This window comes from Lentzea sp. NPDC006480, from assembly GCF_040611995.1.
In the GTDB taxonomy this organism is placed as follows: Bacteria; Actinomycetota; Actinomycetes; order Mycobacteriales; family Pseudonocardiaceae; genus Lentzea.
The window spans coordinates 1-57,074 of sequence record NZ_JBEXPJ010000027.1 but is presented as its reverse complement, the minus strand read 5'-3'; the positions used below and the strand labels follow the sequence as shown (position 1 = coordinate 57,074).

54 protein-coding genes, 3 tRNA genes and 1 pseudogene (1 of these 58 running past the window's edge) are annotated in these 57,074 nt (G+C 68.2%); 33 read left to right on the top strand and 25 right to left on the bottom strand.

Translation table 11 applies throughout. The features are described from left to right. From ABZX92_RS13975 to ABZX92_RS13925, 11 genes and pseudogenes are all read right to left on the bottom strand, one after another. A protein-coding gene (locus tag ABZX92_RS13975; RefSeq protein ID WP_355558061.1) for an ImmA/IrrE family metallo-endopeptidase crosses the window boundary here: on the bottom strand, window positions 1–182 show its 5' end (the start). It extends 379 nt beyond the left edge of the window; only the first 182 of its 561 coding nucleotides appear in the window; its start codon is at window positions 180–182; its stop codon lies beyond the left edge, outside the window. Then, window positions 179–598, bottom strand: coding sequence for a helix-turn-helix domain-containing protein (locus tag ABZX92_RS13970; RefSeq protein ID WP_355558058.1), 420 nt, complete (start codon window positions 596–598; stop codon window positions 179–181). The genes ABZX92_RS13975 and ABZX92_RS13970 overlap by 4 nt, the downstream gene beginning before the upstream one ends. Window positions 599–783: 185 nt before the next feature. Further along, window positions 784–1,596 carry a carbohydrate ABC transporter permease gene (locus ABZX92_RS13965; protein ID WP_355558055.1) on the bottom strand — a complete coding sequence of 271 codons (813 nt, stop codon included), beginning with the start codon at window positions 1,594–1,596 and terminating at the stop codon, window positions 784–786. Then, entirely contained in the window at window positions 1,593–2,471 is an 879-nt protein-coding gene (locus tag ABZX92_RS13960) for a sugar ABC transporter permease (RefSeq protein ID WP_355558052.1), read from the bottom strand. The genes ABZX92_RS13965 and ABZX92_RS13960 overlap by 4 nt, the downstream gene beginning before the upstream one ends. Beyond that, window positions 2,468–3,670, bottom strand: a complete 1,203-nt coding sequence (locus tag ABZX92_RS13955; protein WP_355558049.1) for a sugar ABC transporter substrate-binding protein — start codon at window positions 3,668–3,670, stop codon at window positions 2,468–2,470. The genes ABZX92_RS13960 and ABZX92_RS13955 overlap by 4 nt, the downstream gene beginning before the upstream one ends. A 67-nt stretch (window positions 3,671–3,737) precedes the next feature. Then, window positions 3,738–3,932, bottom strand: coding sequence for a hypothetical protein (locus ABZX92_RS13950; protein ID WP_355558047.1), 195 nt, complete (start codon window positions 3,930–3,932; stop codon window positions 3,738–3,740). Between the two features lie 71 nt (window positions 3,933–4,003). Continuing rightward, window positions 4,004–4,906, bottom strand: coding sequence for a glycosyltransferase family 2 protein (locus ABZX92_RS13945; RefSeq protein WP_355558045.1), 903 nt, complete (start codon window positions 4,904–4,906; stop codon window positions 4,004–4,006). 3 nt (window positions 4,907–4,909) lie between these two features. Beyond that, window positions 4,910–5,710 carry an ABC transporter ATP-binding protein gene (locus ABZX92_RS13940; protein WP_355558042.1) on the bottom strand — a complete coding sequence of 267 codons (801 nt, stop codon included), beginning with the start codon at window positions 5,708–5,710 and terminating at the stop codon, window positions 4,910–4,912. A 19-nt stretch (window positions 5,711–5,729) separates the two neighbouring features. Continuing rightward, window positions 5,730–6,641, bottom strand: a complete 912-nt coding sequence (locus tag ABZX92_RS13935) for an ABC transporter permease (RefSeq protein WP_355558040.1) — start codon at window positions 6,639–6,641, stop codon at window positions 5,730–5,732. Between the two features lie 68 nt (window positions 6,642–6,709). Beyond that, window positions 6,710–7,540 carry a class I SAM-dependent methyltransferase gene (locus ABZX92_RS13930; RefSeq protein WP_355558037.1) on the bottom strand — a complete coding sequence of 277 codons (831 nt, stop codon included), beginning with the start codon at window positions 7,538–7,540 and terminating at the stop codon, window positions 6,710–6,712. A 71-nt stretch (window positions 7,541–7,611) separates the two neighbouring features. Next, window positions 7,612–8,040: pseudogene (locus ABZX92_RS13925) on the bottom strand (bacterial proteasome activator family protein); the annotation flags it as partial. 218 nt (window positions 8,041–8,258) lie between these two features. Here ABZX92_RS13925 and ABZX92_RS13920 point away from each other — a divergent pair. Together ABZX92_RS13920 and ABZX92_RS13915 are read left to right on the top strand one after the other, a co-directional pair. After that, window positions 8,259–9,458, top strand: coding sequence for a cysteine desulfurase-like protein (locus tag ABZX92_RS13920; protein WP_355558034.1), 1,200 nt, complete (start codon window positions 8,259–8,261; stop codon window positions 9,456–9,458). Between the two features lie 19 nt (window positions 9,459–9,477). Further along, entirely contained in the window at window positions 9,478–10,122 is a 645-nt protein-coding gene (locus ABZX92_RS13915) for a class I SAM-dependent methyltransferase (protein ID WP_355558031.1), read from the top strand. Here ABZX92_RS13915 and ABZX92_RS13910 read toward each other — a convergent pair. Next, complete coding sequence (locus ABZX92_RS13910; protein WP_355558029.1) at window positions 10,106–11,071, bottom strand: NAD(P)H-quinone oxidoreductase; 966 nt, start codon at window positions 11,069–11,071, stop codon at window positions 10,106–10,108. The two genes, ABZX92_RS13915 and ABZX92_RS13910, sit on opposite strands and share 17 nt — an antisense overlap. 45 nt (window positions 11,072–11,116) lie before the next feature. Here ABZX92_RS13910 and ABZX92_RS13905 point away from each other — a divergent pair, with 45 nt between their 5' ends. After that, window positions 11,117–11,749 carry a GNAT family protein gene (locus ABZX92_RS13905; protein ID WP_355558026.1) on the top strand — a complete coding sequence of 211 codons (633 nt, stop codon included), beginning with the start codon at window positions 11,117–11,119 and terminating at the stop codon, window positions 11,747–11,749. Window positions 11,750–11,828: 79 nt separating this feature from the next. Further along, window positions 11,829–13,340, top strand: a complete 1,512-nt coding sequence (locus ABZX92_RS13900) for a M28 family metallopeptidase (protein ID WP_355558023.1) — start codon at window positions 11,829–11,831, stop codon at window positions 13,338–13,340. 64 nt (window positions 13,341–13,404) lie between these two features. Here ABZX92_RS13900 and ABZX92_RS13895 read toward each other — a convergent pair whose 3' ends face one another. The 3 genes from ABZX92_RS13895 to ABZX92_RS13885 all read right to left on the bottom strand — a co-directional run bounded on the left by ABZX92_RS13895 (window position 13,405) and on the right by ABZX92_RS13885 (window position 16,105). Further along, complete coding sequence (locus ABZX92_RS13895) at window positions 13,405–15,372, bottom strand: DUF6541 family protein (protein WP_355558020.1); 1,968 nt, start codon at window positions 15,370–15,372, stop codon at window positions 13,405–13,407. Between the two features lie 188 nt (window positions 15,373–15,560). Next, window positions 15,561–15,645 (bottom strand) — tRNA-Ser (locus tag ABZX92_RS13890). A gap of 28 nt (window positions 15,646–15,673) precedes the next feature. Beyond that, the gene (locus ABZX92_RS13885) at window positions 15,674–16,105 is read right to left on the bottom strand and encodes a MarR family transcriptional regulator (protein WP_045310758.1); all 432 of its coding nucleotides are present in this window, start codon (window positions 16,103–16,105) and stop codon (window positions 15,674–15,676) included. Window positions 16,106–16,273: 168 nt separating this feature from the next. Between ABZX92_RS13885 and ABZX92_RS13880 the strand changes: the two genes are divergently transcribed. From ABZX92_RS13880 to ABZX92_RS13865, 4 genes are all read left to right on the top strand, one after another. Beyond that, complete coding sequence (locus tag ABZX92_RS13880; RefSeq protein WP_355558017.1) at window positions 16,274–17,989, top strand: bifunctional metallophosphatase/5'-nucleotidase; 1,716 nt, start codon at window positions 16,274–16,276, stop codon at window positions 17,987–17,989. Between the two features lie 97 nt (window positions 17,990–18,086). Continuing rightward, the gene (locus ABZX92_RS13875) at window positions 18,087–18,656 is read left to right on the top strand and encodes a hypothetical protein (protein ID WP_355558014.1); all 570 of its coding nucleotides are present in this window, start codon (window positions 18,087–18,089) and stop codon (window positions 18,654–18,656) included. A 58-nt stretch (window positions 18,657–18,714) separates the two neighbouring features. Further along, entirely contained in the window at window positions 18,715–19,509 is a 795-nt protein-coding gene (locus ABZX92_RS13870; protein ID WP_355558012.1) for a hypothetical protein, read from the top strand. A gap of 592 nt (window positions 19,510–20,101) precedes the next feature. Continuing rightward, complete coding sequence (locus tag ABZX92_RS13865) at window positions 20,102–21,004, top strand: neutral zinc metallopeptidase (RefSeq protein WP_355558009.1); 903 nt, start codon at window positions 20,102–20,104, stop codon at window positions 21,002–21,004. A gap of 44 nt (window positions 21,005–21,048) precedes the next feature. Here ABZX92_RS13865 and ABZX92_RS13860 read toward each other — a convergent pair whose 3' ends face one another. The 3 genes from ABZX92_RS13860 to ABZX92_RS13850 all read right to left on the bottom strand — a co-directional run bounded on the left by ABZX92_RS13860 (window position 21,049) and on the right by ABZX92_RS13850 (window position 22,761). Further along, window positions 21,049–21,756, bottom strand: coding sequence for a methyltransferase domain-containing protein (locus tag ABZX92_RS13860; protein WP_355558006.1), 708 nt, complete (start codon window positions 21,754–21,756; stop codon window positions 21,049–21,051). A 160-nt stretch (window positions 21,757–21,916) separates the two neighbouring features. Beyond that, entirely contained in the window at window positions 21,917–22,330 is a 414-nt protein-coding gene (locus ABZX92_RS13855; RefSeq protein ID WP_355558004.1) for a VOC family protein, read from the bottom strand. A gap of 11 nt (window positions 22,331–22,341) precedes the next feature. Further along, window positions 22,342–22,761, bottom strand: coding sequence for a helix-turn-helix transcriptional regulator (locus ABZX92_RS13850; protein ID WP_355558001.1), 420 nt, complete (start codon window positions 22,759–22,761; stop codon window positions 22,342–22,344). Window positions 22,762–22,980: 219 nt separating this feature from the next. Between ABZX92_RS13850 and ABZX92_RS13845 the strand changes: the two genes are divergently transcribed. From ABZX92_RS13845 to ABZX92_RS13835, 3 genes are all read left to right on the top strand, one after another. Next, the gene (locus ABZX92_RS13845) at window positions 22,981–25,686 is read left to right on the top strand and encodes an SdrD B-like domain-containing protein (RefSeq protein ID WP_355557998.1); all 2,706 of its coding nucleotides are present in this window, start codon (window positions 22,981–22,983) and stop codon (window positions 25,684–25,686) included. A gap of 34 nt (window positions 25,687–25,720) precedes the next feature. Then, the gene (locus tag ABZX92_RS13840; protein ID WP_355557995.1) at window positions 25,721–28,906 is read left to right on the top strand and encodes a hypothetical protein; all 3,186 of its coding nucleotides are present in this window, start codon (window positions 25,721–25,723) and stop codon (window positions 28,904–28,906) included. Between the two features lie 134 nt (window positions 28,907–29,040). Further along, entirely contained in the window at window positions 29,041–29,790 is a 750-nt protein-coding gene (locus tag ABZX92_RS13835) for a sulfite exporter TauE/SafE family protein (RefSeq protein WP_355558103.1), read from the top strand. 3 nt (window positions 29,791–29,793) lie between these two features. Here the strand turns inward: ABZX92_RS13835 and hisC are convergent, their stop codons facing one another. Then, window positions 29,794–30,861, bottom strand: coding sequence for a histidinol-phosphate transaminase (hisC, locus tag ABZX92_RS13830; RefSeq protein ID WP_355557992.1), 1,068 nt, complete (start codon window positions 30,859–30,861; stop codon window positions 29,794–29,796). A gap of 76 nt (window positions 30,862–30,937) precedes the next feature. Between hisC and ABZX92_RS13825 the strand changes: the two genes are divergently transcribed. The 12 genes from ABZX92_RS13825 (at window position 30,938) to ABZX92_RS13770 (ending at window position 40,528) form a co-directional block, all read left to right on the top strand. Continuing rightward, on the top strand, window positions 30,938–31,579 hold the full coding sequence (locus ABZX92_RS13825) for a dienelactone hydrolase family protein (protein WP_355557989.1): 642 nt from the start codon (window positions 30,938–30,940) through the stop codon (window positions 31,577–31,579). Between the two features lie 134 nt (window positions 31,580–31,713). Then, window positions 31,714–32,220 carry a hypothetical protein gene (locus tag ABZX92_RS13820; protein WP_355557986.1) on the top strand — a complete coding sequence of 169 codons (507 nt, stop codon included), beginning with the start codon at window positions 31,714–31,716 and terminating at the stop codon, window positions 32,218–32,220. Further along, window positions 32,217–33,527 carry a PPE domain-containing protein gene (locus ABZX92_RS13815; protein WP_355557984.1) on the top strand — a complete coding sequence of 437 codons (1,311 nt, stop codon included), beginning with the start codon at window positions 32,217–32,219 and terminating at the stop codon, window positions 33,525–33,527. The genes ABZX92_RS13820 and ABZX92_RS13815 overlap by 4 nt, the downstream gene beginning before the upstream one ends. Then, window positions 33,524–34,276 (top strand): ESX secretion-associated protein EspG, encoded by a 753-nt coding sequence (locus ABZX92_RS13810; RefSeq protein ID WP_355557981.1) that lies wholly within the window; start codon window positions 33,524–33,526, stop codon window positions 34,274–34,276. Before ABZX92_RS13815 ends, ABZX92_RS13810 begins: the two co-directional genes overlap by 4 nt. Before the next feature lie 75 nt (window positions 34,277–34,351). Next, window positions 34,352–36,295, top strand: coding sequence for an acetoacetate--CoA ligase (locus ABZX92_RS13805; RefSeq protein WP_355557979.1), 1,944 nt, complete (start codon window positions 34,352–34,354; stop codon window positions 36,293–36,295). A gap of 155 nt (window positions 36,296–36,450) precedes the next feature. After that, window positions 36,451–36,540 (top strand) — tRNA-Ser (locus tag ABZX92_RS13800). Between the two features lie 42 nt (window positions 36,541–36,582). After that, window positions 36,583–36,658, top strand: a tRNA-Arg gene (locus ABZX92_RS13795). Between the two features lie 72 nt (window positions 36,659–36,730). Beyond that, a complete protein-coding gene (locus ABZX92_RS13790) occupies window positions 36,731–38,005 on the top strand; it encodes a cytochrome P450 (RefSeq protein WP_355557977.1) in 1,275 nt (424 codons plus the stop codon). Continuing rightward, complete coding sequence (locus ABZX92_RS13785) at window positions 38,002–38,418, top strand: hypothetical protein (RefSeq protein ID WP_355557975.1); 417 nt, start codon at window positions 38,002–38,004, stop codon at window positions 38,416–38,418. The genes ABZX92_RS13790 and ABZX92_RS13785 overlap by 4 nt, the downstream gene beginning before the upstream one ends. Before the next feature lie 489 nt (window positions 38,419–38,907). After that, window positions 38,908–39,735 (top strand): SDR family oxidoreductase, encoded by an 828-nt coding sequence (locus ABZX92_RS13780; RefSeq protein ID WP_355557973.1) that lies wholly within the window; start codon window positions 38,908–38,910, stop codon window positions 39,733–39,735. 32 nt (window positions 39,736–39,767) lie between these two features. Next, window positions 39,768–40,100 carry a hypothetical protein gene (locus tag ABZX92_RS13775; protein ID WP_355557970.1) on the top strand — a complete coding sequence of 111 codons (333 nt, stop codon included), beginning with the start codon at window positions 39,768–39,770 and terminating at the stop codon, window positions 40,098–40,100. Between the two features lie 131 nt (window positions 40,101–40,231). After that, window positions 40,232–40,528, top strand: a complete 297-nt coding sequence (locus tag ABZX92_RS13770; protein ID WP_355557968.1) for an RlpA-like double-psi beta-barrel domain-containing protein — start codon at window positions 40,232–40,234, stop codon at window positions 40,526–40,528. Here the strand turns inward: ABZX92_RS13770 and ABZX92_RS13765 are convergent. After that, complete coding sequence (locus ABZX92_RS13765) at window positions 40,525–41,337, bottom strand: serine hydrolase domain-containing protein (protein ID WP_355557965.1); 813 nt, start codon at window positions 41,335–41,337, stop codon at window positions 40,525–40,527. The two genes, ABZX92_RS13770 and ABZX92_RS13765, sit on opposite strands and share 4 nt — an antisense overlap. 23 nt (window positions 41,338–41,360) lie before the next feature. Here ABZX92_RS13765 and ABZX92_RS13760 point away from each other — a divergent pair, with 23 nt between their 5' ends. After that, complete coding sequence (locus tag ABZX92_RS13760; RefSeq protein ID WP_355557963.1) at window positions 41,361–42,272, top strand: ribonuclease Z; 912 nt, start codon at window positions 41,361–41,363, stop codon at window positions 42,270–42,272. Here ABZX92_RS13760 and ABZX92_RS13755 read toward each other — a convergent pair. Further along, window positions 42,217–43,074, bottom strand: a complete 858-nt coding sequence (locus ABZX92_RS13755; protein WP_355557960.1) for an NAD-dependent epimerase/dehydratase family protein — start codon at window positions 43,072–43,074, stop codon at window positions 42,217–42,219. The two genes, ABZX92_RS13760 and ABZX92_RS13755, sit on opposite strands and share 56 nt — an antisense overlap. Window positions 43,075–43,140: 66 nt before the next feature. On the opposite strand from ABZX92_RS13755, the gene ABZX92_RS13750 reads away from it, so the two are divergent. Next, window positions 43,141–43,353, top strand: coding sequence for a hypothetical protein (locus ABZX92_RS13750; protein ID WP_355557957.1), 213 nt, complete (start codon window positions 43,141–43,143; stop codon window positions 43,351–43,353). Between the two features lie 119 nt (window positions 43,354–43,472). Here ABZX92_RS13750 and ABZX92_RS13745 read toward each other — a convergent pair whose 3' ends face one another. Further along, the gene (locus ABZX92_RS13745) at window positions 43,473–43,691 is read right to left on the bottom strand and encodes a hypothetical protein (RefSeq protein WP_231114420.1); all 219 of its coding nucleotides are present in this window, start codon (window positions 43,689–43,691) and stop codon (window positions 43,473–43,475) included. Window positions 43,692–43,709: 18 nt separating this feature from the next. Between ABZX92_RS13745 and ABZX92_RS13740 the strand changes: the two genes are divergently transcribed. Continuing rightward, on the top strand, window positions 43,710–44,966 hold the full coding sequence (locus ABZX92_RS13740; protein WP_355557954.1) for a hypothetical protein: 1,257 nt from the start codon (window positions 43,710–43,712) through the stop codon (window positions 44,964–44,966). A gap of 3 nt (window positions 44,967–44,969) precedes the next feature. Here ABZX92_RS13740 and ABZX92_RS13735 read toward each other — a convergent pair whose 3' ends face one another. Together ABZX92_RS13735 and ssd are read right to left on the bottom strand one after the other, a co-directional pair. Beyond that, complete coding sequence (locus tag ABZX92_RS13735) at window positions 44,970–45,695, bottom strand: hypothetical protein (RefSeq protein WP_355557952.1); 726 nt, start codon at window positions 45,693–45,695, stop codon at window positions 44,970–44,972. A 266-nt stretch (window positions 45,696–45,961) separates the two neighbouring features. Next, window positions 45,962–46,996: a septum site-determining protein Ssd gene (ssd, locus tag ABZX92_RS13730; protein WP_355557949.1), complete on the bottom strand. Its 1,035-nt coding sequence runs from the start codon at window positions 46,994–46,996 to the stop codon at window positions 45,962–45,964. A gap of 448 nt (window positions 46,997–47,444) precedes the next feature. Between ssd and ABZX92_RS13725 the strand changes: the two genes are divergently transcribed. From ABZX92_RS13725 to ABZX92_RS13710, 4 genes are all read left to right on the top strand, one after another. Continuing rightward, window positions 47,445–48,239 (top strand): HAD-IB family hydrolase, encoded by a 795-nt coding sequence (locus ABZX92_RS13725; RefSeq protein ID WP_355557947.1) that lies wholly within the window; start codon window positions 47,445–47,447, stop codon window positions 48,237–48,239. 630 nt (window positions 48,240–48,869) lie between these two features. Further along, a complete protein-coding gene (locus ABZX92_RS13720) occupies window positions 48,870–50,528 on the top strand; it encodes a glycoside hydrolase family 3 N-terminal domain-containing protein (RefSeq protein ID WP_355558100.1) in 1,659 nt (552 codons plus the stop codon). Then, complete coding sequence (locus ABZX92_RS13715) at window positions 50,525–51,730, top strand: DUF1343 domain-containing protein (protein ID WP_355557944.1); 1,206 nt, start codon at window positions 50,525–50,527, stop codon at window positions 51,728–51,730. Before ABZX92_RS13720 ends, ABZX92_RS13715 begins: the two co-directional genes overlap by 4 nt. Before the next feature lie 7 nt (window positions 51,731–51,737). Next, window positions 51,738–53,261 (top strand): serine hydrolase domain-containing protein, encoded by a 1,524-nt coding sequence (locus ABZX92_RS13710; RefSeq protein ID WP_355557941.1) that lies wholly within the window; start codon window positions 51,738–51,740, stop codon window positions 53,259–53,261. On the opposite strand, the gene ABZX92_RS13705 is transcribed toward ABZX92_RS13710, so the two are convergent. Next, window positions 53,244–54,581, bottom strand: a complete 1,338-nt coding sequence (locus tag ABZX92_RS13705) for a PLP-dependent aminotransferase family protein (RefSeq protein WP_355557938.1) — start codon at window positions 54,579–54,581, stop codon at window positions 53,244–53,246. The two genes, ABZX92_RS13710 and ABZX92_RS13705, sit on opposite strands and share 18 nt — an antisense overlap. 49 nt (window positions 54,582–54,630) lie before the next feature. Here ABZX92_RS13705 and ABZX92_RS13700 point away from each other — a divergent pair, with 49 nt between their 5' ends. The 3 genes from ABZX92_RS13700 (at window position 54,631) to ABZX92_RS13690 (ending at window position 56,975) form a co-directional block, all read left to right on the top strand. Then, entirely contained in the window at window positions 54,631–55,080 is a 450-nt protein-coding gene (locus ABZX92_RS13700) for a carboxymuconolactone decarboxylase family protein (RefSeq protein WP_355557935.1), read from the top strand. A 66-nt stretch (window positions 55,081–55,146) separates the two neighbouring features. Then, window positions 55,147–56,067: a MurR/RpiR family transcriptional regulator gene (locus ABZX92_RS13695; protein ID WP_355557932.1), complete on the top strand. Its 921-nt coding sequence runs from the start codon at window positions 55,147–55,149 to the stop codon at window positions 56,065–56,067. Beyond that, entirely contained in the window at window positions 56,064–56,975 is a 912-nt protein-coding gene (locus ABZX92_RS13690; RefSeq protein WP_355557930.1) for an N-acetylmuramic acid 6-phosphate etherase, read from the top strand. The genes ABZX92_RS13695 and ABZX92_RS13690 overlap by 4 nt, the downstream gene beginning before the upstream one ends. Window positions 56,976–57,074: the final 99 nt, after the last annotated feature.

Here is a 57,074-nt window from a genome sequence, read left to right as displayed (position 1 = left end):
GCGCCATCACGGGGCAGCGGTGCCGGAAACAGGCTGATCCGCTTGCCGCGCCGCACGGAGATCTGTTCGAGCAGGGCGTCGAGGTCGAACGGCACCGGCCACGTCAGCCCGTCGAGCGTCCGGTCGATGAGCCGCCGCAACGTGGCGAGGTCGGTGTCCTCGGACCGCAGCGGGTCGGTCACTCGTTCTTCTCCGCCTCACCGAGCTCCTCGATGAGTTTCGCGACCGTGAGCAGGCTTTCAGGGGAGAGGCTGCCCAACCGTGCGTTGATGCCCTTCACCCCGTTGCGCTCGGCGGCCTCCTGCAACCGCCGCGCCGCAGCCAGCGAGTCGAGCTCCTGATCGGCCGCCGCGGCCCGTTCGTCGTCGAGGAAGTAGCTCACCTTGACGCCGAAGAACTGGGCCAACGCCTCCAGCGTCTCGACCTTGGGGTTGGTCTCCTGACCGGTCCGCAGCTTCCACACCGTGGTGCGCGACTTGCCGATGTGCTCGCCGATGACCTGGTCCGCGACGGACTCGGTCCCGTCCCGCTCGGCCTTCTTCGCGATCAGGCCGGTCAGGGCGTCCGCGAGTGTGCGACGGCCGTCTGCTGTGGCCACGTGACCCCCATCGTGTTCACTAAACTTTACTTGACAGCTCTCCCGGGCCGCCCATATTGTCGCTCCCGTCGCCTGATCGGACCTCCCCTGGGTATTGGTCGGGCGATCAGCTGGGGGGCTGGGGGTTGTCGTTGGCGGCTCGTGCCATTTTGGCGCGGGCAGCCAACGACAAAATTTCTTCTCTTTCACCCCTTGATGCCGGTTTCCGTCGCACCGCGGACGAGCAGGCGCTGCAGCGCGACGAAGACCACCACCAGAGGCGTGATGGAGATCGCAGCCGCCAGGAACAGCTGCGTGACCTCGATCGACTGCGCGGTCAGGAACGTCGAGAGCGCCACCTGCACGGTCCACGAGTCCTGGTCCTGCGCGATCACCAGCGGCCAGAGGAACTGGTTCCACGACGTCACGAACGCGATCACGCCCAGCGCGGCGAAGAACCCCTTCGAGTTCGGCACCACGACCCGCCAGTACGTGCCCCAGTGCCCGAGCCCGTCGATCCGCGCGGCCTCCTCCAGTTCGCGCGGGAAGTTCAGGAAGTACTGCCGGAACAGGAACGCGGTGAACCCGCTGAACAGGCCCGGGATGACCAGTCCGCGCAGGTCCGAGACCCAGCCGAGGGACGACACGACCACGAACGTCGGCACGAACGTCACCGCCGCCGGGATCATCAGCGTCGCGACGACGAAGTACAGCACCACGTTCGCGTACCGGTACGGGATCCGGGCCAGGCCATAACCCGCCAGCCCGCACAGCAGCAGCTGACCCACCGTCTGCAGCACGGCGACGACCAGCGAGTTGACCATGCTGCGGACCATCGGCACGGCCGGGTTGCCGAACAAGGCGCCGAAGTTCTCCCAGTGGATCTCGCTCGGCCAGAACGTCCACTGCTGGGCGGTGATCTCCTGCTCGGTCGCCAAACCGTTGCGCAGCACCAGGTAGAACGGAACCAGGAACAGCACCGCCGCCATCGACAGCGCCAGGTACCTCAGCGCCTTCATCGCGTGATCACCTTGCCCTGCAACAACGTCACGCCCGCGATCAGCAGCGTGAGGATGACCGCGCCCGCGCTGCCGTGCCCGAAGTCCTGCCCGCCCGACCCCAGTGCCGTGTAGTAGAGGTAGATCAACGGCGGCCGCGCGAACGGCGGGTAGCCGCGGTCGGTCCCCAGCACGTTGTAGAACTCGTCGAACGCCTGGTACGCCGCGATGAGCAGCAACAGCACCACAGCGACCGACGTGGTGCGCAGCTGCGGCAGCGTGATGTACCGCAGCGTCTGCCAGCCACGAGAAGCACCGTCGATCCACGCGGCTTCGTAGAGGTGCTGTGGAATCCGCTGCAGCCCGGCGATGAAAAGGATCATGTAAAACCCGAGCTGCAGCCACAACCGCAACGTCACGAGCACCAGCCAGTACCAGGGCGGCGACGTCGACACGGTCCACGCGACCGGCTCCGCGCCGAACCACCCGAGCACGGTGTTCGCGAGCCCGAACCGCACCCCGTTGAAGATCGACAGCTTCCACACCAGCGACGCCACCACGTACGAGCACGCCGTCGGCAGGAAGAACACCGACCGGAAGAACCCCTGCATGAAGCTGATCTGGTTGACCAGCAACGCCAGCGCCAGCGCGAGCACGAACGTCAGCGGCACGATGAACGCCGCGAACACGCTGAACGTGCCCAGGCTCGACAGGAACGGCTGGTCCGTCAGCATGTCCGCGTAGTTGCGCAGCCCGACGAACTCGCTGGGCGTCACCGTGTTGCGGGCGTCGAAGAACGACAGCAGCAGGCTCCACCCGATCGGCACGTACACGAACACGAGCAGCCCGATCGCGAACGGCCCGACGAACAGCCAGAACGCGCGCCCGTTGTTCATCCGTACAAGCGCTTCAGCTCGTCCCGCACCTTCCCCGCGGCGGTTTTCAGCTCCTCATCGGCCTTGGCTCCATCCCGGACCACCCGCGAGACCGCGTCGTTGAACGCCGTGCGCATCACCGACGTCCAGTCCGGCGGGTTGGACGCCTTCGCGTTGTCCCGCACGAACTTCACCGCGTCGGCGGCCGCACCGGACGTCAGCTTCGAGGCCTTCTCGGAGATGCTCCTGCGCGGCGGGATGTGGAAGCCGTAGCTCAGGTTGAAGTCCTCCTGGTAGTCCGTCTTCTCGATCCACAGCCAGCGGACGAACTCCTTCGCCTCGTCGATCCGCTTCGACTTGGCGTTGACCATCGCCCCGAACGCGCCGACCGGCACGCTCGGCCGTCCGCCGGCACTCAGCTTCGGGAACGGCAGCACCCCGAAGTCGTCGCCCAAAGCCTTCTGCACGGCCGGAACCGCCCACAGCCCGGTCCACTGCATCGCGACGAGACCCTGGGTGAACGCGTCCGGCTCCGCCCAGTCCTTCACCGCGCCGAGCAGCATGGCGCCGCTCGTGTACAGCTCGCGCAGCTTGCCGATCGCCTGCGCCGCAAGGGGATCGTCGAACCCGACCTGGTGGTCCCGCACGTAGTCGAGCCCCGCCGACCACAGCGCCGGCCCGCCCAGCACCCCGCCACCACCGTCGTTGCCCGCGAAGATCCCCTTCACCCCGTCCCGGGTGAGCCTGCGCGCGGCCTCGACCAGCTCATCCACAGTGGACGGCGGCTGGACTCCGGCCTGAGCGAAGAAGCTCTTGCGGTAGAACAACATCTGCATGTCGACGGCTTGTGGGACCCCGTAGATCTTCCCGTCGACGGTGTGCGTCGCGAGAATCGACTCGGAGAAGTCGTTCTTGGCGGCGCCGAACACGTCGTCGAGCGGCACGACCTGATTCGCCCGCACCGAGCTGATCTGCAGGGTGGACTCGAAGACGTCCGGTCCGCCGTCTGACAGCAGGCTCGTCGCGAGCTTGGAGTCGTAGTCGCCGGGGTTCCACTGCACGTCGACCGGGATCTTGGGGTACGCCTTGGCGTACCGCTCCACGGCCTGCTGCACACCGGGCTCGCCGTAGGCGTGGTACCACTGCTTGAGGGCCTGGCCGCTGCCGCCCCGCCCGGTGTTCGAGCCGCACGCCGCGAGCAACGCGCTCGCGCCCGCCAAGGAAAGAAGTCTGCGTCGGGAGATCACTCATCACGTCTTACTCCGATCACCTCGGGTGCGCGAGCGGTTACTCGAAGTGCGCGACCACGACGTTGGAGAAGTTGACGACGTACTCCTGGCCGTCCGGGCCCGAGATCGGCTGCGTGTGGCCGTTGCGGACGATCTGGGTCAACCGCGGCGCGAGGTCGTCCCGCGTCTCGTTGGTGACCGTGAGAGTGATGGGGTTCGGGTTCGCGGCGAGGAACAGCACAAGTCGGCTCATGCCCACAGCAAACCGCGACCGAGTGCCGTGCTGAGGGCGGTTTCGCTGGTAGCGGTTCCGCCCTCAGCAGATCACTTGCGGAAGAAGCGCTCCCGCTGACCGAGGCGCACGAGCTTGAGCCACTCGACGAACGCCTTCGGATCCCGCTTCACGGCGAGGAAGTACAGGCCGAACCGGAACACCTCGAGCGCGCCCAGCTTCCGCATGCCCGGCTGCGAGAGCAGGTAACCGCGGTTGCGGTAGGTGTAGTAGCGCTTGATCGGGTTCTCCGGGTCCTGGGCGTGGAACTTGCCGCCCAGCATCGGCTTGAACTCGTCCGAGCCGTCCGGGTGCACGTACGCGACCCGCAGCGACGTGCCGAACGGCAGGCCGGAACGCACCATGCGGCGGTGGATCTCCACCTCGTCGCCGCGGAAGAACAACCGGTAGTCCGGCACGCCTACGACGTCGAGCGTGGACGCCCGGAACAGCGCGCCGTTGAACAGCGAGGCGATGCCCGGCAGGAAGTCGGTGCCGAGCTCGGCCGCCGAGCGCTTCCACGTCAGGCCGCGGCGCAACGGGAACGCGAGCTTGTCCGGGCTTTCGATGTTCGTGACGACCGGGGAGATCTCCGCCAGGTTGCGGCGCTCGGCCTCCTCCAGCAGTACCGCCAGCACGTTCTCGTCGGCGGGGCGGCCGTCGTCGTCGGCCAGCCACACCCAGTCCGCGCCCAGCGAGAGCGCGTGCAGGATGCCGAGCGCGAAACCGCCCGCGCCACCGAGGTTGCGGTGCGAGGGCAGGTAGGTCGTGGAGAGCGGGCACTGCTCGACGAGGTCGTCGACCGGCTGGTCAGGGCCGTTGTCGACGACGACCAGGTGGTCGGGGACACGGGTCTGGGTCGCGAGCGCCTTGAGCGACTCGGCCAGCAGCTCGCGGCGGTGGCGGGTGACCACCACCGCGACGACAGAGCCTTTGGGCAGTGCCTGGAGGTTCACGGTCTATTCGCCGCCATTTCCAGTGAGGACGGGAGTCTCGTGGGGCAGGTGCCGCCCCTCGAACGGATCGTGACCCTTGTACGCGGTCAGCACCTCGCGCAGGTCACCGTGCATCTTCACGTGACCCTCGTCCATCCAGATCGCGGTGTCGCAGAACTCCGCGAGGAACTCGTCGGAGTGGTTCGCGAACACGAGCAGACCGGAGCGGGCCACCAGGTCCTTGAGCCGGTCGCGGGCCTTCGCCATGAACGCGGCGTCGACCGCGCCGATGCCCTCGTCGAGCAGGAGGATCTCGGGGTTGATCGACGTGACGACGCCCAGCGCCAGCCGGACGCGCATGCCCGTCGAGTACGTGCGCAGCGGCATCTGCAGGTAGTCACCGAGCTCGGTGAACTCGGCGATGTCGTCGACGCGCGCTTCCATCTGCTTGCGGCTCATGCCGAGGAACAGGCCCCGGATCATGATGTTCTCGTGCCCGGAGATCTCCGGGTCCATGCCGACGCCGAGGTCGAAGACCGGCGCCACCTTGCCGATGATGCGCGAGTGGCCGCGCGTCGGCTCGTAGATGCCCGCCAGCAGGCGCAGCAGCGTGGACTTGCCGGCGCCGTTGTGGCCGACCAGGCCGACGCGGCTGCCTTCCTTCAGCGACAGCGTGATGTCGTGCAGCGCCTCGATGATCGGGACTCGGCCTTCTGAGCCGATCTTGCCGCCGACCTTGCCGAGCGCGAGCTTCTTCAACGACCTCGACTTGGCGTCGAAGATCGGGAAGTCGACCGATGCGTTCCAGACGTCGATGCTGACCACGGTTGTCTCGGCCTCCTTCTCAGACCCAGTAGGAAACGCGGGCGCGGTAGTTGCGCAGGATCACCAGCGCGAGCAGCCAGCCGACGACGGTGAAGCCGCCGACGACGGCCCAGTGGTGCCAGTCCACCTTGTGTCCGAGCATCGGTGCCCTGACGATCTCCACGAAGTGGAACACCGGGTTGAGCTCGGCGATGAGCACGCGCCACTTGGCGTCGTCACCGGCGACCTTCTGCAGCACCCCCGCGTCCCAGACGATCGGCGTCATGAAGAAGACCAGGTTGATGAAGCTGTTCACGACCGGCGGGATGTCGCGGAAGCGGGTGCTGATGACACCGAACAGCAGCGAGATCCACACCGCGTTCACGGCGAGCAACACGAAGCCGGGGATCGCGAGCACGATGGTCCAGCTCAGACCGGGGTGCACCGGCCCGTCCTCGGTGATCTGGTACGGGTGGTCGAGCGCGGTGAAGAAGATCGCGAGCACCACCACGTAGACCACGAGGTTGTGCAGGAGGAACAGCACCTGGCGCCACACCATGCGCATCACGTGGACCGTGATCGGCGCGGGCAGGTGCTTGATGATCCCCTCGTTCACGATGAAGACGTCGGTGCCCTCGGTGACGCACCCGACGATGAACTGCCAGACGATGAAGCCGACCGTCACGTACGGCAGGAACGTCGGAACGTTCGCCTTGAACAGGACGGAGTACAGCAAGCCGAGGGCGAGCGCTGTCGTGGCCATCGAGATGGTGATCCACAACGGGCCGATGACCGAACGCCGGTAGCGCTGCTTGATGTCCTGCCAGCCGAGGTGGCCCCACAGTTCGCGGTGATCCCAGGCCTCGCGCACGTCGGCGAACGCGCGCTTGAAGCTCCGAGACTTCGCGGCAGGGGGCACCTCGGGGTGGTCGAGGGTACTGGTGGCTTGCACGAGGACTGAGCGTACCGGCGTCGACCCAGCGTCCTGCTCACCGGTGGGTCACGGTGCCGTGACCTGGCTCAGACCTTGGTCACCTTGACCACGACCTGCTCGTGGTCGTACGTGTACCCGAGGTAGTCGAACTCGACGCCGTGCGCCTCGACGTGCTCCATCCAGGCCTTGTGCTCGTGCTTGCGCCACTGCGGGTAGTTGAAGTACTCGTCGAACACCACGATGCTGCCCTCGACCAGCCGCGGGCCGACCAGGTCCAGCACGGTCTTCGTGGACGAGTACAGGTCGCAGTCGACGTGCAGGAACGTCACCGGGCCCTCGTGCTGCTCCAGGAACTTCGGCAGCACCTCGTCGAACCAGCCGACGACCAGCTCGGCACCGGGCACGTCCGGCAGGCCGTCCATCGTGAACGTGGCGGCGGGGAAGCCGTTGCGCCAGTCTTCCGGCAGACCCTCGAACGAGTCGAAGCCGTAGACGTCGACGCCGTCCCGGGCCTGCGCGATGATCTTGAGCGTGCCGCCGGTGTAGACGCCGAACTCCAGCGCCAGGCCGCCCTCGGGAGTCTGGGCGAGCGCGAACTCGAGCGTCTCGTGCGGGCTGCCGAAGTGCGGGACGCGCGGCATGTGCTCGTGCACGAACCGCGCACTGTCCAGCGCCGCCTCCTGGTCCGCGGCGAACACGAGGTCGCGACGCGCGCGGATCTCGCCCTGCACCATGCGGTCGGCGATTCGGCTGCCCTGGTGGGCGACCTCCTCGCGCAAACCGTCGATCTGCACCTGCAGACGTTCGATCTGCTCGCGCTGCGGCTGGATCGCGTCCTGGATCAGCTCAATCGCCTTGACACGCAACTTGTGTCGCAGCTGCTTCGCCTGCAAGCCCTGGAGGACACGGTCGAGCACGGCGGCTCCCTTCCCAGAAAGTTCAGCGCATCGTAGAGCCACCGGCACGGGGTCGTGCTAGAGGTGTCGTGCTAGAGGTACTGGCCAGTCCCCTTGCCGCCGATGCCGCCTTCCGCCGCCTCGCCGCTGCTGCCGGCGGGAAGGGCGCGTCCACGCATCTGCTCCAGCTGCGCGCGGGCGGCCATCTGCTGGGCGAACAGGGCGGTCTGGATGCCGTGGAACAGGCCCTCCAGCCAGCCGACGAGCTGGGCCTGGGCGATCCGCAGCTCGGCATCGCTCGGCGTGCCCTCCTCGGTGAACGGCAGCGAGAGGCGCTCCAGCTCCTCGCGCAGCTCCGGCGCCAGGCCGTCCTCCAGCTCCTCGATGGACCGCTTGTGGATCTCCTTGAGGCGGTTGCGGCTCGCCTCGTCCAGAGGTGCCGCCCGCACCTCCTCCAGCAGCTGCTTGATCATCGTGCCGATGCGCATGACCTTCGCCGGCTGCTCGACCATGTCGGTGATGTCGCCGTCCTGTCCGCCGACGATGACGACTGGCTGCTCCTGGTTCATGGTCTCCATCCTGGCCTTCTCGGGTTGACGGAGGTTAGCCGGGTGCCCGACGCCTCTCGTCCGCGATCGCCTCTCGCCCGTGACTCTCATCGAACGGAGGTGTCGGGCACCCGGCTACCGGGTCGGGGGTGGCCAACACCGTGTTTGCCTTCATACGTACGGTGTGTGGCATGGCGTTCGACGTCGCACGGGTACGAGGGCTCTTCCCCGCGCTCGGCGACGGCTGGGTCCACCTCGACGCACCGGCCGGCATGCAGGTGCCCGAACAGGTCGCCACCGCCGTCTCCACCGCGCTGCGCGCCCCGGTCTCCGGACCCGGTGGCATCTTCCCCGCCTCGCAACGGGCCGAGGCGATCGTCGACGCTGCTCGTCGTGCCGTCGCGGACCTCGTCGGCGGTGATCCCGCCGGTGTCGTGCTCGGTCCGTCGTCCCCGGTGCTGCTGCAACGTCTCGCCGACGCGATGACGGACGACTGGTTCATGGGCGACGAGGTGCTCGTGTCCAGGCTGGACCACCCCGCGAACATCGCGCCGTGGCTGCGCGCGACCCAGCGCACCGGCAGCGCGGTCAAATGGGCAGAGATCGACATCGAGACGTGCGAGCTGCCGGGCTGGCAGTACGACGAGCTGGTCACCGACCGCACCAAGCTCATCGCGATCACCGCGGCGTCCGGTGTCGTCGGAACTCGCCCCGACCTGAACAAGATCTCCGCGGTGGCTCGCGCGCACGGGTCGCTGATGGTGGTGGACGCCTCCTCCGCCGCGCCGTTCGTGCCGCTGGACATCGTCGACATGGGTGCCGATGTCGTGGCCATCTCCGCTGGTCAGTGGGGTGGTCCGCCGGTCGGGGCGCTGGTGTTCCGCGATCCGTCCATGTTGGAGCGGCTGCCGTCCGTTTCGGTCGACCCCACGGCACGCGGCCCGGAACGGCTCGAACTCGGCCCGCACGCCTACCCGATGCTCGCCGGGCTGGTCGCGTCCGTGGAGTACCTCGCGGACCTCGACGACGCGGCTTCGGGCACGCGGCGTGAGCGCCTCGTCACATCTCTGAGCTCGGTGAAGGCGTACCAGGCCGGGCTGCTCGCTAATCTCATCAACGAACTGCGTTCGCTGCGGCACGTGATGGTGATCGGCGACGCCATGCGCAGGGTTCCCGCGCTGGCGTTCACGATCGCCGGGGTCAAGGCGGAGGACGGCGTGGAACACCTCGCGTCACGAGGCGTCTGCGCGTTCGCCGACCCCGGTCAGCACGGGGTGTTCTCGGTGCTGGGCGTCGGCGAGGTCGGCGGCGCCATCCGCGTCGGGCTCGCGCACTACACGAACGCCGTCGAGGTCGACGACCTGGTGAGGGCGGTATCCGAACTGGGCTGAGCTGCTTGGGAGATCATTGTTGGACGACTCGCTGGCTCGCGAGCTCGCCGATCTCTCGGCCCTGCAGCGCATCGGCTCTCTCGACACCGAGTACCTGCCACAGCTCCCCGCCGACCTGCGCCCAGCGGCTCTGGTCGCGGTGATGGACGAGATCGTGCTCGGTGCGCGGACCGTCGTCGTGGAACTGGGCTGCGGCTCCACGTCCGTCCTGCTGGCGCGTCTGTTGCAGCAGCGCGGTTTCGGTCACCTGCTGTGCATCGAGCACGACGAGCGCACGGCTGCTTTCGTTGCCTCACAACTACGTCGCGAGGGGCTGGGGTCGGTCGCGCGGGTGGTGCACGCGCCGTTGTCCCGTCATCCGGCGGCGTTGTCGCGGCACGGCCAGTGGTACGCGCCGCAGCAGGTGCACGACGAGGTGCTCGCGTACATCGACCAGTTCGGGCTCGTCGATCTGCTCCTGGTCGACGGGCCGGGCTTCGGGGACTCGCGCTATCCGGCGTTGCCCGTGTTGCGAGCCGTGCTGGCGCCGGGAGCGACGGTTCTGGTCGACGACGTCGATCGCCCGGACGAACAGGCGGTGCTGACGCGGTGGTCCGAGGAGTTCGGGCTGAAGTTCCGCACGGCTCCCCGGACCTCGCTCGCCGCAGCTACTGCTCTCGCTTGAGCAGGACCTTGCCGAAGACGTCGCTGGCCTCCAGCAACCGGTGCGCCTCGGCGGCATCGGACATCGGCACCGTGCGCCCGACGATCGGCTTGACCGCCCCGCTTTCGATGAGCGGCCACAGGTGTTCGCGGACCTGGGCCACGATCGCGCCCTTGCTCTCGATGCTGCGGCCGCGCAGACCCGTCGCCATCACCGACGCCCGCTTGGTGAGGAGCTTGCCGATCGGCAGCTCACCCTTCACGCCGCCCTGCATGCCGATGATCATCAACCGGCCGTCCGGTGCGAGGACGTCGATGTTGCGGGGCAGGTAGGAGGCGCCCATGTTGTCGAGCACGACGTCGGCCTGCTTCACCTCGGCCACGAAGTCCTGGGTCTTGTAGTTGACCAGGACGTCCGCGCCGAGCTCGGCGCACTTGGCCAGGCGCTCGTCGGAGCCCGCCGTGACCGCGACCGTGCAGCCGAGTGCCTTGGCGACCTGGATCGCGTGCGTGCCGATACCGCCGGCGCCGCCGTGGACGAGGAACGTCTCGCCGAGTTTGAGCCTTCCGTCCATCACGACGTTGGACCACACCGTGCACGCGACCTCGGGCAGCGCGGCCGCCGTGACGAGGTCGACGCCCTTGGGCAGGGGGAGGACCTGCGGGGCCGGCACCGCGACCTTCTCCGCGTAGCCGCCGCCGGCCAGCAACGCGCACACCTCGTCGCCGACGTGCCAGCCCGTCACACCCTCGCCGAGTGCCGCGATCGTGCCGGAGCACTCCAGGCCGATGATGTCCGGCGCACCGGGCGGCGGCGGGTAGAAGCCCTGGCGCTGCAGCAGATCCGCGCGGTTGACCGCACTCGCGGCGACGTCGATCAGCACCTCACCCGGACCGGGCACGGGGTCGGGGACCTCGGTCCACTCGAGCACGTCGGGGCCGCCGGGTTCGCGAACAGAGATGGCATGCATACAGTCGACCGTAATACCGTTCGACAGGTCCGGCACCATCGGAACATGGACGCCTGGCCGCTGCGACACCTCGTTCTCCGCACCCCGCGCCTGGAGTTGCGCCCGGACGACGACGAGGGCCTGTTCGAGCTCGTCGACGTGGCTCTGGACGGTGTGCACGACCCGGCGGAGATGCCGTTCTCCGTGCCGTGGACCGACTGGCTTCCGGATGATCACGGCGTCGGCATGATGCAGTTCTTCTGGGGGCAGCGCGCGAAGATCGCCCGGGGCGACTGGACGATCAACTTCATCGCGCGGTTCGAGGGCAAGGCGATCGGCGTGCAGTCGTTCAGCGGACACGACTTCGGCGTGCTGCGCGAGGTGAACACAGGCTCGTGGCTGGGCCAGCAGTTCCAGGGCGGCGGGCTCGGCACCGAGATGCGGATCGCCGTGCTGCAGTTCGCCTTCGACCACCTGGGCGCCCGGATCGCGCGTTCGGCCGCGTGGGTGGGGAACCGGGCTTCGAACCGGGTCAGCGAGAAGCTCGGCTACGTCCCCGACGGCACGATCGTCGTCGCACCCCGCGGCGAACCCCTTGAGCAGGTGCGACTGCGTTTGGACGCGGCGAACTTCGTGCGCCCGGAGTGGAACGTCTCGGTCGAGGGCCTAGCGGAGTGTGTTCAGCTGATCACGAGCTGAACACACTACGACCGACGGATTGTGGTGCAGGTCTCCCTTTTGTGAGGGTTCAGCGAGTCTCGAACGAAGGGGAACGTTCATGTCAGGCAGAACCAAGCTGGCGACTGTGCTTGCCATCTCGGCACTTGTCGCAGCCCCTACCGCCACCGCGTCCGCCGCGGCTGAACCAGCAGGCCCCGCACTCGCCAAGAAACTCGCCAAGAAGGTGACCGTAGAGGGCGTCAACCGGCACCTCATCGCGTTGCAGCGCATCGGTGACCGCAACGGCGGCACCCGCGCCGCCCTGACGCCGGGCTACGACGCGAGCGTCGACTACGTCGCGGGCAAGCTCCGCGACGAGGGCTTCATCGTCACGACGCCGACGTTCAGCTTCGACGTCCCGGTCACCGACGCCGAGCTCGCCCGCGTGGACGGCGTGAACTACCAGGCGCTGATCATGACCGCCTCACCGCAGACCCCGGTGGGCGGCATCACCGGCCCGCTGCGCGTCGTGCCGGAAGACGCCACCACGGGCTGCGAGGCCACCGACTTCGACGGCCAGGACTTCACCGGCTCCGTCGCCCTGATCCGGCGCGGCGGCTGCACGTTCGCGCAGAAGCACCTCAACGCGGCCGCCAGGGGCGCCATCGCCGTGCTGGTCTCGAACAACGTGGACGGCCCGCTGTCGAACGTGACGCTGACCAACCCCGGTGTCATCCCGACCGGCGGCATCTCCAAGGCCGACGGCACCACCCTGATCGCGAAGGCCGGCGCCTCGGTCACCGTGGACATGCGCTTCCACAACGAGACCCGCACCCAGCGCAACGTCGTGGCCCAGACCCGCACCGGCCGCACCAACAACGTCGTGATGGCCGGCTCGCACCTCGACTCGGTCGAGGCCGGCCCCGGCATCAACGACAACGGCTCAGGCTCCGCCGCCCTGCTGGAAACCGCCCTGCAGCTCGGCTCGCGCCCGAAGGTCGACAACGCGGTCCGCTTCGCCTGGTGGGGCGCCGAGGAGCGCGGCCTGATCGGCTCGACCCAGTACGTCCGCTCGCTGACGTTCGAGCAGCAGCTGGACATCGCTCTGTACCTGAACTTCGACATGATCGCCTCGCCGAACGCCGCCTACTTCATCTACGACGGCGACAACTCGGACGGGGTCGGTTCCCCGGCCGGCCCGTACGGCTCGGCGCAGATCGAGAAGGCCTTCGCCGACTACTTCGTGGCCACGGGCGTTCCCACCGAGGGCACGGACTTCTCGGGCCGCTCCGACTACGGCGAGTTCATCGCGCAGGGCATTCCGGCCGGTGGTCTCTTCACCGGCGCCGAGGGCGTCAAGACCGCCGCCCAGGCAGCCAAGTGGGGCGGCACCGCAGGCACCGCCTACGACCCCTGCTACCACTCGAAGTGCGACAACCTGGGCAACCTCGACCGCGTCGCCCTGGGCCGCAACGCGGGCGCCGTGGCCTTCGTGATCGCCACCTACGGTGTGTCCACTGAGGACGTCAACGGCGTGCCCCCGCGCGCCAAGCGCGCCGACGCCCGCAAGTCCGCCTCGCTGATGAAGGCGGCGGTGGCCGACGACCACTCGCACGCGGCAGCGTCGTAACCGGTTGAACGAAAAGAGGCAGGGTCCCTTCGCGGGGCCCCTGCCTCTTTTGCGGAACTCCCGGCTAGCGCTGCGACGCCAGCAGTTGGTTGACGCAGGGGGTGACCCGGTAGAGGCGGAACTTGCCCGCCTGGTCGAGCAGCTCGAACCCCGCCGACGGGGCCGGATAGTCAAAGCCGTCCCAGTAGTTGCCCTTCACCCCGTCCGCGGCCAGCAGGTACCGGACGTTGATCCGGTTCGCGATCTCGCAGACCTTCGGGTCGGACGGGTCGTTGAGGTGGTCGGAGAGGTAGCTCTGGTCCTCGGTCATCCTGCCGAGGTTGAGCTGCGGGAACAGGACCTGCCGCCGGGTGAGCGCCATGACCGCGGTGCTGCCGTTGGACGGTTCCTGGGCGATGATCGTGCCGGGCTCGGTCAGGGAGTCGATCCGGCTGAACAGCGCCTGCTCCTCCTTGCTGAGCTTCGGGTTCACCGGCGGGTACGCGACCGCGACGCGTTCGCTGTTGCTCTGGATGTTCAGGTTGTTGGTGCTGAACACGAGCAGGATCGCGATCACCGGAACGACGGCGAGCGCCGAGAAGTTGGTCGCCGCGCGGAACTGCTGCAGCGACTCCTTGCGCAGCAGCACGCGGATCAGGGTGGCGATCGCGATCGTGCCGAACACGGTGATCGGGATGCCCGTGATCGGGATCATCGCCGCGATGCGGTGCGAGTCGGTGTACCAGAAACCGGTGAACATCCGCCGGTTGACGCCTTCGACGCCGGCCGCGAGCACGTAGATCCCGCACGACACCGCGTGGCTCGCCACGAGCCAGCGCCGGTTGCGCTGCCGGAAGCAGGAGAAGATGCCCACGATCAGCAGCGTGGCGAGCAACCAGTCGACGGCTCCGCCGTTCGTCGCGCCGGTCAGCGCCTCACCGACGGCGTGGGCGGGCGGCTCGAACGGCTTCGAGTCGGCCTCCATGACCCCCTTGAACAGCGACGACTGGGTGACGATCAGCCAGTACGCTGGGGCGGCGAGGACGATCATCGAGCCCAGCGCGTAGGCGAGCTTCTTGTTGCCCGCCCGGTAGTGCTTCGTGGCACTCAGCACGAGGCTCAGCACGATCGCCGGGACGGCCACGGCGAGCAGGCTGATGAACGCGTTCGGGTGCGAGATCCCGACGCACGCGAGGATCACGGGGGCGAGCATCCACGCCCGGCCGCGCCCGATGACGTCGTCCTTGGCGAGGTTGATCATCGACATCAGCGCGGCCATCGCGGCGGGCACGAGCGAGAGCCCGAGCAGGTTCGGCCACAGCACGCCCCAGCCGAGCAGCTCCCACGGGAAGGCGCCGAACGCGACGCTGAGCAGACCCGCGACCCCGACCGCCATCGGCGACGGTCCCGCGAGCTGACGCATCAGCAGCATGCACCCCAGCGGCCAGATGACCAGTGCGATGGTGACGGAGAGGATGTTCGCCGCCGCGGGCACCGACACGCCGGAGATCATGACCAGCAACGAGCCGAGCCCGTGCCACCCGCCGGGGTAGAAGCCCTGCACCCGGTCCGGCACACCGAGCGTGTCGATCGCGAACGTGGAGGCGTTTCCGCTGTTCAGGATGTTGACCAGCGCGTTGTAGTGGAACGGCGAGTCACTGCTGACGATGAGCTGGTCCGGGTCGATGATCGCGCGGATCACCGTCAACATGCCGAAGACCACCGCGGCGACGATGCCCACGAGCGCGGCGACCGTGACCCGCCAGCCGTCCGCGGGCGCGGGGTCGGGAAGCCGGTGCCGCAGGGGGAACACGATCGCCGCGAGCAGCAGTGTCAGCCCGGCGAAGACCACCAGCATGAGCATCGGCGACCAGCGGAAACCGAGCAGCGGGGCAACGATCGCGGTCAACGCGACCACACCCACCACGATCACGGGCGCCATGGCCACGGCAGCCAGCCGGCGCAGGCCGATCAGGTAGGTGATGAGGAAGCCCGGTACGACCAGCAGGGCACCGCACAACACCAAGGTCGGCAGCGCAGCAAGCCATGTCATAACGGAACCCCCATGTTTGACCTTGTTCCCAAAGAGACGCCTCGCGCGGGAAAAAGGCTGCATGCGTCGCTTGGTCAGGCGCATGCATTGTATTGGACCTGCTGTCAAGAGCCGTTCTTGACCCGGCCGCCGGTTCGAACAGGCAAACGGGGGTACGCGGGGGGTCGCGCACCACCCTGTTCACAATGCGGAAGCGGAGGGATTTGAACCCCCGGACGGTTGCCCGTCTCCCGCTTTCAAGGCGGGTGCATTCGGCCGCTCTGCCACGCTTCCCCGACGCCAACCGCGTCAGCCGGGAAGCCTAGCCGTTCGACTCCCGCAGGTGTGTCATGACCCGGTCGAACACCTTGGCCAGCACCTCGCCCTCCTCAGGCGTGAGCAGGTCGACGATGTGCGCACGCACTCCGGCGAGGTGCGTGGGGGCGGCTTCGACCAGCTGCGCCATCCCCTTCTGGGTCAGCTCGGCGAGCACCCCGCGTCCGTCCTCCGTGCACTCGCGACGCAGCACGAGCCCGGCCTTCTCCATGCGCGCGACCTGGTGCGAGACGCGCGACTTCGAGGAGGCGACGTCCTCCGCCAGCTGCGTCATGCGCATGCGCTGGTTGGGTTGCTCGGACAGCCGGACCAGGATCTCGTAGTCCGCCAGTGACACTCCGTGGGTGTCCTGCAGCTCTCGGTGCAGGCGGTCCATGAGCATGGAGGAACCGTTCACGTAGGTGCGCCACGCGCGCATCTCGCCCTCATCGAGCCAACGCGGCTCCTGCTCACTAGACGTCACGAGAACAAGGCTAAACCTGCGCGTGTCGATAAGGTCATTCCTCTGGTAAACGCCGCGTCCGGGAGGCAGACTCCTCCGCCGTACACGCGCGTTAACCACGCCTTGTCGGAGAGGCTCTTACCCATGAGTTCGTTCAGACGGCTTTCCGTTCTGGCGATCACCGCCGCCGCGGCCACCCTGATCAGCACCACTGGACCTGCTCAGGCCGATGTCCAGTCTCTGCGCGGTCGGGGCACGGTCGACGTGCGCCTGATCGGCATCAACGACCTGCACGGCAACCTGGAGCCGCCGACGGGGTCGTCCGGACGCGTGATCCAGCCCGACGGCACGACCGTCGACGCCGGTGGTGCCGCCTTCAACGCGACGCACATCAAGAACCTCCAGAACGAGGTCAAGAACTCGGTGCTCGTCGGGCAGGGCGACCTGATCGGCGCGTCACCGCTCGTGTCGGCGTTGTTCCACGACGAGCCGACCATCGAGGTGCTGAACAAGGTCGGGCTGCAGGCGACCGCGGCGGGCAACCACGAGTTCGACGAGGGCTACAAGGAGCTCCTGCGCATCCAGCGCGGTGGCTGCCACCCGACGGACGGCTGCCAGTTCCGCGACAGCTACCCCGGCGCGAAGTTCCCGATCCTCGGTGCGAACGTCACCAGCGCCAAGACCGGGCTGCCCGCGCTGCCGCCGTTCTGGGTGGAGATCCGCGACGGGATGCCGATCGGCTTCATCGGCATGCCGCTCAAAGACGTCCCGGTTCTGGTCAACCCGACCGGGATCAAGGAGATCCAGTTCGGCGACGAGGTCAAGGCGGCCAACAAGTACGCCAACTTCCTCGACGCGATCGGCGTGAAGTCGATCGTGCTGCTCGTGCACCAGGGCGACCAGGTCACGGCGCCGACCGGCGGGCCCAACGCGTGCAACGTCGCGGCGAACAACCCCGGCAGCTACATCGCCGCCAACGTCAGCCCGAAGATCGACGCGGTCTTCTCCGGCCACAGCCACCAGCACTACAACTGCGTGGTGAAGGACCCGGCCGGGAACCCGCGGCCGTTCATCGAGGGCCTCGCGTTCGGGCGTGAGCTCAGCGTTGTCGACCTCAAGATCGACCGCCGGACGCGCGACGTCATCCGCGGCGAGACCAAGGCCGACAACAAGATCGTCACCCGCACCGTCACGCCGGATCCCGATGTCCAGGCGATCATCGACCTGGCCAAGCAGAAGGTCGCCCCGATCGCGAGCAGGCCGCTCGGCACGATCTCCGAGGACATCGTGAAGCTCCAGAACGCCGCCGGTGAGTCGCCGCTGGGCAACCTCATCGCCGATTCGCAGCTGGCAGCTACCCAGCTCACCGGCAACGCGGTGATCGCGCTGATGAACCCCGGTGGCGTGCGCAAGGACCTCGTCTACAAGAGCAACAAGGGCGAGGGCGATGGTGTGGTCACCTACGAGGAAGCCGCGGACGTGCAGCCGTTCGGCAACATCCTGCAGACGATCACGCTGACCGGTGCCCAGCTCAAGAACGCGCTGGAACAGCAGTTCAGCGCCAAGAGGACGTTCGTGTTGCAGCCCTCGGCGGGCTTCACGTACAGCTGGTCGGCGTCCGCGGCGTTCGGTTCGAAGATCTCCGACATCAAGCTGAACGGTGTCGCGATCGACCCGAACGCGAGCTACCGCGTCACGGTCAACAACTTCCTGGCGGGCGGTGGTGACGACTTCAGCGAGTTCACCAAGGGCACGGCGCTCGTAGGTGGTCCGATCGACCTGGACGGGTTCGCCGCGTACCTCGCGGCGCACCCGAACCAGAGCGCGCCGAAGCTCGACCGCATCACGCAGCTGCCGTAACCGCAGAACGCAGTTGAAGGCCATCTCGGCGACGAAAGTCGCCGGGATGGCCTTTTCCGTGTGTCAGGTTGCTCCATTTGATCTAGGGTGAGGGCCGATGTCCTGGTTGCGTCGGCTCCTGCTGCTCGCCGGTCTGGTGACCGGCGCCTGGCTGCTGGGCAGCTCAGGTCAGGCGAACGCCGACGTCAAGGTCGAGATCGACCAGCTCCGGGTCGAGGTGAAACTCCCCGTCGCCGACGTCGGCCTGAAGGTCGAGACCGGGCTCGTGCCGCAGCAGCCGGAAGCGCCCGCGCCTACGCCCAGGCCGGACACTCGCACCGAGCCGCCCGCGCCGGACCCCGTGGCGCCCCACCCGAAACCGGTCGAAGCGCCGGTCGTCCACGCCGAGGCAGCTCAGCAGCAACCCCACGTGACGCCACCGCAGTCGTCGACGCGTCCCGCCGACCCGGCGCCCGTCCCGCAGCAGCAACAACCGCAGGTGGAGCAGCCGATCACCGGCACCCTCCCGCAGAGCGGCGCGGGGACGAGCGCGAGCAGCCAGTTCCCGGCGGGCACGCTGACGTATGCGATGCGCCCGCCCACCACCACGACGTCTCTCATCAGCACAGAGCAGCAAGACGTGCCGCGCACCGTGCGCGCGGAGGAACCGACGTTCTCCCCGGACTGATCCCGCGGCGACCCAGCCACGCACAGGGATCCGTCATTCCACTCCAGGGAGAACAGTCATGCGCAAGAACCTCAACAGGACCATGTCCGCGGCCCTGCTGGCCGGCGGCATCATGGTCGGGACGGCCGGATTCGCCCAGGCCGTGCCGGTACCGCTCAACGTCGACGACGAGATCCGCGTCGGCAACCTGGTGAGCGTCCCGGTCAAGGTCTGCGGCAACGCGATCAACGTGCTGGGCAACAGCGACGCCACCTGCGACGAGAAGCCCGCCGCCCGTGTCCAGGCCGACAAGGCGCTCGTCTCCGCGCCGGTCACGGTGTGCGGCAACTCGGTCGGTGTCGCCGGCGGTGGCTCCGGCAGCTGCGGCGAGACCAAGCCGGAAGCGCCCAACGGCACCGTCGAGGCCCCGGTGACGGTCTGCGGCACCAGCGCTGCCGTGCTCGGCACCGCGAGCGGCGACTGCGGCAAGACCGAGCAGCCTCCCGGTGAGGAGCCGCCCGGTGAGGAGCCCCCCGGCCAGACGCCTCCTGGCCAGACCCCGCCCGGCCAGACCCCGCCCGGCCAGACCCCGCCCGGACAGACGCCTCCCGGCCAGACGCCGCCCGACAACGGTGGCAACCCCGGCGGTGGCAACAACGGCGACAACAACAACTCCGGCGGCGGCAACACCGGCAGCGGTGACTCGGGCTCCGGCGTGCCGACGACCGGCAACAAGGCGTCGCAGCAGGCGTCCCCGATCCCGAACCTGTCGCGCACCGGTGCGGACCCGCTGGAGTTCCTGCTGGTGGGGCTCGGCCTGATGACCGCGGGCGTGATGGCCCGTCGCGGCGCCCGTCGCGAGAGCAGCGTCTGATCTTTGGCCTGATCATTTTCAGGTAGTTTTCCGACGATTTCTCACAATCGCCCGGCGAGCCCGTTCTCGCCGGGCGATTGCTGTCTGCACAGTCGATCTCCGCTGGTCACCCGTCTGACTTCACCAATTCAGGTTTCGGGTGAGGTGTTGAGAAATGTGGCGATCAAGCGCATGCTCGATAACGAGCTGGCAACCGGCAGGTGAATGAACTAGACCACCCGGAGGCCACGCCCAGAAGGGGTAGGTGGTGCTGTGCAGGTATCTCCTCGCTGTGGCGAAACGCGGTCTGTTGCATCCCCGCGAGTGGATCGGACGTGAACGGTCCGGTCGCGACTGTGTAGCAACGGACACGAGGTTTCGGGTGCCCAGGCGCCATCGGCGTCGCTCGGTGCACTTCGACGCTGTTGAGCTCGGCATCGCTGACGTCTCATGGCGTCACCGGCTGAGCGCCACGCCAACCTTCGTGGGCCGTAGTCGTCACTACCAAATGGGAAAGCCTTGGTGCGGTGCCCCGACGTCGGGCTCCGCACCAAGGCATGTTTCGTGCTTTATCGTTTGCGGCACCCATGGGGTCCTTGGCAGGAGGATTGCGGTGCAGTTCAACGAAGGCGCGGAACTCGATCTCTCTCAGGTCTCGGACCAGCGCGGCGTCGGTGGTCGCGTGGCCGGCGTCGGCGGTGGCCTCGGCGTGGTCGGCCTCATCGTCTACTTCCTGATCCAGCAGTTCACCGGCATCCAGCTGCCGACGGGCGGCCTGGAAAGCGGTGGCCTGAGCCCGAACTCGCAGGTCGAGTCGGGTCAGCTGGCCGAGAAGTGCAAGACCGGCGCCGACGCGAACAAGGACAGCGACTGCCGTGTCGTCGCCATCATCAACTCGATCCAGGGCTTCTGGACCGACCAGTTCTCCCGGTCGGGCAAGACCTACCAGGTCACCAGGACCAACTTCTTCCGCAACAGCGTGAACACCCGCTGCGGCAACGCCACCTCGGCGGTCGGCCCGTTCTACTGCCCTGCCGACTCCCAGGTGTACATCGACCTGGACTTCTTCAACGAGCTGCGCACCAAGTTCGGCGCGCAGGGCGGCCCGTTCGTCGAGGCCTACGTGCTGGCCCACGAGTACGGCCACCACATCCAGAACCAGCTGGGCACCTCCGACCGCGTCAGCTCACGCACCGGCCCCACCTCGGACTCGGTGCGGCTTGAGCTCCAGGCCGACTGCTACGCGGGCGCCTGGGGCAACCACGCGACGACGGTCCCGTCCTCCAACGGTCAGCCCCTGATCTCGAACATCACCCAGGAGGACGTCAACGCGGCGCTGGACGCGGCCTCGCGCATCGGTGACGACTTCATCCAGCGCGAGCTCGGCGGCGGGCGCGTCGACACGACCAAGTTCAGCCACGGCACCTCGGCGCAGCGGCAGAAGTGGTTCACGACGGGACTGCAGACCGGCGATCCGGCGCGTTGCAACACCTTCGACACGAACAACCTGGGTTGAGGCTCACCGAGGGGGCGGTGGTGCACCGCCCCCTCGGCAGTTGATCAGCGGCGCGCCACGGCCAGCAACCGGTGGCTGCCGACCCCGAACGCCCCGCCGTCGGTGTCGCCGTACAGCTCGACCGACGAGAACCCGGCGGCCTGCAGCATCCGGGTCAGCTCACCGGCGGTGTAGACGTGCTGAACGCAGGCCGACCGCTGGGTCCGCTCACCGTCGGTGAAGGTGAAGTCGATCAGCAGTCGCCCGGTGGCCACGTCGTAGGTGTTGCGGGCGACCATGCCGACCCCGCCCGCGGACATCTCGATCGAGCCCGGCAGCGACGGCAGCAGTGACTCCGCCGCGCAGGCGTAGTCGATCACGAGAACCGGTGCCGCCGAGGCGAAGTCGGCCAGCAGTCGCACCGAACCGGCGTGGTCCAGGTAGCCGAAGCTGTTTCCCAGGCACAGCGCCAGATCGGCGGAGATGCCCTGCGACGCCAGCGAGGACAGATCTCCCAGCCGCCAGTCCAGCGACGGTTCCGCGGCACGGGCGAAGGCGATGGCCTCCTCCGAGATGTCGAGCCCGACGACCGAGTAGCCGCGGCGAGCCAGCTCGATGCTGTGCCTGCCGCTGCCACACGGTGCGTCGAGGACACGTGGACCGGCGCCCAGGCCGGCCACGAAGTCGATCTCGGCGGTGGTCTGCGCGGGCTGGACGGCACCGCGCCAGAAGCTGTTCGCGAGATCGGTGAAGAACGAGGTGTACCAAGTCAAGGTAGGAACTTCCTGGTGAGGCGCGAAAAAAGGGCGCGTGTCACCGGGCACTGCGGAGGCGCCCGGTGGATCCGGGGCTGCCCATGGCATCTACCTTGTCTCAAGAGTCGTGCTGAGGAACCTCAGTCAAGCACGCGAACAGGCGAGACCGGAACTGATTTCACTGCTGGACGGACCGCGGCGACGAGAAACGGATCATGTTGCCCGACGGGTCGCGGAACGCGCAGTCGCGGACCCCGTAGAACTGGTTGATCGGCTCCTGCATCACCTCGGCACCGGCCGCGCGGACCTGCTCGAACTTCGCATCCACGTCGTCGATCTCGAAGATGATCCCGTGCAGGGACCCCTTGGCCAGCAACGCCTGCAGGGTCTCGTAGTCGGCCGGCGGCACGGGCGGGCCGATGGCGGACAGGCCGATCTCGACGTCCGGCTGTTCGGACGGGCCGACCGTGAGCCACCGGTAGTCGCCCTCGATGGTCTCGTCGGTGCGGACTTCGAGGCCGACGACGTCGCGGTAGAACTTCAGCGCCGCGTCCTGGTCGTGGACGAAGAGGAACGTGTGCGAGAGCTTCATGCCACGAGACCCTAGGGACGGCGGGAGCGCGACGCTTCTCGAAACCTGCTCGGTCGCGTCAGGCCCTTGAGGTGACATCCCGGCACGGCGGCCAGCTCGTCGTGCGAACGCGCCCGGTACGCGGAAGGCGTCTCGCCGACCAGTTCGGTGAAGCGGGCGGAGAACGAGCCGAGCGACGTGCAGCCGACCTCCACGCAGACCTCGGTGACCGACATGTCTCCCAGCCGCAGCAACGCCTTCGCCCGCTCGATCCGCCGGGTCATCAGGTAGCCGTACGGGGTCTCGCCATAAGCCGCGCGGAACTGGCGGGCGAAGTGCGAGGGCGACATCAGGGCGGCACGGGCCATCGCGGGCACGTCCAGCGGCGCGGCGTACTCGCGGTCCATCAGGTCGCGCGCCCGGCGCAGGTGCGCGAGGTCCTCCGGTGTCACGCCCCCAGCATGCCCGAGGCACACCTGTCGGCGCTGTGCTAACGCTTTTCGAAGCCCTCCAGTTGCCCTGGTCCACAAAAAATCTTGAACGCATTTTCGTGACCTCTTGACGCTTCCGCGAGCACTGTGCGTGCGGTACTTTTCGGGCGTCTTGCGGACGTGTGCGGGGGCTCTGACGTCGGCGGACAGTTTTTGTCACGGGGGCATTTGGGGGATCCGTTGTCCGAGGGGTCGATCGGCCGCGCGCTGCTCAAGTTCGGTGCTTTGACGACCGCGATGGCGCTGACATTCGGGTCAGCGTCCATTGCCGCGTTCGCGCAGGACGACCCGACGAGCACACCGCCGCCTCCGGCTGAGACCTCGACGACGCCGACGACCTCGACGACACCGGCACCACCGTCACCGCCACCGAGCAGCGAAACGCCGCCCCCTCCGCCGCCGGCCCAGGAGCCGCCGACGGGCGTCGGGCAGGTGCAGGCCGCGCCGCAGACCGGCGTGAGCGGGGTCGTGTACGCCGACAAGAACCGCAACGGCTCGCAGGACCCCGGCGAGGCATTCCCCGGCCAGAAGATCTGGCTCGCTGGTGTCATGGACAGCTCCGGGCACCAGGCGATCAGCGACGCGGACGGAAACTTCTCCTTCACCGATCTGGCCCCCGGCGGCTACCGCATGCAGTTCCTCGAACGGAACTACCTGGACGACGGCTGGGTCGTGCACTTCGCCAAGCCCACCGACGCCGACGTCACCGTCAAGGCGAACGCGATGACCAAGGTGGCGGTGCGTGCCGAGCGGGCCTACTCGGAGCAGCTCACGGCGACCGCGACCCTCGACCGCGACAGCTATCGGCTGCCGGCCGCTGCGAGGATCACGCTGAAGCTCGTCAACAACACGGATCACAGGATCAACAACATCAAGGCGCTCTGCAACGAGCACCTCGCTCCGAACGAGCTCGGCCAGGGCAGCGGATGGGACGCGCTCGTGGCGAACGGCGTCTCGATCCCCGCCGGCAAGGAGGTCGTGATCTCGATCGACGAGAACGTCCCCGAGGCCGCGAGCAAGGACGGCTTGGTCAAGCTCGACTGCGAGTTCGCGCCGAACGTCGGGTGGACCAGGGACGGTGCGACCGCGCGCGCCGAGGCGAAGGCGTCCGGAGGCATCGGTACCTACACGATGCAGCTCGGCGAGGACCGGAATGCCAACTCACGCATCGACGCCGACGAGGTGGAGAGGGGCGTCAAGGTCCTCCTGGTGAACCCGAACACCGGAGAGCAGGTTGCCGAGGTCACCAGCGACGCGGAGGGCAAGATCGAGTTCGGCGGTCAGCAGATCGGGGAGTACCGGGCCGTCGTCCTCGGGTACTGGCAGTTCGCTGATCCGGGTCAGCAACTGGTGCGCATCACCGGGCAGGGCGGCTTCGGCAGCGGGTTCCTGAAGCGCGCCGCTCCCGCGGACCTGCACGTCACGTTCAAGATGGACAAGCCGCGGTACGAGTCGCACGAGACGATCCGCCTGGACGTCACCGTGACGAACGTCGGTGGTCAGACCGCCGAACGCACCAGGCTTGTTTCGCCCCTGTCCGGGGTCGACGTCCCCGCGGACGCGTGGGGCGAGTTGCGGTCCGGGGGGCCTGGCGCCCGGATTCCTGCCGGAGAGTCGCGCACGTTCACCGTCTCCGGCCTCATGAAGACCAACCGCGGCGGCGGGCTGAGTTTTCAGGGACGCGTCGAGTACCTCGGTCAGCCGCCCGAGCACCAGCCGAGTTGGTTCGACGGCAGCGCCGAGGTCATCACGACCACCGGCGACGTCACCGGCCTCGTCTACACCGACAAGAACAGCAACGGCGTGCCGGATCCCGGTGAGGCCGCAGCAGGCGTCGCGGTGAAGCTCAACGGCAATGCCATGGAGGGGAGCCTGAACGCCTCGACGGACGCCAACGGCGGCTTCACGTTCGGCAACCTCCCCACCGGCGACGCGTACTGGGCCGAGTACTCCCTGAACGACGGTTGGATGGTGCACGCCGAGGGTGACGAAGGCTTCAACTTCCGCGTGCGGCCGGGGTCTTCCAACCAGCTTGTCGCACGCGCGGACCGCCCCTATCGCGAGCTGATCAAGGCGACGATGACGCTGGACAAGCCGGTCTACATGGTCGGCGAGGACACCAAGCTCACCGTGACGCTGACGAACACGAGCGACCGCAAGATCGTCGGCATCCAGGCGGCGTGCAACAGGGTCGGCGACTCGCACCACCTCGGCGGCGGCGCCAGCAGTCCCATGCCGGAGAGCTGGGGCGACCTGCGCTACGGCCGCCCCGGCGTCACCCTCGCGGCCGGTGAGACGAAGACGATCGTCGTCACGGAAAAGGTTCCCGTCGGCGCCCGTTCGCGCCAGCAGGTCGTCGCGTCCTGCGACTTCGAACCGAACATCGAATTCAACTCCGACGGCCCGAACGTCCGTACCTCGGCCGGTGTTCCCGGCGGGTTCGGCGCGCTCACCGGCCCGCTCGCCCACGACCGCAACCACAACGGCGGCGTCGACCCCGGCGAGGCCATCCCCAACGCCAAGATCTTGCTGCTCCTCGACCGAGACAGCGATCTCCGGGTCGCCGAGACGGTCTCCGACGCCCAGGGCAACGTCCGGTTCGACCAGCTGCCGCCCGGCGAGTTCTGGGCGAAGGTCGACGGCCCGTGGAAGTTCGAGGGCGACACCCCGGGCAGGGTCGAGGTCCGGGTCGACACCTCGACGAGCACCCAGTTCTTCGTGGTGCCCGTTGCCACACCACCCGGCGGCGACCACCAGCCCGGTGCCGAGGTCCGAGGCGCGCTCGCCAGGACCGGCGCCAGCGTGCTCGGGCTCGCCGCGGTCGCCGCACTCCTGGTCGCGTTCGGCATCGGCGCTCGCATCGCCGGCCGCCGCAAGACCTCCTGATTTTTCGATCCGCACCAACCCTGGGGAAAACCAGATGTCAGAGAGATCCGCCCGAAGAGGGCTGCTCAGATGCACGGCCCTCGTCACCGCCGCCGTGCTGGCCTTCGGTGGCACGTCGACCGCGCTCGCGCAGGAGGACCCGACGAGCACCTCGCCGACGCCGACCCCGACGGAAACGGTGACGCCACCGTCGTCGAGCGAGCAGCCCACGCCGCCGTCGAGCGAGCAGCCGACCACGCCGTCCTCCTCGGCGCCGACGAGCGAAACCCCGACGCCATCTCCTGACCCGTCCACGCCCGTCGCCCCGCCTGCCGCGACGGTCGAGCCCGCGAAGCCGGATGAGAAGAAGGCCGAGGAGAAGTCGGCCGAGCAGCCCGCACAGACGCCTGAGGTGAAGTCCCAAAGCCCGCGTCCGGACCTCTCCGTCTCGCTCGGCTTCGGCAAGGCCGAGTACCTGCCCGGCGAGGATCTGGTCATGACGATCAAGATCCGCAACGTCGGCGACGCGGTGGCCAACGACGTGCGGCTCAGCTTCGACCGCCAGGACCTGTGGCTCAAGTCGGGCTACGAGGCCCTGCTCTCCCGGCCGACCATCGCGGTCGGCGGGGAGCAGGTCATCACGATCGTCGCGGAGGTCAGCTACGACCGGGCGACGAGCGTGTCGGCCACCCTTCGGGCCACTGTGGACGGTGTGGCGGACGCGACGCCCGGTGACAACTCGGCCACCGGCTCCACGTCGATCCGCAGGGACTACGGCTCGGTATCCGGTGTGCTGTACGTCGACAAGAACGGCAACGACGCGCCCGACGCGGGCGAGGCCCTCACCGGCTACTACGTCATGATCGAGGGCGGCACCCCGAAGTCGAGCCGCAGCAACCTGGTGGACAGCCAGGGCCGGTTCTCCTACACCGACCTGCCGGTCGGTGACTACCGGATCGTGCAGCTCGTCGGCACCCAAGGGAACAACCACGCGGTCAAGCCGGGCACAAGCAAGTTCGTGATCCGCAAGGGCGAGGACACCAAGCTCGCCGTCTCCGCCGTGAAGCTGGTGTCGGACGCGCTTGAGGTGAAGGTCGCGTTGGACCGCGACTCCTACGCGAAGACCGACCCGGTTGACATCAGCATCACTCTGAAGAACAAGTCCGACGTGCCGCTGACGGGCGTTGTCGCCGTCTGCAACCCTTACGCCAACGATGTTCCCGGCATGATCGAGGGCATCGGCAAGGCCTGGGAGCAGTTCAACCCGGACGGCCCCGGTGTCACGGTGGGTGCCGGTGAGACCGCGGTGTTCCACGTCACCGACGAGGTGCCCGCGGACACCATCGGCCAGGTCCAGGTCGCCTGCAACTTCGGCAACGACGGCCGCAACTCGTTCGGCTACGTCGGCGGCTCGGACTGGGCCCGCGTCACGGGGTTCAACGGCAAGGTTCGCGGCACCGTGGTGGACGCCTCGACCGGCAACCCGGTCGAGCAGGGCCGGATCGTCGCGATCGACCCGGTCACCCGCCGGCCCGTCGGTGGTTCCCAGCTCGGCTACCAGGGCCACTTCGAGACCGCCGACATGCGGGTCGGCAACGCCGCGTTCGTCGTGCTCGGCCAGTGGAAGCCCAAGGACGGCAAGGAGTTCACCTTCGACGTGCAGGCCGACCAGACGAGCAGCGCACCGGTGTTCGAGGTTGTTCCCGGCCCGGAGGTGCCCGACCCGTCGAGGGTCGCACCGGACATCGCGGTGACCGCAGCGTTCAACAAGGCCACGTACGAGAGCACCGAGCTGGCCCAGGTGACGGTCAAGGTCGAGAACAAGGGCACTGCCGCCGGGTACGCCCGGTTCGTGGACGAGAACCAGAAGCCCTTCGACCACCTCAGGTACGACCTGCGTCAGTGGGGCGACTTCATCAACTACGGGAAGCAGGTCGTTCTTCAGCCGGGCGAGAGCCGCCTGGTCGTGATCACCGGCGACATCCTGTGGTACTCGACCATCGTCATCTTCAAGGCGAAGATCGACGTCTACGGCGACTCCGACCAGAGCAACAACACTGTTGAGATCAAGACCGGTGTGCAGAGGCTCACCGGCAATGTCGAGGTCCTGGCCTACGGTGACAAGGACGGCAACGGCAAGTACGACTCCGGCGAGGAGTTCGGGGATCTCGACCTCACGCTGGCGGCTCGCTTCAGCGGGCCGTCGTTGGAGAAGCGCACCGACGCCACTGGCCGGGCGCGGTTCGACAACGTGCAGATCGGCACCTACTACACGTACTCGCAGTTCCGCGACGGCTGGGTTCTCGGCAGCATCGACAGCCCGAGCGGGACGATCAGCGCCGGCGCGACGACGGTGATCGAGCTCAAGGCCGTGCGTCCGCTCTCGGACAAGTTCACCGTGACGGCGAAGTTCGGCAAGGCCGTGTACGCGGCGGGCGAGGACTATTCGCTCGACCTGACGCTCACGAACAACACCGGTGCGGCCCTCGACGGAGTCGCGGCCATGTGCCACGACCCCGGTTCGGTGTGGGCGGGCCCCGGTTGGGGTGACGTTCGCGAGGGCGGTCCCGGCATCCGGCTGGAAGACGGCGAGACGAGGGTCGTCCGGGTCACCGGACCTCAGCCCGAGGGCTCCGCGGACGCCGGTTTCCTGGATGTCTCCTGCGACCTCGGCCCGCGCCCGTATCTGATGGGATATCCGACCGCGGTCGCGTGGGCTCACGTCCCCGGCAAGACCGCCGGCGCGCAGGGCCGTCTCGTGTACGACGCCGAGCACGACGGCAGCTTCGAGGGTGACGGCGTCGCCAAGACCACCGTCGTGCTCGTCGACCGGTTCACCAAGAAGGTGACCGCTCGCACGATCTCGGGCACCGACGGCGAGTTCGCGTTCACCGACGTGCCGGTCGGCGAGTACGAGCCGGTCGTGGTCGGGAAGTGGAAGGCCCGGATGTACTGGGGCGGGTACTTCCGGGTCAGCGCGGGCTCGGCCGGCAACGAGCAGGTCGTCGTGCTGGAGCCGGGTCCGGACGTCGAGGACCCCGGTTACCCGCTGCCCGAGGACCAGAAGCCTGGCGCGAACACCCCTCCAGCCTCGCCAGGTGGAGCAGGTGGAACCGGTGCAGGCACCGCTGACACGCTCGCCAAGACCGGCGCGAGCGTACTGGGCCTCGGCCTTGTCGGCGCACTGCTGGTGGCCTTCGGCTTCGGTGCCAGCGCGATCGGGCGCCGTCGCGTCGCATAACTGAAGTTCCACCTACAGGGCCCGCACTCATCCTGAGTGCGGGCCCTGTTGTCATCAGCGCCACACTTCGTCGTCCCGAATGGAGTGTTAGCGTCGCTAACCATTGGGTACCTGGGGGTGACATGACAGGTGACATGACGGTCTGGGAAGCAATCGCGGTGGTCATCGCGGGTGTGTTCGCAGGCGGCATCAACACCGTCGTCGGCAGCGGCACGCTCGTGACGTTCCCCGTGCTGCTCGCCGTCGGGTACCCGCCCGTGGTCGCGAACGTCTCCAACAGCCTCGGTCTCGTGCCCGGCTCGCTGTCCGGCGCCTGGGGCTACCGCGAGGAGCTCAAGGGGCAGAAGTCGCGCATCACCCGGCTGCTGCCCGCCTCGATCCTCGGTGGTGTCGTCGGCGCGATCCTGCTGGTGACGTTGCCGGACAAGGCCTTCAAGGCGATCGTGCCGGTGCTGATCGTGATCGCCCTGGTCCTCGTGGTGATTCAGCCGTGGCTCAACCGGCGGCTCGCTCATCGGCAGTCCAACGACGACGGTGGCGTGCTGTTGTGGATCGGCGTGTTCCTCGCCGGCATCTACGGCGGGTACTTCGGGGCCGCGCAGGGCGTGCTGGTCATGGGGATCATGGGCGTGCTCGTGAACGAGCACCTGCAGCGGATGAACGCGCTGAAGAACCTGCTGACCGCGTTCGTGAACCTGGTCGCCGGGGTGATGTTCATCTTCATCGCCGACGTGGCGTGGCTCGCGGTGGTGCTGCTGGCCGCCGGGTCTGTCGTCGGCGGTCAGATCGGGGCCAAGATCGGCCGCAAACTCCCACCCGCCGTGTTGCGCGGCGTCATCGTCGTGGTGGGAGTCGCGGCGATCGTTCAGCTGCTCACGAAGTAGAAATCACGCGGTGAACGCGCGGGCCGCGGTCAGGAAGGCGTCGTTCTCGTCCGGCTCGCCGATCGTCACGCGGGTGCCCTCACCCACGAACGCGCGCACCACGACCTTGTGCGCCAGGCAGTGCTCGTTGAAGGCGGCGGTGCGCTCGCCCAGGGGCAGCCACACGAAGTTCGCCTGGGTCTCCGGCACCTCGTAGCCCATCGCCAGCAGCTCGCCCCGCACGCGCGTGCGTTCGGCGACGATCGCGCGGCAGCGGACCATCAGCTCGTCCTCGGCGTCGAGTGAAGCCATCGCGGCGACCTGGGCGAGGGCGTTGACGGAGAACGGCACGTAGACCTTGCGCAGTGCGTCGGCGACCACCGGCGGCGCGACCGCGTAGCCGACCCGCAGGCCCGCGAGGCCGTACGCCTTGGAGAACGTCCGCAGCACCGCCACGTTGTTGTGCCCGGCGGCCCACTGCTGCTTCGCGAGCTCGACGCCGTCCGGGATGTGCGCGTCGTCGACGAACTCCTTGTAGGCCTCGTCGAGCACGACGAGCACGTCACGGGGGACACGGGCGATGAACGCCTCGATCTCCTCGGTGCGCAGCGCGGTGCCGGTCGGGTTGTTCGGGTTGCACACGAACACCATGCGGGTCTGGGGCGTGATCGCCGCGAGCATCGCATCGAGGTCGTGCACGTGCTCCGAGGTCAGCGGAACGCGGATCTGGCGAGCGCCCGACACGTGCGTGACGATCGGGTAGGCCTCGAACGACCTCCACGCGAACAGCACCTCGTCGTTCTCGGTGCAGGTCGCCTGGACGAGCTGCTGGCAGAGCATCACCGAGCCGCAGCCGAGCGCCACGTGGTCCACGGGGACGCCGAGTTTGTCGGAGAGGCGGGCGGTGAGTTCAGTGCAGCCCGAATCCGGGTACCTGTTGATGCTGGTGGCCGCCTCGGCGATCGCTTTGACGACGCTCGGGAGCGGTCCGGCGGACACCTCGTTGCTCGCGAGCTTGATGGCGCCGGGGATGGTCCGTCCGGGCACGTAGGACGGCAGGGACGCCAGGTCAGCACGGGTTCGCACGGTCATACCGCCGATCCTCGCATTGCTCCGTCCGATTGGACACGTTGACTGGTGTTCACCCCTACGTGGAAGGGTGGGAAACATGACCACAACCCGCATTGAGACGCTTTCCCTCACCGACGGCCGTGAGCTGCGGGTGACGATCGCCGAACCCGACTCCGCCGTGCGCGGCGGGCTCGTGGTGCTGCACGAGGCCCGCGGCATCACCGAAGGGGTCCGTTCCCTCGTCAGCAGCCTGGCCGCGGAGGGCTGGCTCGCCATCGCGCCACACCTCTACGACGCGGACCGCGTGCACGGCGACGACATCAGGGACCAGGTCAGCAAGCTGTCGGGGGACCGCTTGCTGGAGGACACCGACGTCGCGTTCGTCTGGCTGGGGCAGCAGGGCGTGAGTGCGGACCGGATGGGCGTCGTCGGGTTCGACATCGGCGGCACGGTCGCGATGGTGGTCGCCGCCAGCCGCACGATCGGGGCCGCCGTCACCGTGGCAGGGCCCGGAATTCTGGAACCGCTGTCGGACGGGCTGCCCGCGCTGGTGGACGTCGCGGGTGACCTCACGTGCCCCTGGCTGGGCATTTACCCCGACGGCGACTCGGAGGAAGTGAGCAAGCTCCGGGATGCGGTGATCAGCTCGGAAACCGCGTCGGATGTGGTCCGTTTCGACGTTTCGAGTGACGAAGCGTGGACTCGTGCGTTGAACTGGTTCGACGCACACATGAGGTAAGAGTCTTTACGGCGGATTGGAACCGAACCGTACTCCAGGTACATCTAAGGGATGCTTCGGACGGCTGACTGGGTGTAGCTGTGAGTAACACTCAGTGCTGCGGTGACGAGTAATGCAGTGCAGGGGGTTGAGGGATGGCTGAAGGCACTGGGACAGGCACTGGAACCGAGACGACCGCGGTTTCGACGGCGACCACCACGCCGATCACCGCGGAGCAGCTGGCGGCGGTGAAACCTGTTCTCCAGCAACAGATGCTGGTGGACAAGGCGGAGGCGAGCAACGCCGCGGCCAAGCTCGACCAGGCGGCGGACAGCGGCAAGCTGACGCTCGACGTCGACGCGGCGGACGCGTTGATCAAGGCGGTCGACACCGCGCGCGACCAGGTCATGGACCTCTGGAAGCGCACGAGCGACCAGCTGGCCACGCCGTTGCAGCTCGGCGAGAACCCGGTCGCCAAGGCGATCAGCGCGCGGTTCTCCGAACTCGCCGTCGGTGAGGACCGCGGCGCCGCGAAGGCGTTGCTGGACCTCTTCAAGGTCCTCGACGACATCAGCAACGCGCTGAGCAAGAACCGCGACACCATCCGCCAGGCCGAGGACGAGGCCGAGCAGGGCTTCAAGAAGAGCGGGGGGTCGTGGTGAGCCAGGGGTCGCACGACAACAAGGGCAACGGTGGCAAGGACGACAACAACAAGTCCTCGAACCACCATCACGACGACGACAAGTACGACCACCACGACCTGCACGAGCCGGTCGACTGGATGGTCTACACGCACGAGCAGCTCTACGACATGGTGACCAAGGGCGTGAACCTCGCCGGTGCGCAGGCGGCCGCGACGAACTGGCAGAAGATCGGCGAGGACATCGCGAGCGTCCGGGCGAGCCTGCTCAAGGCCGTCGAGGACTCGTCGGTCGGCTGGAACAGCGACTCGGCGCGGCTGGCCCGTGACGGCCTGACCGAGGTCACCAACTGGGTCGACGACACGTCGAACTACGCGCACAAGGTGTCCGCGGCGATCACGTCCGAGACCAACAACGTCGAGGCCGCCCGTGCCGCGATGCCGCCGCCTCCCAAGGCCCCGGAAGCACCGGTGCCGCCGACGGTCGTCGACCCCGGCATGCCCCGGCCGGTCCTGCGTCCCGTCAACCGGCTCGCGATGGCCGACGACGTGGCTTCGTTCGGCGGTGTCGAGAGCCTCAAGCGCGATCCGCGCCTGGTGCGCACGCTGCCCGGCGAGTTCACCGGCTTCGACGTCGTCGGCGCCAGCCCGGTCGAGACCCTCGCGGCCAACGACGCCTCGCACCGCCGCGCGGCGGACGTGATGGCGGCGTTCCAGCGCAACTCGGCGGCGGTCGACCAGACCGTGCCGCAGCAGTTCACGCCTCCGGTGAACCCGGTCAACCCGAACACCCCGACGCTCGGCGGTGGTGGCGACCTGAGCGGCCGCACGCCGGCGCCGGACGCCGGTACCGGCGTGGGTGGCCAGGTGACTGCGGCGGGCGTTGCGGGCAACCGGGGCAACACCAACCCGTCCAGCTCGCGTACCTACGGCGGTGGCGCCGGCGTTCGCGGTGGTGGCGGCGGCGGCACCGGCGGTGGGTTCACCGGCGGCATGATGCCCGGCCGGTTCGGCCAGAACTCCGGCAACCAGGGCGGACCCGGTGGCGGCGGTGGCGCGGGTGGCCCTGCCGGCGCTGGTGGAGCGGCGGGCGTCAGCGAGCGCGGCGTGGCGGGTGCTGCCTCGGCGGCCGCGTCGTCCGCGACCGGTGGCCAGACCAAGGCGTTCCAGAACCCGCTCGCGATGGGTGGTGCGCCGATGGGCGGTGCCCCGGCGGCGGGCCAGGGCCGTGACGACGAGCGCGAGCACAAGAGCGCGAGCTACCTGGAAGAGGACGACAACGTCTTCGGCTTGGACCGCAAGGCGGCCCCGCCGGTGATCGGTCAGTGAGCGAACGCCAGTTCACGGTGAGCTCGCAGGAGTTCTTCCTGCTCTGGCAAGCCGTGCACGGCGAGGACCGCGTCGTGCCGCTCGGGACGCCCCACGTGGGCGCCACCCGAGCGGCGCGGCAGCGTCTCGTCGAACAGAGCTCGCAGACGCTCTACGCCCGCGGCCTCGGCACCGTGCACCGTCCGGACCCGGACCTGCGTGCGCTGGTGGCCGGTCTCGGCGAGTTCGACCGCGCGCTGGAGATCGCGTACTTCAAGGGAACCGAACTGGCTCGCGGCATCGCCTGCGCGGGCTGGAGCGGTGCGTTCGCCGCGCGCGTGAACAACGACGTGCACCTGTACCCGTTCCGCCCCAACGCCCTGGCTTCGGCCACGGTGTCATCGTTGCCAGGCCTCGCGCCCGGCACCGGCCGTTCGGTGAACGTGCGCTGGGACGACTACGTGCGCGCCGGCAAGGCGGGCGAGCAGGACGGCAAGCAGGCCTTCCTGGACGTGCTGCGCGACGCGGGCATCCGCGAGCCGGAAGCCCACACGCTGATGCGCATCGTGACGACCCGCATCGGCGGCGGCGAGCTGGGCCTCACCGCCCGCAACCGCGACGGCGTACCGCGCCCGACCGGCCGCTCGGTGTCGTGGCTGGACACCCGCGAGGGCCGCTACCTGCTCCGCAAGCAGGACGGCTGGCTCGTGCTGGCCCCGGCCGACGCGCCGGGCCTGACCAGGGCGGTCGACGAGCTGCTGGCGGGGTAGGTACACACTTTCGGTGTACGTCCAGTCCGCCAATCACACATGGACGTGCGGTTCTGCCTCAACTAGACATGGGGCATGACCGACACCGACGTCGAACTGCTGTGGCGCCCGGACCCCACGAGGGACAACGGGATGACCGCCTTCCGCGCGTGGCTCGCCGACCGCGGGCACCCCTTTGCCGACTACGAGTCGCTGTGGGAGTGGTCCGTCTCCGACCTCGAGGGGTTCTGGGGCGCCATAGCTTCGTACTTCGACGTCCAGTTCCACACCGCTCCTGAGCGCGTGCTGGGCTCCTCGGACATGCCGGGCGCCCAGTGGTTCCCGGGTTCGACGCTGAACTACGCCGAGCACGCCCTGCGCCGTGGAGCCGACGACGACCTCGCCGTGATCTTCCACCGCGAGGACGGCGTCACCTCGTCCCTGACCTTCGGCGCGCTGCGCTCACGCGTGGCCGCTTTCCGGGCCGCACTGGCGTCCCTGGGCGTCTCCGAGGGCGACCGGGTGGTGGCACTCGTCCCGAACGCCCCCGAGGCTCTGATCGCCTTCCTGGCGGCCGCCTCGCTGGGCGCCACGTGGTCTTCCTGCTCCCCGGACTTCGGCGCCCGAGCCGTGGCGGACCGCTTCACCCAGATCTCGCCGACGGTCTTCGTCGCGGTCTCCGGCTACGTCTACAACGGACGGTCGTTCGACTGCCGCCCGGTCGTCGAGGAGATCCGCTCGCAGATCCCGTCGCTGCGGGCCACGGTCCTGATCGACTACCTGGACAACGGTTCTTCTCTGCCGGACACGCATTCGTTCGCCGAGCTGGTCGCGGCGAACGAGGGTGCTCCGCTGGAGTTCACGCCGGTGCCGTTCGACCACCCGCTGTGGGTGCTCTACTCGTCCGGCACCACCGGCCTGCCCAAGGGCATCGTCCAGGGCCACGGCGGCATCGTGGTCGAGCACCTGAAGATGCTCGCGCTGCACAGCGACCTCGGCCCCGGCGACCGCTTCTTCTGGTTCACCACCACCGGCTGGATGATGTGGAACTACCTGGTGGGCGGGTTGCTGGTCGGCACGACGATCGTGCTGTACGACGGCAGCCCGGCCTACCCGTCGCTGAACACGTTGTGGCACTTGGCCGAACAGCACCGCGTCAGCTACTTCGGCACCTCGGCCCCGTACGTCCAGTCGTGCCTGAAGGAGGGCCTCGACCCGTCCTCCCGCTACGACCTGACCGGCCTGCGCGTGGTCGGCTCGACCGGCGCACCCCTTACGCCAGAAGGCTTCCGCTGGATCGCCTCGGCCGTCGGCAAGGACGTCCAGATCGCCTCGGTCTCCGGCGGCACCGACCTCTGCACGGCCTTCGTCGCCGCCTCCCCGGACCGCCCGGTGTGGCTGGGCGAACTCTCCTGCCGAGCCCTGGGCGCCGCGGTGCACGCCTTCGACGAGGCCGGGAACGTGCTGGACGACGCCGTGGGCGAGCTGGTGATCACCAAGCCGATGCCGTCCATGCCGGTCTTCTTCTGGGGCGACGCCTCCGGCGAGCGCCTCCGCGACGCCTACTTCGACACGTACCCGGGAATCTGGCGCCACGGCGACTGGATCCGCATCACCCCAAGGGGTTCCGCGGTCATCTACGGCCGCTCCGACTCGACCCTGAACCGGGGCGGCGTCCGCATGGGCACCTCGGAGTTCTACCGCGTGGTCGAGTCGATTCCGGGCGTCGTCGACTCGCTGGTGATCGACACCTCGGGAGTCACCGAGGGCGAGCTGCTCTGCTTCGTGGTGCTCGACGGCGTGGCTTTGGCCGACGTGGAACCGTTGCTGCGCCAGGAATTGCGTTCGTCCCTGTCCCCACGCCACGTGCCGAACCGCTTCGTCGCCGTCGCCGAGATCCCGAGGACCCTCAACGGCAAGAAGTGCGAGGTCCCGGTGAAGAAGATCCTCGCCGGAGCCGATCCCGACAAGGCCGTGAGCCGAGGCGCACTGCGCAATCCCGAGTCCCTCCAACCGTTCCTGGAACTCGCCTCGGGATGATCTAGGTCACTCCCGCTCGGGTGAACAGGCGTTTAACGCCCCTCTCAAGGCCTCTGCGCGTGCTCTGACCAGCGCGTTCTGGGTTAGGAGGGGGGCGTTTTGCAACTCGGTTGAGGACCTGTGTAACCTATGCGTCGTGGCCGAGGATGGTCCCGGGAGGCTTCGCCTAGTCTGGTCTATGGCGCCGCACTGCTAATGCGGTTTGGGGTAACCCCCCATCCCGGGTTCAAATCCCGGAGCCTCCGCAAGGGCCGAGCCTCTAGGGGATCGGTTATAATTGAAGACCTGCGCTCGTAGCTCAACGGATAGAGCATCTGACTACGGATCAGAAGGTTACAGGTTCGAATCCTGTCGAGCGCGCCAGATCGAAAGGGCCCCGTCCGCGGAAACGCAGACGGGGCCCTTTCGCGTGAGACTCTCGGGTATGAATGGTTGATGCTGCCGGGAGAGCTGGGGGTCGCGGTGTCCGCAGGCACGCTGTTCAGCAAGCAGTACTTCAGGGATCCGGCGGCGACGCTGCACGCGGTTCGCGAGCTCGGGCGAGTCCACCAGGCCGTGCTGCCCAACAAACTGCCGGTGTGGGTCGTGACGTCGCACGACGACGCAAGGGTCGCGTTGACCGACGACCGGGTGCGCAAGTCGTCCGCGGAACTGTCGGCGATCATGCTGCGCAAGCTCGAACAGGCCGGCGGCCAGGCGGAGCTCTCGGCGTTCTTCTCCGGGAACATGCTGGTGATGGACCCACCGGACCACACCCGGTTGCGGAAGCTGCTGGCGCGCGACTTCACGGCGAAGCGGATGGCGGCGTTGCGGCCGCGGATCGAGCAGATCGCCGCGGAACTGCTCGACGCACTCCCGACGGCCGAGCCGGTCGACTTGATCGCCGCGTTCGCCTTCCGGCTGCCGATGATCGTCATCTGCGATCTGCTGGGCGTCCCGGAGGAGTTCCGCGAGCCGATGCGGGACTGGTCGCAGGCGATGATGGGCGAGGTGGCGCCGGACGAGGGCATCGTGGCCTCGCGGCGGATGACGGCCTGCTTCAGCGAGCTGATCCGGCGCAAACGCGCCGAGCCGGGCGACGATCTGCTCTCCGCGCTGACCAGGGCCAGCGATGACGGAGACCAGCTCACCGAGGCCGAGGTGCTCAGCACCGCGATTCTGCTGGTGGTGGCGGGCCACGAGACCACGGTGAACCTGATCGGCTCCAGCGCCGAGGTGCTGCTGCGCGACCACGAGACGCGCGAGCGGCTGGTGGCCGATCCGGACCTGATTCCGAAGGCGGTGGAGGAGCTGCTGCGGCTGACCAGCCCGCTGTCGATCGGCACCACGCGCTACACGGCGGCGCCGATCGCGTTCGGCGACGTCGAGGTCCCGGCAGGGGAGATCCTCCTGGTGTCCCTGGCCGGCGCGAACCGGGATCCGGAGCGGTTCGAGCAGCCCGACGACGTGGACCTGGAGCGCGGCGCCGGGCACCTGGCGTTCGGTCACGGGATCCACTACTGCATCGGCGCGCCCCTTGCCCGCATGGAGGGGGAGATCGCGCTGCGGGAGTTGCTCCGCAGGTTTCCCCGGTACGCCGGCGCTGTTCCGGCCGAGGAGCTCAGGCGCCGCCGCTCCTACATGGTGTCCGGGTTCCGGGAGCTTCCCGTGATCTTGTCGCCGGAGCCGCCGGGCAACCGAGATGCGACCAGTAGCGTGCATCTCCCGTGACCTTCAAGAAGATCGCCGCCGGAATTCTCGCCGCCGCGGCCCTCGCTGTCCTGGCTCCCGCTTCAGCCCAGGCCGACCCCTCGATCGGGTTCGAGACCGGTGACGGCTACGACTACACCAAGGGGACCATCACCTGGCACAACCGCACCGTGACCATCAGCGGCTACGTGATCGACGAGGGAGCCGGCTGGACCGAGGTCCGGTTCCGGGTGTTCGCCGGCAGCACGCAGATCGGCGCCGAGGAGTCGCGCTACACCGATGACGCCAGCACGAACCCGAAGCTCAGGTCGCCGAGGCGTTTCGAGCTCGGCATGGGCGACACGACCAAGCCCGGCGGCGTGAACAAGGTCGAGATCGCCATCTGCCACACCAAGAACACGTGCGTGGACCACACGACCAGGCTGCGGCCCTAGTCGAAGTCGTACACGGTGGTGGCGACGCCTTGCGCCAGCAGGGTTTGCTCGATGAGCGGCTCGACCAGCTCCCACCGCCCCGCCCGCCAGACCGCACCCGATGCGCGGCACGCTCACCCCGAACCACACCGCATGCGAGGCCAGAACCTCCAGGCACTGCGCGGTCGCCTCGTATCGCACGGGCGGCCCCTTGCTCCCGTGTGAGTGCCGCGCTGCCCCACCATGTTCGCCGCCCGGGTGTCCGGCCGGACCTGCGCCAGCTGCACGGCCTCGAGCCCGAGGTCGTTGCAGACATCTCATCCGGGAACTGTCGAACGCTGCTCATTTTTCTACTGGTGACAAAGGCCGGAAGCAATCGATTCCACAGTGGTTGATCTGCGAAAAGAGGTTTGAACCGGTCGTCGTTCCACGTACGCCGTTCGGCGCGGACAAAGGCCATTCGTCGACGTGAACGACCACTCGATGATGGCACTTGGCCACACTCGGGGTATGGCGATTCTGGCGGGCAAGGCCGTGGTCATCACCGGTGCCGGGCAGGGCTTGGGGCGGGCGTTCGCCACCCACGCCGCCGCCTCCGGAGCCGCCGTGGTGATCAACGACGTGGACGAGCCGCTCGCCGGGCAGGTCGCCGAGCTCATCACCCTCATGGGCGGCAAGGCCGTCGTCAGCGCCGGCAGCGTCACGGATCCCGACCAGGCCCAGACCATGATCGACACGTGCACGGCGGCGTTCGGCAGGATCGACGGGCTCGTCAACAACGCCGGCATCAGATACCAGGCCGCCATCGGTCAGGACGACCCCGAGCGGATGCGCGAGCTGATCGAGATCAACGTTCTCGGCACGCTGTACTGCACCAACGCGGCCGTGCAGAGCATGCGCCGCGGGTCGATCGTCAACCTCGGCTCGGTGGCGATGGTGGGCCAGCCGACCGCGCTCACCTACAGCGCCTCCAAAGGGGCCGTCGCCAGCATCACGGCCGGAGCGGCGGCCGAGCTCCACGACAAGGGCATCCGGGTCAACGCCGTCTGCCCGATCGCCTGGACCCGCATGGCCGCGGCGGACACCAAAGCCGTCCCCAGTGGGCCGCCCGAAACCATCGCGCCGCTGGTCACGTACCTGCTCAGCGACCGCGCCGCGAAGATCACCGGGCAGCTGATCCGGTTCGCCAACGGGCGGTTGCACGTCATGGGGCAGACGAGCCCCAAGGAGCCGGTCATCGAGAACGACGAGTGGGACGTCGACGCGATCGCCGAAGCCTTCGAGGAACGGATCGAGCCCGAGGACCCGGCGTGGGTGCGTTGGGGTGTCGGAAGGTGACTCGCGCCTGAGCAACGGGCAGAGTGGCGGTCGTGGACCAGCGGGAGATCATGCAGCGGGCGCTCGGCGTCCTGACGCTCACCTACGACGGCGGCGAGTCCGGCGACTACCTGCGCACTGCCCTCAAGTCGTTGCAGGAGGGCGTGTTCAGCTACGAGGTCAAGGTCGACGGTGACCTGAACGAGGCCGGCGCGCAGGCCCTCAAGCAGGCCATGGACCAGGTGCTCGGGCAGTTCGGCTGGTTCACCGCGGGGCTGCTCTACGCCTTCCACGGCGTCGCGCAGGCGTACGAGAACGACTGCGAGGACGCCGACGTGAAAGCCGTTCTGCAGAAGCTGGCCATCGGTCTTGCCGACAACGAGTGAAGCTCGCTTTTGCGGGATTGCTCGGACCGGCCTAGCTTCGGTCCATGAAAATTCGCTCAGCGGTGTTGACGACGTCTGTTGTGGCCGGGTTGCTCGCAGGCCAGGGAGTCGCGAGCGCATTTACCGGAGACGTGACTTTCTACGTGCCGAGCCTCGGCGCCTGCGGCCAGGTCAGTTTGCCCACCGACTACGTGGCGTCGTTGCCGGCGTCCATGTTCGATCCGAGTCCGGGTGGCAACCCGAACAACAACAAGAACTGCGGCAGAAAGATCAAAGTTACCCGTGGCGCGAATTCGGTCGTGGTGACGGTGGTGGACCGCTGCTCGGGCTGCAAGCGTGGAGACCTGGAAATCTCACCCACGGCGTTCCAGCAACTCGCCCCGCTCACGGCGGGGCGCATCTTGGCGACGTGGGTCTTTGTCCGCTAACTGGTCAACTCGGCGCGGACGCCGTCGGAGAACGGCGTCCAGGCCTCCACCGCCCACGGGCCGAAACGCAGATCCGTCAAGGCGACGCAGGCTGCGGAAATGTCGGGATCGACCCACAGGAACGTGCCGGACTGTCCGAAGTGACCGAAAGTCCGCGGGGAATGGGTGAGTCCCGTCCAGTGCGGCGACTTGCCGTCCCGGATTTCGAAGCCGAGCCCCCAGTCGTTCGGCTTCTGCATCCCATAACCGGGCAGAACGCCGTTCAGCCCGGGAAACACAACGGAAGTCGCCTCGGCAACGAGCTCAACGGAAACCAGCTTCGGCGACAACAACTCAGCAGCGAACAAAGCCAAATCCGCAGCGCAGGACTCGGCGCCGGCCCCAGCAGAGCCCACCAGAGCCGAGGAACTCATCCCCAGAGGCGCGAAAACAGCCTCGTGCAGATAAGTGGCGAACGGCATCTCACAAGCGGCTCCCACAAAAGAAGCCAGCACGTCGAACCCGGCGTTGGAGTAGATCCGGCGAGTACCGGGCGCCGCCTGCACCTCGGCCTTGTCGAACGCGTACCCGGCCGTGTGCGAGATCAGGTGCCGAACGGTCGAACCCTCAGGACCGGCCGGCTGGTCCCACTCGACCGCACCCTCCTCCACGGCGACCAGCACCGCGTAGGCGGTCAGCAGCTTCGTGACCGACGCCAGCGGGAACATGCGCTGCTGGTCGCCCAGCGAGCCCACCACGGCACCAGAAGACACCACGGCCACCGCGACGTTCGAGACAGGCCACGTCGCCGCCACTTCCACGCTCTGCATGGGACAGACGTTAACGTCAGGGGGTGACAGTCCGGGAACTGATCGTCCTGGGAACAGCCAGCCAGGTTCCCACGCGCCAGCGCAACCACAACGGCTATCTGCTGAGGTGGGACGGCGAGGGCTTCCTGTTCGACCCGGGCGACGGCTCCCAGCGGCAGCTGCTGCGATCAGGCGCCGCTGCGAGCGACATCACCCGGATCTGCATCACGCACTTCCACGGCGACCACTGCCTCGGCGTCCCCGGCATCGTCCAGCGCCTGAGCCTCGACCGGGTCCCGCACACGGTCCACGCCCACTTCCCGAGCAGCGGCTCCCACTTCTTCGAGCGCCTGCGCTACGCCAGCGCCTTCTACGACGCCGCGGACATCAAGGAAGAGCCGATCACCGGGAACGGCCGGCTGGCGCAGGGCAAGTTCGGCACGCTCGAGGCCTACGAGCTCGACCACGGTATCGACAGCTTCGGCTACCGGCTGATCGAACCCGACGGCCACCGCATGCTCCCGGAGAAGCTGAAGGAGCACGGCATCCAGGGCCCGCAGGTCCGCGTGCTGCAAGAAAAGGGCGAGCTCGACGGCGTCAGGCTCGAAGACGTCAGCGAACCCCGCAAGGGCCAGAAGTTCGCGTTCGTCATGGACACCCGCCTGTGCGACAACGTCTACGAGCTCGCCGACCAGGCGGACATGCTGGTGATCGAGTCGACCTACCTCGCCCGCGACACCAAGCTCGCCGGCGACCACGGCCACCTCACCGCCCAGCAGGCCGCCCGCGTCGCCCAGGACTGCAAGGTCCGCAAGCTGGTCCTGACCCACTTCTCCCAGCGCTACGAGGACCCGGCCGAGTTCCACGCGGAAGCCGCGCAGGAGTTCGGCGGCGAGATCGTCATCGCGAAGGACCTGGACCGGGTTCCGGTGCCGAAGCGCTCCACTGGTCCTTGACGATGTCGGCCAACGCGGAGTGCGAGGGCTGCCAGCCCAGCGCCCGCAACCGCGACACGTCCGCCCGCTGCGACGGCACCTCGCCGGGGTGCGCGGGCTTCCAGGTCACGTTCACCGGCCGTCCCGAAACACCGGCGACAGTCTCCAGAACGTCCCGGATGGACGCTGGTGTGGCGCCGACGTTGTACACCGCGGACTCACCCACCGTGCACGCCTCCAGCGCCACGACGAATGCGGCGGCAACGTCCCGCACGTGCACGAAATCGCGCACAGCCGACCCGTCGCCGTAGACGTCCATCCCGTCGACCGTCCCAGCCGCGGCGGCGACGGCACGGGTGATCACCCGAGTGGTGTCGGTGTCACCACCTCCAGCGACGTTGAACAAACGCAGCGTGGTCGCTCCGATGCGCCCGGACCGCGCCGCCCACGCCACCAGGTCCTCCGCGGCGGCCTTCGACGCCGCGTACGGCGAAGAGGGTTCCCGGACTGACGACTCGGTCAGAGGGGAGTCCGAGGGCCGGTACACCCCGGCAGTCGACGCGAGCAGGAATCGTTGCCCCTCCAGCGCCTTCAGCAGGTTCAGCGTCCCGCCGACGTTCACCGCGTAGTACAAAAGTGGATCTTCGAACGACTCCCGCACGCGCGCGGCACCGGCCAGGTGGATGACGGCGTCGGCGTCGATTGACCCGAACGGTTCCGAGAGCCGTTGACGGGACAAAACAGGTTCATGCCCGTGAACCCGCAGCTCACGCACCACGGCACGGCCGACATACCCAGTGGCGCCGGTCACCAGAACTCGCACAAGTTGACCCTAAAGGTCGACGCGCACTCGGCCGATAACACACGAGTGAGTTACCCCCATCGCGCTGTGCACACGAGCATCGCCGGACTTCTGCACGACGTAGCCGTGCACGAGTTCAAGCGGCAGGAGTTCCTGCGCAACGTGGCCGAGATCGTGGGAGCCGCACCCGCGCCTCAGCCCGTGACCGCCGAGCTCACCCAGCCGCTGCCGGCGATCAACCCCAGGCGCAGCTTCCTCAACCGCGTTGACCAGGTCCTTCGGGACGCGGCTCGCGCCTAGGGCGCACCTAGATCAAAGACTGATCCACTTGCCGTGAGGCCCGCCTGTGCGGGCCCGCCGCAACATTCATCCGGCCGTTGCCGGACCGTGCTTCGACACACATACCGGGTGGCTCTACGCTACGCGTCACCCGGCGATCGCCGGTCGCATCCTTCTGCTTCTCTCAAAGCGGGTTCTCGGCGATGGATCATGTCTTCGCGGCGCTCAACGAGCGCTTGGGCGGATTGTTCGGTGACCGGCTGGTCGTGCTGGCCGGCGGCACTCGTTTGGCGAAACGCGCGCATGAGCTTCATGCGCTCGGTGCTCGCCATACGCTCGTGCTGGATACCGACGATCATGCCCCGCTGCATGACTCGGTGATCGCCAGGTGGGTCTCGCTGGGCATCAAGGGCGGCTTCGTCGCCGTCGAACAGCGCCGCCTCGGCAAGCTGCTCACGAAGCCGTCGGCAGAGGTCCGCGCGATCCTCAAGGACTTCGACCCCGAGGCCGAAGCCGTCGTGATCAGCACGCCGTACAACGAGATCGGCACCTTCCAGGGCCGTCCCGTGCTCAACGCGCGCGAGCACAAGTGGGCCGAACTGGAGAACAAGACCACCATCGACGCGCTGTGGGACGAGCTGTCCGCCCGCCGCGCGCCCGCGATGGTGTTCGACCTCGACTTCGAACGCCTCTGGGGCGCCTCGGAGATCCTCGACCGCGGCGCCGGCGTCGTCTGGTCCGGTGACGGCCCCGCGATCAACGGCGGTGCCAACTTCGTTCGCCGCGTGCGGACGTACGAAGAGGCCAAGGACGCCTTCGAGGTGCTCGCTCCCAAGTGCGAGCAGGTGCGCGTGATGCCGTTCCTGGAAGGCATTCCGGTGAGCGTGCACGGCATCGTGTTCCCCGACGGCACCGCGGTGCTGCGTCCGATCGAGATGGTCGTGCCGCGCCGCCAGGGCCAGGCCAAGTTCCTCTACGCGGGCTGCGCGTCGTACTACGACCCGCCCGTGTGGATCCGCGACGAGATGCGCAACCTGGCCCGCCGCGTCGGCGAGCACCTGCGCGAGACCGTCGGCTACCGCGGCACGTTCACGCTGGACGGCATCGCGACCGAGGACGGCTTCCTGCCGACCGAGATCAACACCCGCTACGGCGGCGCGATGGTCTGCTTCGAGGACGCCGTCCCGTCACTGCCCCTCGCCCTCGTCCAGGTCGCCCTGGTCGCGGGCTGGGACCTCGGCATCTCCTCCATGCAGTTCGAGGAGACGGTGCTGCAGGCGGCGGACAACCTCCGCTCGGGTGCGGTGGGCGCCAACGTGCGTGCCGTGCAGCCGACCGAGGTCGACGAGCGCCGGGTGATCTTCACCGGCTGGGCGTGCCGGCTGGCGCACCCGGACGAGCCCGCGCACGCGACGCTGCGGCTCAGCCCGTCGCCGATCGGTGGCCGCCTCGATCTCGACCTGCACCGCGAGAACATGCCCGTCGGTGCGCCCGTGGCGGCGTTGACCGTGGCGGCGTTCGCGCTGGCCGACCAGGAGTGGGGGACGGGCCTCGGTGCCCTGGAGCCCGCGATCGCCGTCGAGGACGAGGCTCAGGTCGAGCAGGAGTTCATCGAAGAGGCAGTGACCGCTTAGGACTCACCAGGCGCCCTCATCGCCGTACGCGGAGATGAGGGCGAACCGGTAGCCCATCAACGCCGCGGCGACCTCACGTGGCTGGTGCGCGGGCCGCACCAGCCCTTCGCCGAGCACCTTCGGCCGGGGCAGGTCCACCCCGAGTAACTCGGGCGACCGCTTCATCAGCGCCACGGCGATCTCGGCCGCGTCGGCGAGCATTTCCTCGTTGGGCAGCTCGGCCATGTCCTGCATCAGTCCCATGACGAACGCGGGCAGCTTCTCCGGCACCGCGCAGGCGAGCGCCACGAGGCACGCCACCCGTTCGGACGCCAGCGCTTCGAAGATCTTCGGCGCACCTTGAGCGACCGCGTGCCGGGTCTGCGTCAGCCAATCGGGTGCCGTGCGGGGGAGTTCGCGGCCGAGCGCGTTCCAGCGGCGGTGCGTGCGGCGACCGTCCTCGGTGAAGCCCTTGCCCGCCAACGCCATCGCGGCCAGCAGGAAGATCGCCCGGTCGCGCACGTCGCCGGCGACCTTGTACGACGCTCCCACCTCGACGAGGTACGGCACGGCGCAGAACGAGGCCTCGGAGACCGTGTCGTCGGTCAACAGGCGCTCTGCCAACGAGCTGAGCGCGTCGAGCCGCACGTCGGCGCTGGGGTCCATGAGCGAGCGGAGCAGGCGCGGCACCCGACCGGCGCCACCACGGCCGTCGTAGACCTCGACCCAGGTGATCCTGTCTCGTGGCACCAGGCCAGGAAGCGGCTCATTCCGGCGGTTCCTCCTTGAACACGAAGCGAGGCGGGATGGGGCGGCCGTAGACGAAGAGGTTGCGCACCATCCGCCAGCAGATGCCGAACAGAAGGCGGATCACGGCTGCGGGTCCGTTGGCGGGGAGGCGGTTTCGGGGTGGCTGCAGCTTGGGCAGGCGCGAGTAGAGCGGCGCTGTTGTGGTGCGGCTGGCGAGGACTTGGGGTCGGTGCGGATCACGGTGCGGCGCAGGGGGTTGGGCGGCGTCATGGGCGCAGCTGCTTCAGCACCAGGCGGGCTGCGGTTGCCAAGGGGCCCTTGGGATTGCGGGGGAAGCTGCCGCGCTCCAGCGACTCGGCCAGGCCTGGTTCCGGACGCATCTGGGTGAGCAGGGGGACGCCGATGACGTCGGCCATCTCGGCCGCTTGGAGGTTGCCAGGGGACGGGCCGCGGACCACCAGGCGGATGTTGCGGCCCTGGGTGAGCAGGCGGGTGGCCACTCGGCTGGCGGCTGCGGTTGCGCGGACCTCGGCCGGTACGACCAGGACTGTGAGGTCGGTGCGGTCGAGGGCGGCTGAGGCGGCGGCGGTGGGGTGGCGTGGGAGGTCGCAGACGACGGTGCAGCCCGAGCGGCGGCCCGCGTCGAGGACGGCGGCCACGGCGGCGGGTTCTGGGTCTGGACCCGTTCGGTCGCAGGCCAGGACGCTCAGGCTGCCCGTGACGGGGAGCGCTGCTCGCAGGGCCGACATCGGGACTCGGCCGCCGCTGCAGTGGACGCCCGGCCAGCGGGCGCCCTCGTCGGACTCGGTGCCCAGGGCCAGGTCTATGCCGCCGCCCAGCGGGTCGCAGTCGACGAGCATCGCCTCGCCGCCCGCGGCCACCGCTTCGCGGCCGGCGGCGATGGCCAGGATCGAGGCGCCGGAACCGCCTCGGCCGCCGACGAACGACACCACTCGGCCGCGGTCGGACGGCGGGCCCTCGTCGACGTCGGTGAGAGCGCTCACCAGCAGGCGGCCGTCGAGAGGTAGCTCCAGGACGCCGTCTGCGCCCAGAGCCACCGCCGGAGCCCAGGGCGGATCGCCTCCGTGGACCACCAGCACGCCGGAGCGGCGCGGGAAGTTCGCGTCCAGGCAGGCGGAGACGGCTGACGGATCGAGCAGGACCAGAGGCGCGCTGTGCCATTGCGAGCGCAGCGAGGTGACGTCGGGGGCGCAGGAGACCGAGCAGTCCGCGGCGGCGGCCATGCGGAGGACCTCGTCGAGGAGGTCCTGGTCCGTGAGCAGGGCGATGGGGTGGGTCATGGGGTCCACGCTGCTGGGTCGTGATGAACGACACAACGGGCGAAGATCCAGATGTGGACAAATCGCGGGCTGTGGACAAGTCGCGATCTTGAAGCCCTGCAACGGCAGGAAGTGTCGGACCTGTGTGCGAACCTGAAGGGTTGGGCACGAAAACCCGGACGAAGAAGAGCAGAGGTCCAGTCGCACCGACCGAGAATCGGGGCCCGGATATGGGACGACCCCCGCCAGGGGGGAGGGACGGGGGTCGTCAATGGTTCAGTCCCGGGGGGTCGGACTGAACCCGTCCGTCGAACCGGACTCTCCTACTGTATCCCCATGCGCCAGTGCCGCGCGCAACTTCGGCAACAGCTGCGCGCCAAGTTTCGGTAACCGTGTCGCACAACGGTTTCGTACACGAACGAAATGCCGCCCGAACGGCCTACTGACGAGTACACCTAAGCTGAGCTACATGAGTCGGATCGCCGCCTTCTTCGACCTCGACAAGACCGTGATCGCGAAGTCGAGCACGCTGGCGTTCAGCCGTCCCTTCTTCCAGGAGGGGCTGATCAACCGCCGCGCGGTGCTGAAGAGCGCATACGCCCAGTTCGTGTTCATGCTCGCCGGTGCGGATGCGGACCAGATGGACCGCATGCGCGCGCACATCACCGCATTGGCCGCCGGCTGGGACGTCGAGCAGATCCGCAGCATCGTCAACGAGACGCTGCACGACATCGTCGATCCACTTGTCTACAAAGAAGCGACACAGTTGATCGCCGATCACAAGGCCGAGGGACACGACGTCGTCATCGTGAGTGCGTCCGGAGAAGAACTGGTCGCCCCCATTGCCCAGATGATCGGTGCGGACTACAGCGTCGGAACCAAGATGGTGGTCCACGACGGCCGCTACACCGGCGATGTCGACTTCTACTGCGCGGCCGACAACAAGGCCGTCGCCATCAAGCAGCTCGCCGCCGAGCACGGTTACGACCTCGCCCAGAGCTATGCATATTCGGACAGCGTCACGGATCTGCCGATGCTCGAGGTCGTCGGCCACCCGACGGTCATCAACCCGGACCGGGGCCTGCGCCGCACCGCCGCGCAGAACGGCTGGCCGGTGCTGCAGTTCTCCGACCCGGTGAGCCTGCGCTCCCGCATCCCCACCCCGTCGGGCAAGGCCGTCGCGGTCACGGCCATCAGCCTCGGCGCGGTCGCCGCCGCCGGAGCCGCCTGGTACGGCCTGCGACGCAAGCGCAACCGCGACTGAAGTCAAGCCCGAACAACCAAGACGAAGCGATAGAGACCGGTACTGGCGAGTAGCGGCAACGCCGTGCACACGTGGTGTCCGCGTGAGTGCACGACCACGCCCTGTCAGCGGTACCCGAACATGTACAAAACCTCACAAACGCTGAAACCGCAGTACTTTCACTACTGAACGTGGCTTGAACGGTGCACCCGTCCGAGCCCTTGCTGTGACCGGGCGCACGCACTTAAATGGGTGGTGCGGAACTCGGGTCGGCCAGGGACCTGGCGAAGAGAAGCCAGACTCCACCCCGGCAGGGCTCCGTGCGCGGACTTCGAGTACCCACGCGCAGCACGCCGCGGGAGGCTTGTCGTCTAGGGCCTGCGTACCGGGACGCCGGACGCCGAGGCCAGGGTTGTACGACTAGAGTTGCACGCTTGGTAACTCGCAAGCCCGCGCTGAAGACGGGGCACCCTTTCGAGGGTGCCCCGTCTGCTTGTTCGGTCAAAAATTGCCACCGAACGGCAGAATGTGCGCCCGTTGACCCACCACGCAGCCGTGAGTAACTTGCGAAATACGCCAGTTACCTGTGGGAACATCACCGGGAGGCACGGACAAGTGCGGAAGTTCGCCGCGTTGACGCTGGTCACAGCCATGGTCGCCCTCACGCCGGTGGCGAGAGCGGACGCCAGCGTGACCACTCTGCGCGGGATGTCGCTGGAACAGAAGGTCGGCCAGCTCTTCGTCACGTACGTCAACGGCCAGGCCGCCGACGTCCCGCACCCCAAGAACCAGACCGACTTCGGAGTGGCGACGGCCGCGGAGATGGTGCGCAAGTACCAGCCCGGCGGCGTCATCTACTTCAACAACTCGAGCCGCGACAACATCGACACCCCGAAGCAGATCGCGCAGCTCTCCAACGGCCTGCAGAAGGCCAGCCGCATCCCGTTGCTCATCTCGACCGACCAGGAGATGGGTCTCGTCACGCGGATCGGCCCGCCGGCCACCCAGCTGCCGGGCAACATGGCCCTCGGCGCGGGGAGAAACACCGCGGACGCCGAAGAAGCCGCCCGCATCACCGCCCAAGAGCTCCGCGCGATGGGCATCAACCAGAACTTCGCCCCGGACGCCGACGTCAACTCCAACCCGGCCAACCCGATCATCGGCGTGCGCAGCTTCTCGAGCGACCCGAAGCTCGCGGCCGACATGCTGAAGGCCCAGGTCACCGGCTACGAGGGCCACCGCTGGTTCGACTCGGACTCGGTGACGTCCACGGCCAAGCACTTCCCCGGCCACGGCGACACCTCCGAGGACAGCCACACCAGCCTGCCGGTCTCGAACCGCACCCTCGACCAGTGGCGCCAGATCGACGCGCCGCCGTTCAAAGCCGCCATCGACGCCAAGATCGACTCGATCATGACCGCGCACATCCAGGTGCCGCAGATCGACCCGTCCGGCGAACCGGCCACGCTCTCCAAGAAGGTCATCACCGGCCTGCTGCGCGAAGAGCTGAAGTACGACGGCGTGGTCATCACCGACTCGCTGGAGATGGCCGGCGTCCGCAAGCTGCACCCCAACGACGCGGAGATCCCGGTCCTCGCCATCAAGGCGGGCGTCGACCAGCTGCTGATGCCGCCGAACCTCGGCCTCGCGATCGACAGCGTCGTCAAGGCCGTCCGCAGCGGCGAGATCCCCGAGCAGCGCATCGACGAGAGCGTGCTGCGCATCCTCAAGATGAAGCTCCTGCGCGGGGTCATGCTCAACAACGAGGTCGACGTCGACAAGGTCGACCAGATCGTCGGCTCCAACACCCAAGCCGCGCAGAAAATCGCCGACCGCACCATCACCGCCGTCCGCAACGACGCGCAGGCCATCCCGCTCAACGCCGCCGCTCCCCTGGTCGTCGGCACCAGCGACGCCACCACGTCGGCTCTCGCGACGAGGATCAAGGGCACCAAGGTCGTCACCGCGACCAGCCCCACACCCGCCCAGATCCAGCAGGCACTCGCCGCAGCGGCCAACGCGGACAAGATCGTCGTGCTGACCAACAACCTCAGCACCCGGCCCGCCCAGCTCGACCTGCTCAACCAGCTGGTCGCCACGGGCAAACCGGTCATCGCGGCCGCCACCGGCAACCCGTACGACGTCGCCTACAGCAACGCCAAGACGTGGCTCGCCACCTACTCGACCACGACCGTCTCCATGGAGGCACTGGCCAGGATCCTGCTCGGCGAGGCCAAGCCGCAGGGCAAGCTCCCGGTCGACGTGCCAGGCCCGAACCCCTACCCGTTCGGACACGGAGTGACCTGGTGAGAAGGCGGAGCTTCCTCGCGGCAAGCGCCCTGTCCGTCCCCCTCGTCAGCACCACCACCGCCAACGCGACCCCGAGGCTCTCCACCGGAGCCGAGCAACTCGCCGCAGACCGCTGGCGCAAGCTCAAGGGCCGCAAGGTCGGCGTGCTCACGAACCCGACGGGCATCCTGAGGGACCAGACCCACATCGTCGACTCGATGGTCGCCCACGACGCCAAACCGACAGCCGTCTTCGGTCCGGAACACGGCTTCCGCGGCACGGCACAAGCCGGCGGCTCCGAGGGCGACTACGCCGACCCGCGCACCGGCATCCCGGTGTACGACGCGTACGGCGCCAACGCCACGAAACTCCAAGCGATGTTCACGAAAGCGGGCATCGACACTGTCGTCTTCGACATCGCGGACGTCGGCGCGCGCTTCTACACCTACATCTGGTCGATGTACACGGCGATGCAAGCCGCCCCGGACCTCGACTTCATCGTCCTGGACCGCCCGAATCCCATCGGCGGCAACGCGAACGGCCCGCAGCTCGACCCCGCGTACGCCACCGGAGTCGGCCTGAAACCGATCGTCCAGCAACACGGCATGACCGTCGGCGAACTGGCCCGCTTCTTCAAGGGTGAGTTCGACCTGACCACGAAACTCGAAGTGGTCAACATCCGGAACTGGCGCAGGAACCAGCTCGACACCGGCCTCCCGTGGGTCCCGCCGAGCCCGAACATGCCCACCCAGGACACCGCGCTCGTCTACCCCGGCACGTGCCTGTTCGAAGGCACCGTGCTCTCGGAAGGCCGCGGCACCACCCGCCCGTTCGAAACCGTTGGCGCACCAGGAATCGACTGGCGGTGGGCCGAACAACTCAACGCGCTCGACCTCAACGGCGTGCGGTTCCGCGAGACCTACTTCGCGCCGACGTTCAACAAGTTCCAGGGCAAGACCTGCGGCGGTGTCACCCTGCACGTCACCAACGCAGCGGAGTTCGACGCCATCTCCTCGGCCGTCGCCATGCTGATCACCGCGAAATCCTTGTACCCCAGCGTGTTCGCGTGGCGCCCGGACAACTGGATCGACAAGCTCAGCGGCTCCGACCGGCTGCGCAGGATGATCGACGCCCAAGCGCCTCTGGACGAGATCGTCGGTGCGTGGCACCAGGAGCTCCAGCAGTTCCGCCGCACCCGCCTGCCCTACCTGCGCTACCGGTGAGGACGCCATGCTCATCCCTGCACTGGCCGTCGCGGTCGTGACGGCATTGATCCCCGGCCACTTCGACCAGCCACAGGACGGCTTCGCGCACCCCTGGACCACCCTGCGCGAGTCCAACCCGTACTGGGCCAACCTCGACCCGGAGCCGATCAACGCGGCCCTGCGCCAGCTCCGCGACTTCCAGAAACCCCAGGCCAACGGCAAACCGCTGTTCGCCGGAGCGGTCACGATGCTCGTGCACGACGGCAAGATCGTCACGCACGACCGCACGGGCTACGCGGTGCTCTACAAGGACCAGCAAACCCAGCTGCCAGAAGAAGAACGCGTCCCGATGCAGAAGGACACGATCTTCGACTTCGCCTCGATCTCCAAGCTCTTCACCTCGATCGCGGTGATCCAGCAGGTGGAACAAGGCCGCGTCAAGATCGACGAGCGCGTCGCCACCTACCTGCCCGAGTTCGGCGTCAACGGCAAAGAGAACATCACCGTCAAACAGCTCCTCACCCACACGAGCGGCCTCGAACCGTTCATCCCGCTGTGGAAGCTGTACCCGGACATCCCGAGCCGCATCAAAGCCGTGATGGACGTGAAGCCGAAGTCCACGCCCGGCACCACCTACGTCTACTCCGACCTGAACCTGATCACGCTCGGCGAGCTGGTCCACAAGGTCAGCGGGAAGCGTCTCGACGAAGCAGTGCGAGACGGCATCACCAAGCCGCTCAACATGAAGGACACCGGCTACAACCCGAAGGCCAGGGACCGCACGGCCGCCACCGAGTTCCAGACCGCACCACCACGCGGCATGGTCCGCGGCGAGGTGCACGACGAGAACTCGTGGTCCCTCGGCGGAGTCGCCGGCCACGCGGGCGTCTTCGGCACCGCCAAGGACCTCGCGATCCTCGGCCAGACGATCCTCAACGGCGGCACCTACAACGGCCGTCGCATCCTCACCGAGCACAGCGTCGAGCTGATGCTGACGAACTTCAACCAGCAGTTCCCGGACAACGACCACGGCCTCGGCTTCGAGCTCAACCAGCGCTGGTACATGGGCGCGCTGAGCAGTCCTGGCACTGCGGGCCACACCGGCTACACCGGCACGTCGTTCGTGATCGACAAGGCCTCCCGGTCGATCGCGATCCTGCTGACCAACCGCGTGCACCCGTCCCGCGACTGGGGCAGCATCAATCCCGCCCGCCGGGCCGTCGCCGACGGCCTCGCCAACGCACTCGCGGTCCAGTCACACGGAAAGCAATGGCGCGCAACGACGAACGGCGGCACGCTCACCGCAGAACGCCCGGTCGAGGTCTTCGTGGACGTCGACAAGGGCGACAAACTGACCGTCCAGCACTGGAACGGCACGGACTGGCAGGACGCGACGACCATCACGACGACCGAACGCCGTTGGCTGCCAACGGAACCCGTCAAATCCAGGTTCGTCTACACCAAGGCCGGTCAGTACAACGGCCGTGGCGTCTACGTCCACGCTCGCGGCGAGGTCACCGCGGAAGGCTGGTCAGCAGCACGCCGCTAGGACCTCGGTGAACAGCGGAAGAGCCCGTGGAAACGCGGGCGGCCCGAAGCTGATCACGACCCCGGTGCGGTCGTCGTCGCTCAACTCGTGCCGGAACCACGAGAGAGGGCTGACCTCGATCCCACGCTCAAGCGCCGCACGCACGATGGCCTCTTCGTGTGGGGTGTCCAGCACCGCGTGCATCCCTGCCGCGATGCCGGACACCTCCACGTACGGCGACACAGCCTCCACGAGCCGGTCGCGCCGCCGTTGGTACTTCAACCGCATCCGCCGCACGTGGCTGTCGTACCCGCCCGACTCCAGGAAGTCGGCCAACGTCAGCTGATCCAGCATGGAGATGTACTGCTCGCGGTCGGTCTTCAACGCCAGCACGCGGTCGACGTACCGGTCCGGCAGCACCATCCACGCGATCCGCAACGCCGGCGACAACGCCTTGCTCGACGTGCCCAGATAGGCGACGTGCTCCGGGTCCAGCCCCTGCACCGCCCCGACCGGCTGCCGGTCATAGCGGAACTCCCCGTCGTAGTCGTCCTCCAGCACAAGACCGTCAACGCGCCGTGCCCACTCCACCGCCGCCGCACGTCGCCGTGGGTGCAGAGGCCCTCCCAACGGGAACTGGTGCGCTGGCGTCAACACGACAGCACGCCGATCATCGGGCAGCTGTTCGGTGTTCGCACCGTGCTCGTCCACCGGCAGCGGCTGCGTCGCCGTCCACAACGCCTGGTGGAACCGCAGCCCGTACTCCTCGACCACGACCGGCGGCTTCAAGATCCGGTTGAACATCCGGATGGCATCGGCGAATCCCGAGCACACCACGATCCGCTCGGGATCGGCCCGCACACCCCGTGCCCGCGCCAGGTACTCGGCCAGCGCGGTCCGCAGTTCGATCCGGCCCTGCGGGTCCCCTGGCCCGAACGCCTCCGCCGGCGCCGCCATCAACGCCCGCCGCGTCGACCGGACCCACTCGGTGCGCGGGAACTCGGTGACGTCCGGCGCGCTCTCGGTGAGATCGAACTGCACTGCCGAGTCGATGATCCGCCGCATCTTCGGAGGCGGCGGCGCGACCCGTTGCGCCACCACGGTTCCCGAACCCTGCCGCGCGGTCAGCCACCCTTCCGCGACGAGCTCCGCGTACGCCTCGGCCACGGTGTTCCGCGCGATCCCCAGGTCAGCGGCCAGAGATCGCGAGGCGGGCAGCCGAGTGCCGGGAGGCAGGCGTGCCGAACGGACCGCCTCCCGCAGCGACGCCGTCAACCGGTGCCGCAGGCCACCCGGACCGGACAGGTCGAGGTGGAAGTCAAGATTGGCCCACGATTCCACGACTGAATTGCACCACGCTCAGGGCCAATGTGCGCCATAAGTTTGCTGTATGACGAACCGCATCGACCTCGCCAAGAAGGCCCCGAAGGTCTACCGCGCCATGATCGCTCTGGATGCCGTCGCCGGCGAGGGCATCGACCCCCACCTGGCCGAGCTGGTCAGGATCCGGGCCTCCCAGCTGAACCACTGCGCCTACTGCCTGAACATGCACACGGTCGACGCGCGCAAAGGTGGCGAGTCCGAAGCCCGCATCTACCTCCTCAGCGCGTGGGAGGAGGCCGGCGACGTCTACACCGAGAAGGAGCAGGCCGCGCTGCGCCTCACCGAGGCCGTCACCGTCCTGAGCAGCCACGAGTTCGTCAGCGACGAGGTTTACGAGCGCGCTGCGAAGCACTTCGACGACGAGGAGCTGGCCCAGCTGATCTCGCTCATCTTCACCATCAACTCGTGGAACCGGATCGCCGTGTCGACCCGCACCAAGCCCGACGTGCGGCCCTAACGCCGAGAGGGTGACTTTCGGGCACACTCCGTTGACCCTCGCAGTGGCGGTTAGTAAGTTTCCCACGTGTCCACTGAGAGCAGTGCCGAGTCCAGTCCACTGGTGAAGATCCGGTCGTTGCTGCCGGGTCTCGCGCGCGCCGAGCAGCGCGTCGCGAAGGTGGTCCTGGAGAACCCGGGAACTGTCGCGCACCGCAGCATCACCGAGGTCGCCGAGCAGGCAGGCACGAGTGAGACCACGGTGACGCGGTTCTGCAAGGCCATCGGCGTCGGCGGGTACCCGGAGCTGCGCATCGCGCTCGCCGCCGACACGGCTCGCAGCCAGGCCAGGGCCAACCACGACATGGGTGGCGACATCGGGCCGGGCGACGACCTCAAGCAGGTCGTCGGCAAGGTCGCGTTCGCCGACGCCCGCGCCGTCGAGGAGACCGCGGAGCAGCTCGACATCGAGTCGCTCGACAAGGTCGTCCAGGCGGTCGCGGGCGCTCGTCGCGTTGATGTCTACGGCTTCGGCGCCAGCGCTTTCGTCGCGTTCGACCTGCAGCAGAAGCTGCACCGCATCGGCCTGACCTGCTTCGCGTGGAACGACACGCACATCGCGCTGACCTCCGCCGCCGTGCTCACCGGCGCGGACGTCGCCGTCGGCATCTCGCACACCGGCTCGACCGTGGAGACCGTCGAGGCCCTGCGCGTCGCCCGCGAGACCGGCGCCACGACCGTCGCTCTCACGAACTTCCCGCGCAGCCCGATCACCGAGGTCGCCGACCACGTGCTGACCACGGCCGCGCGCGAGACCACGTTCCGCTCCGGCGCGATGGCCAGCCGCATCGCGCAGCTCACCGTGATCGACTGCCTGTTCATCGGCGTCGCCCAGCACCACGTCGACTCGGCGAAGACGGCGCTGGAGGCGACCTACGAAGCGGTGTCCGGCCACCGGCTCGGTGCGAGACCAGACGGCCGCCGACGGCCGCGGGAGACGACTAAATGATCTCCCCCCGGAACGGTGTGGTGGTGCGCGTGGAATCTCCGACGGAGCAACGGAACCCCCGCACGACCGACATCGACCGGGTCCCCACGATCGACGTGCTGCGGATGATCAACGACGAGGACCGCACGGTTCCGTCCGCCGTCGCCGCGGCACTGCCGGAGCTCGCTCGCGCGGTCGACCTCGGCGTCACCGCGATCATGTCCGGCGGCCGCGTGCACTACGTCGGCGCGGGCACGTCCGGGCGGCTCGCGACACTGGACGCCGCCGAGCTGGTGCCCACGTTCAACATTCCGGCCGACTGGTTCGTCGCCCACCACGCGGGCGGCTCCGAGGCCCTCGTCCGTGCGGTCGAGGAGGTCGAGGACAGCTCCGGCGCGGCTCAGATCCGTCGGCACGCCACGCAGAAAGACCTGGTCGTGGGCGTAACGGCGTCCGGGCGCACGCCGTTCGTGATCGGTGCGCTGCAAGAGGCGCAAGCGCTTGGCGCGCACACCGTGCTGGTGTCGAACAACGCCTCGGTGCCGATCACTCCGGACGTGCTCGTGGCGCTGGACACCGGCCCGGAGGCCATCGCCGGATCGACGCGGATGAAGGCGGGGTCGGCCCAGAAACTGGTCCTGACCTCGTTCTCCACCGCGGTGATGATCAAGCTCGGCCGCACCTACTCGAACCTGATGGTCAGCATGCGGGCGACGAACGCGAAGCTGCGCGGGCGGACGATCCGGATCCTGCACGAGGCCACCGGTCTGCCCGAGAACGACTGCGCGCAGGCGTTGGCGGACGCGGACGGCGACCTCAAGGTGGCGCTGGTGCACCTGCTCTCGGGCGAACCGACCGAACGTGCGGCCGCCGCCCTGGAGGACACCAAGGGCCACGTCCGCAACGCCCTGGACCGGCTAGCGGGGTAACCCTTTCGTGTTTGTGAGGTTCACGCGGGGGCCCCGCGTCCTCCCGCGGATGCCTTGGCGCGCAAAGTGGTGGTGCTCGACGGCGGCATGTCGACGGCG

Coding starts and splice junctions, on each gene's coding strand:
- ABZX92_RS13720 (WP_355558100.1), top strand. CDS start 48,870: ATGGTCGCCCTCACGCCGGTGGCGAGAGCGGACGCCAGCGTGACCACT.
- ABZX92_RS13880 (WP_355558017.1), top strand. CDS start 16,274: ATGAGTTCGTTCAGACGGCTTTCCGTTCTGGCGATCACCGCCGCCGCG.
- ABZX92_RS13835 (WP_355558103.1), top strand. CDS start 29,041: ATGACGGTCTGGGAAGCAATCGCGGTGGTCATCGCGGGTGTGTTCGCA.
- ABZX92_RS13895 (WP_355558020.1), bottom strand. CDS start 15,372: ATGACATGGCTTGCTGCGCTGCCGACCTTGGTGTTGTGCGGTGCCCTG.
- ABZX92_RS13910 (WP_355558029.1), bottom strand. CDS start 11,071: ATGCATGCCATCTCTGTTCGCGAACCCGGCGGCCCCGACGTGCTCGAG.
- ABZX92_RS13875 (WP_355558014.1), top strand. CDS start 18,087: ATGTCCTGGTTGCGTCGGCTCCTGCTGCTCGCCGGTCTGGTGACCGGC.
- ABZX92_RS13690 (WP_355557930.1), top strand. CDS start 56,064: ATGATCTCCCCCCGGAACGGTGTGGTGGTGCGCGTGGAATCTCCGACG.
- ABZX92_RS13905 (WP_355558026.1), top strand. CDS start 11,117: ATGGACGCCTGGCCGCTGCGACACCTCGTTCTCCGCACCCCGCGCCTG.
- ABZX92_RS13700 (WP_355557935.1), top strand. CDS start 54,631: ATGACGAACCGCATCGACCTCGCCAAGAAGGCCCCGAAGGTCTACCGC.
- ABZX92_RS13780 (WP_355557973.1), top strand. CDS start 38,908: ATGGCGATTCTGGCGGGCAAGGCCGTGGTCATCACCGGTGCCGGGCAG.
- hisC (WP_355557992.1), bottom strand. CDS start 30,861: ATGACCGTGCGAACCCGTGCTGACCTGGCGTCCCTGCCGTCCTACGTG.
- ABZX92_RS13790 (WP_355557977.1), top strand. CDS start 36,731: ATGCTGCCGGGAGAGCTGGGGGTCGCGGTGTCCGCAGGCACGCTGTTC.
- ABZX92_RS13885 (WP_045310758.1), bottom strand. CDS start 16,105: ATGCGCGCGTGGCGCACCTACGTGAACGGTTCCTCCATGCTCATGGAC.
- ABZX92_RS13870 (WP_355558012.1), top strand. CDS start 18,715: ATGCGCAAGAACCTCAACAGGACCATGTCCGCGGCCCTGCTGGCCGGC.
- ABZX92_RS13960 (WP_355558052.1), bottom strand. CDS start 2,471: ATGAACAACGGGCGCGCGTTCTGGCTGTTCGTCGGGCCGTTCGCGATC.
- ABZX92_RS13920 (WP_355558034.1), top strand. CDS start 8,259: ATGGCGTTCGACGTCGCACGGGTACGAGGGCTCTTCCCCGCGCTCGGC.
- ABZX92_RS13855 (WP_355558004.1), bottom strand. CDS start 22,330: ATGAAGCTCTCGCACACGTTCCTCTTCGTCCACGACCAGGACGCGGCG.
- ABZX92_RS13745 (WP_231114420.1), bottom strand. CDS start 43,691: ATGATCGTCGGTATCCAGCACGAGCGTATGGCGAGCACCGAGCGCATG.
- ABZX92_RS13900 (WP_355558023.1), top strand. CDS start 11,829: ATGTCAGGCAGAACCAAGCTGGCGACTGTGCTTGCCATCTCGGCACTT.
- ABZX92_RS13805 (WP_355557979.1), top strand. CDS start 34,352: ATGACCGACACCGACGTCGAACTGCTGTGGCGCCCGGACCCCACGAGG.
- ABZX92_RS13710 (WP_355557941.1), top strand. CDS start 51,738: ATGCTCATCCCTGCACTGGCCGTCGCGGTCGTGACGGCATTGATCCCC.
- ABZX92_RS13950 (WP_355558047.1), bottom strand. CDS start 3,932: ATGAGCCGACTTGTGCTGTTCCTCGCCGCGAACCCGAACCCCATCACT.
- ABZX92_RS13765 (WP_355557965.1), bottom strand. CDS start 41,337: ATGCAGAGCGTGGAAGTGGCGGCGACGTGGCCTGTCTCGAACGTCGCG.
- ABZX92_RS13825 (WP_355557989.1), top strand. CDS start 30,938: ATGACCACAACCCGCATTGAGACGCTTTCCCTCACCGACGGCCGTGAG.
- ssd (WP_355557949.1), bottom strand. CDS start 46,996: ATGACCCACCCCATCGCCCTGCTCACGGACCAGGACCTCCTCGACGAG.
- ABZX92_RS13820 (WP_355557986.1), top strand. CDS start 31,714: ATGGCTGAAGGCACTGGGACAGGCACTGGAACCGAGACGACCGCGGTT.
- ABZX92_RS13840 (WP_355557995.1), top strand. CDS start 25,721: ATGTCAGAGAGATCCGCCCGAAGAGGGCTGCTCAGATGCACGGCCCTC.
- ABZX92_RS13725 (WP_355557947.1), top strand. CDS start 47,445: ATGAGTCGGATCGCCGCCTTCTTCGACCTCGACAAGACCGTGATCGCG.
- ABZX92_RS13965 (WP_355558055.1), bottom strand. CDS start 1,596: ATGAAGGCGCTGAGGTACCTGGCGCTGTCGATGGCGGCGGTGCTGTTC.